General features: G+C 70.0%; 55 protein-coding genes and 1 pseudogene. 35 read left to right on the top strand and 21 right to left on the bottom strand.

The features are described from left to right. Positions 1 to 117 precede the first annotated feature (117 nt). A complete protein-coding gene (locus tag VGL85_RS11015) occupies positions 118 to 1,014 on the bottom strand; it encodes a patatin-like phospholipase family protein (protein ID WP_331588982.1) in 897 nt (298 codons plus the stop codon). 89 nt (positions 1,015 to 1,103) lie between these two features. Here VGL85_RS11015 and VGL85_RS11010 point away from each other — a divergent pair, with 89 nt between their 5' ends. The 4 genes from VGL85_RS11010 (at position 1,104) to VGL85_RS10995 (ending at position 4,493) form a co-directional block, all read left to right on the top strand. Continuing rightward, positions 1,104 to 2,069: a zinc-binding alcohol dehydrogenase family protein gene (locus VGL85_RS11010; RefSeq protein ID WP_331588981.1), complete on the top strand. Its 966-nt coding sequence runs from the start codon at positions 1,104 to 1,106 to the stop codon at positions 2,067 to 2,069. 155 nt (positions 2,070 to 2,224) lie between these two features. Further along, positions 2,225 to 3,079: an alpha/beta hydrolase gene (locus VGL85_RS11005; protein ID WP_331588980.1), complete on the top strand. Its 855-nt coding sequence runs from the start codon at positions 2,225 to 2,227 to the stop codon at positions 3,077 to 3,079. A gap of 15 nt (positions 3,080 to 3,094) precedes the next feature. After that, the gene (locus VGL85_RS11000; RefSeq protein ID WP_331588979.1) at positions 3,095 to 3,880 is read left to right on the top strand and encodes an SDR family NAD(P)-dependent oxidoreductase; all 786 of its coding nucleotides are present in this window, start codon (positions 3,095 to 3,097) and stop codon (positions 3,878 to 3,880) included. 10 nt (positions 3,881 to 3,890) lie between these two features. Next, positions 3,891 to 4,493: a histidine phosphatase family protein gene (locus VGL85_RS10995; RefSeq protein ID WP_331588978.1), complete on the top strand. Its 603-nt coding sequence runs from the start codon at positions 3,891 to 3,893 to the stop codon at positions 4,491 to 4,493. Here the strand turns inward: VGL85_RS10995 and VGL85_RS10990 are convergent. Continuing rightward, positions 4,490 to 4,720: a hypothetical protein gene (locus VGL85_RS10990; protein ID WP_331588977.1), complete on the bottom strand. Its 231-nt coding sequence runs from the start codon at positions 4,718 to 4,720 to the stop codon at positions 4,490 to 4,492. The genes VGL85_RS10995 and VGL85_RS10990 overlap by 4 nt on opposite strands. 116 nt (positions 4,721 to 4,836) lie before the next feature. Between VGL85_RS10990 and VGL85_RS10985 the strand changes: the two genes are divergently transcribed. The 5 genes from VGL85_RS10985 (at position 4,837) to VGL85_RS10965 (ending at position 9,136) form a co-directional block, all read left to right on the top strand. Further along, on the top strand, positions 4,837 to 5,583 hold the full coding sequence (locus VGL85_RS10985; protein ID WP_331588976.1) for a YebC/PmpR family DNA-binding transcriptional regulator: 747 nt from the start codon (positions 4,837 to 4,839) through the stop codon (positions 5,581 to 5,583). Next, positions 5,564 to 7,078, top strand: coding sequence for a sensor histidine kinase (locus VGL85_RS10980; protein ID WP_331588975.1), 1,515 nt, complete (start codon positions 5,564 to 5,566; stop codon positions 7,076 to 7,078). Before VGL85_RS10985 ends, VGL85_RS10980 begins: the two co-directional genes overlap by 20 nt. Positions 7,079 to 7,082: 4 nt before the next feature. Further along, positions 7,083 to 7,529 carry a response regulator gene (locus tag VGL85_RS10975; RefSeq protein WP_331588974.1) on the top strand — a complete coding sequence of 149 codons (447 nt, stop codon included), beginning with the start codon at positions 7,083 to 7,085 and terminating at the stop codon, positions 7,527 to 7,529. After that, on the top strand, positions 7,526 to 8,557 hold the full coding sequence (locus VGL85_RS10970; RefSeq protein WP_331588973.1) for a sensor histidine kinase: 1,032 nt from the start codon (positions 7,526 to 7,528) through the stop codon (positions 8,555 to 8,557). The genes VGL85_RS10975 and VGL85_RS10970 overlap by 4 nt, the downstream gene beginning before the upstream one ends. An 81-nt stretch (positions 8,558 to 8,638) precedes the next feature. After that, positions 8,639 to 9,136, top strand: coding sequence for an SRPBCC family protein (locus VGL85_RS10965; protein ID WP_331588972.1), 498 nt, complete (start codon positions 8,639 to 8,641; stop codon positions 9,134 to 9,136). A gap of 19 nt (positions 9,137 to 9,155) precedes the next feature. Here VGL85_RS10965 and VGL85_RS10960 read toward each other — a convergent pair whose 3' ends face one another. Further along, a complete protein-coding gene (locus tag VGL85_RS10960; RefSeq protein WP_331588971.1) occupies positions 9,156 to 9,296 on the bottom strand; it encodes a hypothetical protein in 141 nt (46 codons plus the stop codon). Between the two features lie 115 nt (positions 9,297 to 9,411). Here VGL85_RS10960 and VGL85_RS10955 point away from each other — a divergent pair, with 115 nt between their 5' ends. Both VGL85_RS10955 and VGL85_RS10950 read left to right on the top strand, forming a co-directional pair. After that, positions 9,412 to 10,728, top strand: a complete 1,317-nt coding sequence (locus VGL85_RS10955; RefSeq protein WP_331588970.1) for an alkyl sulfatase dimerization domain-containing protein — start codon at positions 9,412 to 9,414, stop codon at positions 10,726 to 10,728. 74 nt (positions 10,729 to 10,802) lie between these two features. Continuing rightward, positions 10,803 to 11,438 carry a DUF4142 domain-containing protein gene (locus tag VGL85_RS10950; RefSeq protein ID WP_331588969.1) on the top strand — a complete coding sequence of 212 codons (636 nt, stop codon included), beginning with the start codon at positions 10,803 to 10,805 and terminating at the stop codon, positions 11,436 to 11,438. 47 nt (positions 11,439 to 11,485) lie between these two features. Here the strand turns inward: VGL85_RS10950 and VGL85_RS10945 are convergent, their stop codons facing one another. After that, positions 11,486 to 11,701 carry a hypothetical protein gene (locus tag VGL85_RS10945; protein WP_331588968.1) on the bottom strand — a complete coding sequence of 72 codons (216 nt, stop codon included), beginning with the start codon at positions 11,699 to 11,701 and terminating at the stop codon, positions 11,486 to 11,488. Between the two features lie 304 nt (positions 11,702 to 12,005). On the opposite strand from VGL85_RS10945, the gene VGL85_RS10940 reads away from it, so the two are divergent. The 6 genes from VGL85_RS10940 to VGL85_RS10915 all read left to right on the top strand — a co-directional run bounded on the left by VGL85_RS10940 (position 12,006) and on the right by VGL85_RS10915 (position 16,677). Continuing rightward, complete coding sequence (locus tag VGL85_RS10940) at positions 12,006 to 12,215, top strand: cold-shock protein (protein WP_331588967.1); 210 nt, start codon at positions 12,006 to 12,008, stop codon at positions 12,213 to 12,215. Positions 12,216 to 12,351: 136 nt separating this feature from the next. Beyond that, positions 12,352 to 14,022 carry a M28 family metallopeptidase gene (locus tag VGL85_RS10935; RefSeq protein ID WP_331588966.1) on the top strand — a complete coding sequence of 557 codons (1,671 nt, stop codon included), beginning with the start codon at positions 12,352 to 12,354 and terminating at the stop codon, positions 14,020 to 14,022. Positions 14,023 to 14,113: 91 nt separating this feature from the next. Next, entirely contained in the window at positions 14,114 to 14,914 is an 801-nt protein-coding gene (locus VGL85_RS10930) for a site-2 protease family protein (protein WP_331588965.1), read from the top strand. A gap of 15 nt (positions 14,915 to 14,929) precedes the next feature. Further along, a complete protein-coding gene (locus tag VGL85_RS10925) occupies positions 14,930 to 15,616 on the top strand; it encodes a peptidylprolyl isomerase (protein ID WP_331588964.1) in 687 nt (228 codons plus the stop codon). Position 15,617: 1 nt separating this feature from the next. After that, the gene (locus tag VGL85_RS10920; protein WP_331588963.1) at positions 15,618 to 16,196 is read left to right on the top strand and encodes a hypothetical protein; all 579 of its coding nucleotides are present in this window, start codon (positions 15,618 to 15,620) and stop codon (positions 16,194 to 16,196) included. 187 nt (positions 16,197 to 16,383) lie between these two features. Beyond that, positions 16,384 to 16,677, top strand: coding sequence for a UrcA family protein (locus VGL85_RS10915; RefSeq protein ID WP_331588962.1), 294 nt, complete (start codon positions 16,384 to 16,386; stop codon positions 16,675 to 16,677). A gap of 150 nt (positions 16,678 to 16,827) precedes the next feature. Here VGL85_RS10915 and VGL85_RS10910 read toward each other — a convergent pair whose 3' ends face one another. Further along, complete coding sequence (locus tag VGL85_RS10910) at positions 16,828 to 18,687, bottom strand: NF038122 family metalloprotease (protein ID WP_331588961.1); 1,860 nt, start codon at positions 18,685 to 18,687, stop codon at positions 16,828 to 16,830. A gap of 156 nt (positions 18,688 to 18,843) precedes the next feature. Beyond that, positions 18,844 to 19,923, bottom strand: coding sequence for a mechanosensitive ion channel family protein (locus tag VGL85_RS10905; protein ID WP_331588960.1), 1,080 nt, complete (start codon positions 19,921 to 19,923; stop codon positions 18,844 to 18,846). 126 nt (positions 19,924 to 20,049) lie between these two features. On the opposite strand from VGL85_RS10905, the gene VGL85_RS10900 reads away from it, so the two are divergent. Then, the gene (locus tag VGL85_RS10900; RefSeq protein WP_331588959.1) at positions 20,050 to 20,754 is read left to right on the top strand and encodes a GNAT family N-acetyltransferase; all 705 of its coding nucleotides are present in this window, start codon (positions 20,050 to 20,052) and stop codon (positions 20,752 to 20,754) included. Positions 20,755 to 20,862: 108 nt separating this feature from the next. Then, positions 20,863 to 22,017 (top strand): hypothetical protein, encoded by a 1,155-nt coding sequence (locus tag VGL85_RS10895; protein ID WP_331588958.1) that lies wholly within the window; start codon positions 20,863 to 20,865, stop codon positions 22,015 to 22,017. A gap of 135 nt (positions 22,018 to 22,152) precedes the next feature. On the opposite strand, the gene VGL85_RS10890 is transcribed toward VGL85_RS10895, so the two are convergent. After that, positions 22,153 to 23,721 carry a hypothetical protein gene (locus VGL85_RS10890; RefSeq protein WP_331588957.1) on the bottom strand — a complete coding sequence of 523 codons (1,569 nt, stop codon included), beginning with the start codon at positions 23,719 to 23,721 and terminating at the stop codon, positions 22,153 to 22,155. 136 nt (positions 23,722 to 23,857) lie between these two features. Continuing rightward, positions 23,858 to 24,241 carry a hypothetical protein gene (locus tag VGL85_RS10885; protein WP_331588956.1) on the bottom strand — a complete coding sequence of 128 codons (384 nt, stop codon included), beginning with the start codon at positions 24,239 to 24,241 and terminating at the stop codon, positions 23,858 to 23,860. A 159-nt stretch (positions 24,242 to 24,400) separates the two neighbouring features. Between VGL85_RS10885 and ruvC the strand changes: the two genes are divergently transcribed. Continuing rightward, the gene (ruvC, locus tag VGL85_RS10880; RefSeq protein ID WP_331588955.1) at positions 24,401 to 24,904 is read left to right on the top strand and encodes a crossover junction endodeoxyribonuclease RuvC; all 504 of its coding nucleotides are present in this window, start codon (positions 24,401 to 24,403) and stop codon (positions 24,902 to 24,904) included. 7 nt (positions 24,905 to 24,911) lie between these two features. Here ruvC and VGL85_RS10875 read toward each other — a convergent pair whose 3' ends face one another. Beyond that, complete coding sequence (locus tag VGL85_RS10875) at positions 24,912 to 26,162, bottom strand: MFS transporter (protein ID WP_331588954.1); 1,251 nt, start codon at positions 26,160 to 26,162, stop codon at positions 24,912 to 24,914. A gap of 308 nt (positions 26,163 to 26,470) precedes the next feature. Here VGL85_RS10875 and ruvA point away from each other — a divergent pair, with 308 nt between their 5' ends. The 10 genes from ruvA to tilS all read left to right on the top strand — a co-directional run bounded on the left by ruvA (position 26,471) and on the right by tilS (position 35,046). Further along, entirely contained in the window at positions 26,471 to 27,088 is a 618-nt protein-coding gene (gene ruvA, locus VGL85_RS10870; RefSeq protein ID WP_331588953.1) for a Holliday junction branch migration protein RuvA, read from the top strand. Positions 27,089 to 27,215: 127 nt separating this feature from the next. Beyond that, entirely contained in the window at positions 27,216 to 28,247 is a 1,032-nt protein-coding gene (gene ruvB / locus VGL85_RS10865; protein WP_331588952.1) for a Holliday junction branch migration DNA helicase RuvB, read from the top strand. Positions 28,248 to 28,379: 132 nt separating this feature from the next. After that, positions 28,380 to 28,871, top strand: a complete 492-nt coding sequence (locus VGL85_RS10860) for a YbgC/FadM family acyl-CoA thioesterase (protein ID WP_331588951.1) — start codon at positions 28,380 to 28,382, stop codon at positions 28,869 to 28,871. 90 nt (positions 28,872 to 28,961) lie between these two features. Beyond that, on the top strand, positions 28,962 to 29,666 hold the full coding sequence (tolQ, locus tag VGL85_RS10855) for a protein TolQ (protein WP_331588950.1): 705 nt from the start codon (positions 28,962 to 28,964) through the stop codon (positions 29,664 to 29,666). A 3-nt stretch (positions 29,667 to 29,669) separates the two neighbouring features. Next, entirely contained in the window at positions 29,670 to 30,197 is a 528-nt protein-coding gene (locus tag VGL85_RS10850; protein WP_331588949.1) for an ExbD/TolR family protein, read from the top strand. 23 nt (positions 30,198 to 30,220) lie between these two features. Then, positions 30,221 to 31,033, top strand: coding sequence for an energy transducer TonB (locus tag VGL85_RS10845; RefSeq protein ID WP_331588948.1), 813 nt, complete (start codon positions 30,221 to 30,223; stop codon positions 31,031 to 31,033). Beyond that, a complete protein-coding gene (gene tolB / locus VGL85_RS10840; protein ID WP_331588947.1) occupies positions 31,030 to 32,334 on the top strand; it encodes a Tol-Pal system beta propeller repeat protein TolB in 1,305 nt (434 codons plus the stop codon). Before VGL85_RS10845 ends, tolB begins: the two co-directional genes overlap by 4 nt. Positions 32,335 to 32,438: 104 nt before the next feature. Beyond that, entirely contained in the window at positions 32,439 to 33,011 is a 573-nt protein-coding gene (gene pal, locus VGL85_RS10835; protein WP_331588946.1) for a peptidoglycan-associated lipoprotein Pal, read from the top strand. Beyond that, positions 33,008 to 33,892, top strand: a complete 885-nt coding sequence (gene ybgF, locus VGL85_RS10830; RefSeq protein ID WP_331588945.1) for a tol-pal system protein YbgF — start codon at positions 33,008 to 33,010, stop codon at positions 33,890 to 33,892. Before pal ends, ybgF begins: the two co-directional genes overlap by 4 nt. Beyond that, complete coding sequence (tilS, locus tag VGL85_RS10825; protein WP_331588944.1) at positions 33,883 to 35,046, top strand: tRNA lysidine(34) synthetase TilS; 1,164 nt, start codon at positions 33,883 to 33,885, stop codon at positions 35,044 to 35,046. The genes ybgF and tilS overlap by 10 nt, the downstream gene beginning before the upstream one ends. Here the strand turns inward: tilS and VGL85_RS10820 are convergent. The 7 genes from VGL85_RS10820 to VGL85_RS10790 form a co-directional block, all read right to left on the bottom strand. Then, positions 35,043 to 35,915: an alpha/beta hydrolase gene (locus VGL85_RS10820; protein ID WP_331588943.1), complete on the bottom strand. Its 873-nt coding sequence runs from the start codon at positions 35,913 to 35,915 to the stop codon at positions 35,043 to 35,045. The two genes, tilS and VGL85_RS10820, sit on opposite strands and share 4 nt — an antisense overlap. Before the next feature lie 17 nt (positions 35,916 to 35,932). Continuing rightward, entirely contained in the window at positions 35,933 to 36,982 is a 1,050-nt protein-coding gene (locus VGL85_RS10815; protein ID WP_331588942.1) for an aldo/keto reductase, read from the bottom strand. A gap of 136 nt (positions 36,983 to 37,118) precedes the next feature. Beyond that, complete coding sequence (locus VGL85_RS10810) at positions 37,119 to 38,540, bottom strand: NAD(P)(+) transhydrogenase (Re/Si-specific) subunit beta (protein WP_331588941.1); 1,422 nt, start codon at positions 38,538 to 38,540, stop codon at positions 37,119 to 37,121. Next, positions 38,537 to 38,878: a proton-translocating transhydrogenase family protein gene (locus VGL85_RS10805; protein WP_331588940.1), complete on the bottom strand. Its 342-nt coding sequence runs from the start codon at positions 38,876 to 38,878 to the stop codon at positions 38,537 to 38,539. Before VGL85_RS10805 ends, VGL85_RS10810 begins: the two co-directional genes overlap by 4 nt. Positions 38,879 to 39,043: 165 nt before the next feature. Next, entirely contained in the window at positions 39,044 to 40,174 is a 1,131-nt protein-coding gene (locus VGL85_RS10800; RefSeq protein ID WP_331588939.1) for a Re/Si-specific NAD(P)(+) transhydrogenase subunit alpha, read from the bottom strand. 155 nt (positions 40,175 to 40,329) lie between these two features. Beyond that, complete coding sequence (locus tag VGL85_RS10795; RefSeq protein ID WP_331588938.1) at positions 40,330 to 40,569, bottom strand: aa3-type cytochrome c oxidase subunit IV; 240 nt, start codon at positions 40,567 to 40,569, stop codon at positions 40,330 to 40,332. 170 nt (positions 40,570 to 40,739) lie between these two features. Beyond that, the gene (locus VGL85_RS10790; RefSeq protein ID WP_331588937.1) at positions 40,740 to 41,801 is read right to left on the bottom strand and encodes an alpha/beta hydrolase; all 1,062 of its coding nucleotides are present in this window, start codon (positions 41,799 to 41,801) and stop codon (positions 40,740 to 40,742) included. Positions 41,802 to 41,926: 125 nt separating this feature from the next. On the opposite strand from VGL85_RS10790, the gene VGL85_RS10785 reads away from it, so the two are divergent. After that, positions 41,927 to 43,414, top strand: a complete 1,488-nt coding sequence (locus VGL85_RS10785; RefSeq protein ID WP_331588936.1) for an amidohydrolase family protein — start codon at positions 41,927 to 41,929, stop codon at positions 43,412 to 43,414. Between the two features lie 215 nt (positions 43,415 to 43,629). Here VGL85_RS10785 and VGL85_RS10780 read toward each other — a convergent pair whose 3' ends face one another. Next, positions 43,630 to 44,115: a hypothetical protein gene (locus VGL85_RS10780; RefSeq protein WP_331588935.1), complete on the bottom strand. Its 486-nt coding sequence runs from the start codon at positions 44,113 to 44,115 to the stop codon at positions 43,630 to 43,632. 113 nt (positions 44,116 to 44,228) lie between these two features. On the opposite strand from VGL85_RS10780, the gene VGL85_RS10775 reads away from it, so the two are divergent. Beyond that, positions 44,229 to 44,999 carry an HpcH/HpaI aldolase family protein gene (locus VGL85_RS10775; RefSeq protein WP_331588934.1) on the top strand — a complete coding sequence of 257 codons (771 nt, stop codon included), beginning with the start codon at positions 44,229 to 44,231 and terminating at the stop codon, positions 44,997 to 44,999. Positions 45,000 to 45,155: 156 nt separating this feature from the next. Beyond that, positions 45,156 to 45,386, top strand: coding sequence for a hypothetical protein (locus VGL85_RS10770; RefSeq protein ID WP_331588933.1), 231 nt, complete (start codon positions 45,156 to 45,158; stop codon positions 45,384 to 45,386). A gap of 6 nt (positions 45,387 to 45,392) precedes the next feature. Here the strand turns inward: VGL85_RS10770 and VGL85_RS10765 are convergent, their stop codons facing one another. Then, positions 45,393 to 46,058, bottom strand: coding sequence for a YceI family protein (locus VGL85_RS10765; protein ID WP_331588932.1), 666 nt, complete (start codon positions 46,056 to 46,058; stop codon positions 45,393 to 45,395). Positions 46,059 to 46,205: 147 nt separating this feature from the next. Here VGL85_RS10765 and VGL85_RS10760 point away from each other — a divergent pair, with 147 nt between their 5' ends. After that, positions 46,206 to 47,093, top strand: coding sequence for a phytanoyl-CoA dioxygenase family protein (locus VGL85_RS10760; RefSeq protein WP_331588931.1), 888 nt, complete (start codon positions 46,206 to 46,208; stop codon positions 47,091 to 47,093). Positions 47,094 to 47,163: 70 nt separating this feature from the next. Here the strand turns inward: VGL85_RS10760 and VGL85_RS10755 are convergent, their stop codons facing one another. The 3 genes from VGL85_RS10755 to VGL85_RS10745 form a co-directional block, all read right to left on the bottom strand. Further along, positions 47,164 to 47,415, bottom strand: coding sequence for a hypothetical protein (locus VGL85_RS10755; RefSeq protein WP_331588930.1), 252 nt, complete (start codon positions 47,413 to 47,415; stop codon positions 47,164 to 47,166). Further along, positions 47,412 to 49,202, bottom strand: coding sequence for a M3 family oligoendopeptidase (locus tag VGL85_RS10750; RefSeq protein WP_331588928.1), 1,791 nt, complete (start codon positions 49,200 to 49,202; stop codon positions 47,412 to 47,414). Before VGL85_RS10750 ends, VGL85_RS10755 begins: the two co-directional genes overlap by 4 nt. A gap of 213 nt (positions 49,203 to 49,415) precedes the next feature. Continuing rightward, entirely contained in the window at positions 49,416 to 49,841 is a 426-nt protein-coding gene (locus tag VGL85_RS10745; protein ID WP_331588926.1) for an Lrp/AsnC family transcriptional regulator, read from the bottom strand. A gap of 119 nt (positions 49,842 to 49,960) precedes the next feature. On the opposite strand from VGL85_RS10745, the pseudogene VGL85_RS10740 reads away from it, so the two are divergent. Then, positions 49,961 to 50,234, top strand: a pseudogene (locus tag VGL85_RS10740) (amidinotransferase); the annotation flags it as partial.

Here is a 50,234-nt window from a genome sequence, read left to right as displayed (position 1 = left end):
TGCCGATGATGGAGTCCGCCTGGCCCAGGTCGACGCCGCCCTCCGCCAGGCCCGCGAGCAGCCCGCTCTCCCAGGCGATGCCGATGGGCCCGCCGCCGCCCAGCACCAGGCCCCGCGTCATGCCTGGCGGTTCCAGTAGGGTTTCACGTCCGCCGCATAGGCCAGGCCTTGGGCGAGGCCCGCGCGGGCCGCGTCCGGCCGCCGGCGGAAATCCATCAGGTTGAGGCCGAACGCCGCGAGCGCCTCCTCGTCCGGGCTGATGGTCACCACTGTCGCGCCGCCGTCCTTCAGGCTCTCGACCTCCTCGTTGAAGCGCGCGGTGATCCGCTCGCCCAGTGCGCCGCCGGCCGCGCCCAGCCGCACCGCGACCACCAGCACGAGCTCGTGGCCCGCGGCCATGTCGGCGTTGGTCGACGAGCGCATGCCGCCGTCGATGTAGCGCCGTCCGTTCAGCGTCACCGGCGGATAGACCCCCGGCACGCTGCAGCTCGAAGCCACGGCGCGGACCACGCCGACGCCGGACGCCTCAGTCCACAACTGGAAGGCGCCGGTCTCGGCATCCACCGCCGTGCAGGCGAAGCCGCGCTCCGGCCAGGCGTCGATCGGCAAGGTGGCGAACGACTTGCCGAAGCTGTCGATGAACGCCTGCTCGTCCATAGTCGGGGCGGCCAGGGCCCAGGCCCCGATCTCGGCGCGCACCTCGGCGGGGTTGCGCAGGCCCCCTTGCGCCTCGGCCATCAGTTTCATCAGGGTGGAAAGGTCCGGCGGCGGCCCGCCGCCCCCGGCCGGGCGGGTCTCCTCGCCCGCGATGCGGTCGGCGAGGATCGGGTCGGCGAAGGTCGCCCGATCGGCGCCCAGCGCCAGCCGCGCGCCGACGAAAGACCCTGCCGAGGTGCCCAGGGTGAAATCGGCGGCGCCGACGTCCACCCCGGCCTGCGCCAGGCCGGCGACCAGGCCGCTTTCCCAGGCGATCCCCACCGGGCCGCCGCCGCCCAGAACCAGAGCCCGCGTCATCGCCGTCGCCTCCGCCGCCTGCTGTCTTGCGCCCCCAGGTTGGCCGTGGAATGGGTGGTGTCAAACAGATGTTTCACCGGGAGCGGGCCATGAAGGCTGCGGTCTACTACGAGAACGGCGGCCCCGACGTCTTCCGCTACGAGGAGGCCCCCGACCCGCAGGTCCATCCCAAGGGCATCGTGATCCGCGTCGAGGCGGTCTCGATCGAGGGCGGCGACACCCTGAACCGCTTCCGCGGCGCGCTGGTGACCAAGCCGCATATCGTCGGCTACCAGGCCGCCGGCGAGATCGTCGAGGTCGGCGAGGAGGTCACGCACCTCAAGGTCGGCGACAAGGTGGTCACCACCGGCGCGCACGGCAGCCACGCGGCGCTGCGCGCCGTGGCCGCCCGCACCGCCTGGAAGATCCCGGCCGGCATGAACCTGCTGGAAGCCTCGGCGATTCCCGTGCCGTTCGGCACGGCGCACGACTGCCTGTTCGAGTTCGGGCGGATGCAGGCGGGCGAGATCGTGCTGGTGCAGGCCGGCGCCTCGGGCGTGGGCGTCGCCGCCATCCAGCTCGCCGCCCGCGCCGGGGCCGCCATGGTGATCGCCACCGCCTCGTCCGACGAGCGGCTGGAGAAGCTGAAGGCCTATGGCCTGACCCACGGGATCAACTACGCCCGCGACGATGTGGCCAAGGAGGTCTGGCGGCTGACCGACAAGCACATGGCCGATGTGATCGTCGACCCGGTGGGCGGCCCGACGCTGCAGACCTCCATCGCCTCGCTCGCCTACCGCGGGCGGGTCTCGATGGTCGGCGCGGCCGGGCGCGAGCCGATGAAGGTCGACGTGGGCTCGATGATGGGCGGCAACCGCAGCCTCTCCGGCGTCTTCCTGGGCGCCGAGATCGCCACCGACCGGGTGCACGACAACATCCAGCAACTGATCCAGGACGTGGCAGACGGGAGCCTGAAGGTGCTGATCGACCGCACCTTCCCGCTCAGCGAGGCCGCCGCCGCCCACCGCTACATCGAAAGCCGCCAGGCCGTGGGCCGGGTGCTGCTGATCCCGTGACCGCGTACGGGTGTCATCCCGGAAGGCCTGCAAGGCCTGTCCGGGACCCATGGGCGCCGACGTCGCAGCTCAGCCGTCGAACGCAGACGCTTATGGATCCCGGTCTTGGCTGACGCCAAACCGGGATGACACGAAAGGGAAGAGGGAGGTCAGGGATGCCCCGCGCGAAGAACGGCGCCGTCGAGATCGAGTGGCAGAGCTTTGGCGACGCCAGCTCAAGCAAGGCTGGGCCGGAGGCGATCCTGCTGGTCAACGGCCTGGGCTCGCAGATGACCCGCTGGCCGGAGGCGTTCTGCGAGACGCTGGTGGCCCAGGGCTACCGCGCCATCCGCTTCGACAACCGCGATGTCGGGCTCTCGTCCTGGCCGAGCGAAGCCTACACCCTGCGCGACATGGCGAACGACGCCGTCGCCGTGCTGGATGCGGCGGGCGTCAAGAAGGCCCACATCGTCGGCGTCTCCATGGGCGGGATGATCGTCCAGCGCATGGCCATCGACCATCCCGACCGGGTGGCCTCGATGACCTCGATCATGTCCACCACGGGGGCTCAGGAGGCCTTCAAGTCGACCCCGGAAGCCGCAGCGGTGCTGAACCTGCCGCCGCCGGACCCGGCCAAGGACTTCGAAGCCTTCGTCGCCAACCGCATCGCCAACATGGTCACCATCGGCAGCCCCGCCTATCGATGGACGGAGGCCGAGATGCGCGAGCGGGTGGTCGCCGAGCACCAGCGGGCCTTCAACCCGAAGGGCGTGGTCCGCCAGCGCAACGCCGTGGGCGCCGACGGCGACCGCACGGCGGAGCTCCGTGGGCTGAGGATCCCGGTCGTGGTGCTGCACGGCGCGGACGACCCGTTGCTGATGAAGGTCGGCGGCGAGGCCACCGCCGCGGCCATTCCAGGGGCGGAGCTTCGGATCATCCCGGGCATGGGCCACGACCTGCCGCCCGGCCTCTACGACATCTTCGCCCAAGCCATCACCGCCGCGGCGCAGCGCGCCAAGGCGACGGCCTAGACCTCAGGGGACCACATGGGACGCCTTTCCGGCCGCACGGCCATCATCACCGGCGCGGGCAGCGGTATCGGCCGCGCCGCCAGCCTGATCTTCGCCCGCGAGGGCGCCTGCCTCGTCTGCGTCGACAAGACCGAGGCGGTCGCTGAAACCGCCGACATGGTCGCCAAGGCCGGCGGCAAGGCCGTGGCCCTGCAGGGCGACGCCGGCGACGACGGCTTCGTCCAGAGCTATGTGGCCCGCGCCCAGTCCGAGTACGGATCGCTGGACGTGGTCTGGGCCAACGCCGGCATCTCCGGCGGCTGGGTCCCGATCCCGGAGCAGTCCGCCGACTACTGGACCGAGATCCTGCGCGTGAACCTGATCGGCCCGTTCCTGGCGATCAAATACGCCTCGGTCCCGATGATCGCGGCGGGCAAGGGCTCGATCATCTGCACCGCCTCGGTGGCCGGCATCCGTTCCGGCGCCGGCGGCCCGGCCTATTCCGCCTCCAAGGCCGGGGTCATCAGCCTGGCGCAAACCGCCGCCAACGACTTCTACGGCACGGGCGTACGGGTGAACGCCATCGCGCCCGGCCTGATCGAGACCGGCATGACCAAGCCGATCTTCGAAGGCGCGCGGGCGCGCGGCAATGAGGACAAGATCGGCCAGCTCAATCCGCTCACCCGCTATGGCGTGCCCGACGAGATCGCCAACGCCGGCCTATTCCTGGCCTCGGATGAAAGCTCCTACGTCAACGGCCAGACCATCGCGGTGGACGGCGGGCTTTCGACTTCGCACCCAGTGGTCCGCCGCAAACGATGAGCCCGCGGCGATGATCATCCTGCTGCGCCACGGCGAGACGGAATGGAACGTCGCGCGCCGCATCCAGGGCCACCAGGAGTCGAGGCTGACGCCGCTGGGCGAGCGGCAGGCCCGCGCCATGGCCGGCCTCGCCGCCGACCTGGTGGCGCGCGAGCCGGCGGCTCCGGCCTGGCGGCTGGTCTCCAGCCCGCTCGGCCGCACGCGCCAGACCGCCGAGGCGGTCGCCCGGCGCACCGGCCTGCCGATCGAGTTCGACGCCAGGGTGGCCGAGATCGCCTGCGGCGAATGGGAGGGCCGGCTGCGCGGAGAGATCGCCGAGGCCCATCCGGAGCTTTTCGCGACCCGTGAGTGGTTCTTCGCCGCGCCGGGCGGCGAGACCTATGAGGACGTCGCGGCGCGTATCGGCGGCTTCCTGGCGGACCTGCCACCCGAGGCCGAGCGCCGGGTGATCGTGGTCAGCCACGGCATCGCCGGGCGCGTCCTGCGCGGCCTCTACGCCGGCCTGCCGCGCCAGGCCGTCCTGGACCTGGAGGTGCCGCAGGATGCCGTCTTCCGTCTGATGGGCGGCCAGATCGACCGCTTCGACTGTGAGCCGCTGGAGGAAGAGGCCTAGCGGTCGAAGTCCGCCAGCCGGCGCTCCGGCCCGATCCAGCCCATCAGCGCCAGCGCCGCCACCGCGGTCGCCGCGCCCAGCACGAAGCCGCCGGCCGCCGCCGCCGACAGGCCGCCCGCCCCGACGCGGATCGGCTTCTTCGCCATCCAGTGGACCATTTCGCCGTTGGTCAGCGGCGCGGCCTGTTCGGCGGCCGCTTCGGTGTGGTCGAGGACCTCTTCGCTCATCTCAGCCTCCGGCTTGCCCGCCCTCGGCGCTAACCCGCCTGGCGCCTGGGGGTTCCGGTCCGGCCCGGCGAAGGCTAGAAGCAGCCCTTCGCAACCGCAACGACCTCCGACGGATCATGGCCGGCCACTCGAAATTCAAGAACATCATGCACCGCAAGGGCCGCGCGGACGCCGTGCGCTCCAAGCTGTTCTCCAAGCTCTCGCGGGAGATCACCGTGGCGGCCAAGGCCGGCCTGCCGGACCCGGCGATGAACGCACGCCTGCGCCTGGCGGTGGCCAACGCCAAGGCCGAGTCCATGCCCAGGGACAACATCGACCGGGCGATCAAGAAGGCCGCCGGCGGCGAGGGCGAGACCTATGAGGAGATCCGCTACGAAGGCTTCGGCCCTGGCGGGGTCGGCGTGATCGTCGAGGTGCTGACCGACAACCGCAATCGCGCCGCCTCCAACGTGCGCGCCGCGTTCTCCAAGTACGGCGGGAACCTGGGCGAAACCGGCTCGGTTTCGTTCATGTGGGACAGGGTGGGCCAGATCGTCTACGCGCCGGAGGCCGGCTCCGAGGACAAGGTGATGGACGCCGCCATCGAGGCCGGCGCGGAGGACGTGGAGTCCGACGAGGACGGCAACACCATCTACACCGCCTTCGGCGACCTCTCGGAGGTGGCGGGGGGGCTGGAGGCGGCGCTGGGCGCGGCCAAGTCGACCGCCGTCGCCTGGCGGCCCAAGGCGCGCACGCCGCTCAGCGGCGAGGCGGCGGCCACGCTCATGAAACTGCTGGAGGCGCTGGACGACGATGACGACGTCCAGAACGTCTACTCCAACGAAGACATCGACGCGGCCGAGCTTGAGTCCCTCGCCGGCTGAGTTCGGCGACAGCGCCATCCTCGGGGCCCGCGCCGAGCGGACCTTCAACATCCTCGTGGTCGGTGCGGTGGTGCTGGGCTTCGTCACCCTGCTGGGGGTGGCCATGGCCGCGGCCACGGTGCTGTCGCGCAACCTGAACTATACCGACTGGGTGGCCCACACCTACCGGGTCGACACCGCCATCGCCGACTTCCGCACCATGGACGAGCGGATCGAGACCGCCCGGCGCGGCTATCTGCTGTCGCACGACGAACGCTTCGTGGCCGGCGTGAACCAGCTCAAGGGCCAGATCGAAGCCCAGGTCGGCTTCCTGCGTCAGCTGACCATCGACAACCCGACCCAGCGGGACAACATCGCCGTCCTGGAGAAACGGCTCGCCGAGCAGTTCCAGGCGATCGACATCTCCATCGCCTTCTCCCGCAGCGGCGCCGACGACGCCTCCCGGTTCTTCAGCGACACCGGCGTCACCTCGACACGCATCATCCGCGCCCAGGCCGACCGCATGGAGATCGAGGAGAAGCGGCTGCTGCAGCTGCGCAACGCTGAGCGGCTGCGCTCGGTCCGCTGGCTGATCACCATCTCCATCGCCGCGGGCCTGCTGCTGCTGTTCGTCGGGGCCGGGTCGATCTATGTGATCCTGCGCTACACCCGCGCGCTCAGCGCCTCGCGCCACGAGCTGCGCCGCGTGAACGCCGGCCTGGAGGACGAGGTCGCCAGCCGCACCGCCGAGCTGCAGCGCGCCAACCAGGAGATCCAGCGCTTCGCCTATATCGTCAGCCACGACCTGCGCGCGCCCCTGGTCAACATCATGGGCTTCACCGCCGAGCTCGAGGCCGCGGCCAAGCCGCTCTCCGGCCTGCTGGAGCGCGCCGAGGCCGAGGCGCCGGCCATCGTGGCGGAGGAGGCGCGCACCGCGGTCAACGTCGACCTGCCGGAATCCATCGGCTTCATCCGCGCCTCGACGCGCAAGATGGACCGGCTGATCAACGCCATCCTGCAGCTCAGCCGCCAGGGCCGCCGGGTGCTGACCCCCGAGCGCGTGGACGTGAGCGCCCTGCTGGGCAACGTCATCGCCAGCCTGCAACACAAGAGCAATGAACTGGGCGCGGAGATCGTCGTGGCGCAGGACCTGCCCGCCGTGGTCAGCGATCGCCTCGGACTGGAACAGATCTTCTCAAATCTTATGGAGAACGCGCTCAAATACCTGAAACCTGGCCGCGCTGGCCGCGTTGAGGTGTCCGGTCATTTGCAGGACGGGCGTGTGGTCTACGAAGTGAAGGACAACGGGCGGGGCATAGACCCGAAGGACCACGAGCGGGTGTTCGAGCTGTTCCGCCGGGCGGGCGCGCAGGACCAGCCGGGGGAAGGCATCGGCCTGGCCCACGTCCGCGCCCTGGCCTACCGGCTGGGCGGCTGGGTCACCGTCGAGTCCGCCCTTGACCAGGGGGCGACCTTCCGCGTTTCACTCCCCCCTCGTTTGACCAGTGGTGAGTAAGCCGATGAGTGAACAGCAGCATGTCACGATCGTGATGGTGGAAGACGACGAGGGTCACGCCCGCCTGATCGAGCGGAACATCCGCCGCGCGGGGATCAACAACGCCATCCGCCACTTCACCGACGGGGCCACCGCCCTGCGCTACCTGGAGGCCGATCGTGACGGCCCGGCGCTGAACGGCCCGGCCCTGGTGCTGCTCGACCTCAACCTGCCGGACATGAGCGGGATCGACATCCTGGAGCGGGTGAAGTCCAACGCCCGGCTGAAGCGCACGCCGGTCGTGGTGCTGACCACCACCGACGACAAGGCCGAGATCCAGCGCTGCTACGACCTTGGCTGCAACGTCTACATCACCAAGCCGGTGAACTACGAAAGCTTCGCCGACGCGATCCGCCAGCTTGGCCTGTTCCTGTCGGTGATCCAGGTCCCTGACGTCGAGGCGGGCGGGTGAGCGAGCCGCAGCGCCGTATCCTCTATGTCGACGACGACGAGGGCCTGCGCCAACTGGTGCGCCGGTCCCTGCAGCGGCGCGGCTATGAGGTCGCTCTGGCGGCCAGCGGCGAGGAGGGCCTGGCTTTGCTGGAGGCCGGCGGGATCGACGTGGTGGCCATGGACCATTTCATGCCGGGCCTGGGCGGCTTCGCGGCCCTGGAGCGCATCTGCGCCATGCCCGACCCGCCGCCGGTCATCTATGTCACCGGCTCCGACGAGAGCCGGGTGGCGGTCTCGGCGCTGAAGGCCGGCGCAGCGGACTATGTGGTCAAGACCGTCGGCGACGAGTTCTTCGACCTGCTGGACACCGCCATGGTCCAGGCCCTGGAGAAGGCCGAGCTGCGCCGCCGCCACGCCACGACCGAGGCCGAGCTGCGCACCACCAACCAGCGCCTCGAGGCCCTGCTGCACGAGGTGAACCATCGCGTGGCCAACAGCCTGCAGCTGGTCTCGTCCCTGGTGCGCATGCAGGCCTCGGCCGTCGATGGCGAGGCGCGCGCGGCGCTGAAGGACACCGGGCGGCGCATCGAGGCGATCATCCAGGTCCACCGCCGGCTCTATGCTTCCGAGGACGTGCAGGTGGTGGAGATGCGCGACTATCTGGAGCCCCTGGTGCGCGAACTGGAGGGCACCTTGTCCTCCGCCGAGTCGCCGCGGCGCATCGTGCTGACGGTGGAGGGTGTGAAGCTGCCCACCGACCAGGCGATTTCGGTGGGCGTGGTGGTCAACGAGCTGGTCACCAACGCCTGCAAGTACGCCTACAAGCGCGGCCAGGCCGGCGAGGTGCGAGTGGGCCTGATCCCGCAGGACGGCGCCCTGCTGCTGTGCGTGGAGGACGACGGCCCCGGCCTGGCGGACGGCGCGGCCAAGGGCACCGGCCTCGGCGCGCGGCTGATCAAGGCCATGGCCCACAGCCTGAAGTCGGACGTGACCTACGACTCCAGCGCCTCGGGCGTGAAGGTGAGCCTGCGCCTGCCGGCCGCCTGAGCGCCTTCACCGAAGGCCTTGGCTTACCCAGGGTCGCCGGGGCACAGTGCCCCGAACCACCAAGAAACCAGGGGGAGACCAATGAAACTCAAACTCGCCGCCACGCTTGCCGGCGTGGCCCTTTCCGGCCTGACGCTGGCCGCCGGCGCCGCGCGCGCCGAGGACTTCGTCACCATTCCGCTGGAGACCACGGTCAACGCCCCGGCCGACAAGGCCTGGCCGAAGATCAGCGGCTATTGCCTGATCGGCGCCTGGTTCAAGACCACCTGCACGGTGGCGGGCCCCGACGGCCAGGTCGGTTCGGTGCGCACCATCGCCGGGCGGGTCCGCGAGCTGCTGGTCGCCAAGACCGCCTGGTCCTACACCTACTCCCAGCCCAAGAGCCCGATCGACTACCACGGCACCGTGGAGATCCAGCCGATCGACAAGAAGACGTCGAAGCTGCTCTACACCCTGGTCTATGACGCCGACGCCCTGCCGAAGCACGAGGCGGAAGACAAGGCCAAGGACAAGGAGCAGCGCACCCGGCAGTTCACCGGCCTGCTGGCGACCATGAAGGCGGCGGCCGAGGCGAAATAGGCCGCGTCGCCGGCGCCCTCTACCGCCGACCCAGGAAGGTCACCACCGCGTAGAGGGCGGTCAGCGCCAACAGGCCGATCACCATGGCCCGGCCGAGCAGCTTGCGCCGGGCCTCCTCGCGCGCGCCGTCGCCGTCTTTAGGGGGGTCCTGGTCGCTCAAGCCTGGCCTCTTGTTCCGATGCGCGGAATGATCCGGCCGCGCTGTTTCCCGGCATAAGGCCGATGGCGTACTGCCGCCACCGAAAGTCGCTCACAAGCTTCGGGGGACCGTCTCCATGCGCACCATCTTCGCCGCCCCGATCGCCGCCTTCGTGGCGCTCGCCGCCCTGGCCGCGCCGACGCTGGCGCCGGCCCAGGAGACCCTGGGCTCGAACCAGCCCACCAGCGCCGGGGCGGACCGGACCAAGGCGCTGAGCTTCGCGGGCGGGCGCATCTTCCAGGCCGTCGGGTTCGGCAACACCTTCATGGTCACCACCAAGGCCGGCGACGTGATCATCGACACGTCGCTGCCGATGAACGCCCAGCGCCACCACGCCATGCTGCGCGCCGAGGACAAGGCGCCGATCAAGGACATCATCCTCACCCACAGCCACGGCGACCACACCGGCGGCGTGAGGGCCTGGAAAGAGCCCGGGACCCAGGTGATCGAGCAGGCCAGTTCGGTGGAATTCCGCAATTACATGGAACGGCTGGCCGGCTTCTTCGCCCTGCGCAACGCCGCCCAGTACCAGGCTTCGGTGGGCGCGCTGGCCGGCCCCGGCGGCGCCATCCGCGCCGGCCTGAACCCCGGCGACTACGCCGCGCCCAAGCTGGCGGACGTGCTGTTCGACAAGGAATACAAGTTCAAGCTGGGCGACCTGACCTTCGACTGCCTGTCGATGCCGGGCGAGACCCCGGACATGCTCAACGTCTGGATCCCGGAGCTGAAGGCGCTGTTCATCGGCGACAACTACTATGCGTCGTTCCCCAACATGTACACGCTGCGCGGCACCCCGCCGCGGCCGGCGCTGAACTATGTGGAATCGATCGACAAGGTCCTGGCGCTGAAGCCCGAGATCGTGCTGCCCAGCCACGGCGTGCCGATCGTCGGCGCCGCCAAGGTCCAGAAGGTGCTGAAGCAGTACCGCGACGCCATCCTCTATGTGCACGACGCCACGGTGAAGGGCATGAACCAGGGCAAGGACGTCTACACCCTGATGCGCGAGATCAAGCTGCCGCCGGAGCTCTATGTGGGCGAGGGCTACGGCGCGGTGAGCTGGTCGGTGCGCGGCATCTACGAGGGCTACGCCGGCTGGTTCGACACCGATCCGGCGACCATGTACGCGGTCTCGCCCGGCGAAGCGGCGGCCGAGCTGGTCAGGATCGCCGGCGGCGCGGGGCCGGTGGCGGCGCGCGCCCAGGCGGTCGCGGCCTCGGACCCGGCGCTCGCCCTGCGCCTGACCGGCGCGGCGCTGGCCGTGGAGCCGAAGAACGCCGCGGCGCTGGCCGCCCGCAAACAGGCGCTGCAGACCCTGCTCAAGGCGTCGAAGAACTCCAACGAGAGCGGCTGGCTGAACGCCGGCCTAGCCAAGGTCGCCGCGGCGGAGAAATAGGCGCCAAATGGCAGGCGGCGGAGCTTTGCCGCCATCCGGACGTTGGGCTCGCGAACCTAACCCGGGAGAGTTCCATGAAGCGCACCCTGATGCTGAGCGCCGCCGCGCTTGCGGCCCTGTCGCTCGCCGCCTGCAACAAGACCGCGGCCAACAATGCGGGAAGCACGGCCAGCGACACCGCCGCGAACGCCGCCACCAGCGCCGCGACAGCGACCAACAAGGCCGAGGACGCCACGGGCGCGGCGGTGGGCGCGACCTCCGCCAACACCCTGGGATCGCATGACACCGGCGCCTTCGTCTCCAACGCCAGCCAGGGCGACATGTACGAAGTCCAGGCGGCGCAGATCGCGCAGAAGCGCTCGAAGAACAAGGACGTGGTCGCCTTCGCCAAGATGATGGTCAAGGACCACACCAAGAGCACGGCGATGATGAAGCCGCTGATGGCCGCGGCCAACCAGACGCCGGCCGCCAAGCTCGACGATCGCCGCCAGGGCTTCATCGACCACCTGAACAGCGCCAGCGACGCCGACTTCGACAAGACCTACATCGACCAGCAGGTCGCCGCCCACCAGGAAGCGCTGGACCTCTTGCAGGGCTACGCCAAGGACGGCTCCGACGCGGGCCTCAAGGGCGGCGCGGCCAACCTCGCGCCCACCGTCCAGATGCACCTGGACAAGGCCAAGTCGATTCAGGCGGGTCTGAAGAGCTAGTCCGCGACCGGGGCGGCGGAGCGAGCGGGACGATCAGCGGGGGCGGCTCAGGCGTCGCCGTAGAAGCCGTGCTCGCCGCTCACCCGCACCTGGCAGGCGCGGCCCTCGTCCTGCAGGGCCCGGGCGCGCTTGTTGGCCGAGGCCTTGGCCTCTTCCTTCTCCGCGGTGTGGTCGGAGAAGACGCCGCGATATTCCACGGCCCAGCGGTCGTTATCGCGCGCGACTGTGAGGACTTCGCGATCGCCGGCGCCGCGGATGGCCATGAGGGAAAATCCTTTCGAGGCGCCCCGATGGGCGCCGTGAGCAGAGCTATATATAGGAATTGCAAAGCAGATTTTCTAGCCGCGCTTGCCAGCTTTGTCTCGGCTTTTCGGAAAATCCGAGATTTTCCTTGTTCTCGGCCCTGGATGATGCGAGGCTAAGGCATCGAATATCGTTTTGGCTCGCCCGCTCTCCATCCCCGATTTCTAATCGGGAGCCGGAACTGCCCTCGATCCTCTCCGAAAATTTGATCGCGCAGCCCACGAGGGGCGCGTGAATACTCAAGACCCGGAAGGGGATACTGATATGGCGACAGGCGTCGTGAAATGGTTCAACGGCCAAAAGGGCTTCGGCTTCATCCAGCCTGATGGCGGCGGACAGGACGTTTTCGTCCACATCTCGGCCGTCGAACGGGCGGGCATGACCTCGCTCAACGAAGGCCAGAAGGTCAGCTTCGAGCTGGAAAAGGACCCGCGCAACGGCAAGACGTCCGCGGGCCAGCTGCAAAGCGCCTGAGGACCGACACCGCGCTCTTCTGAGCCGCGTGAGACAGAGGGGTCGGCGCCGCGAGGCGCCGGCCCTTTTTCTTTGGGCCGGCCCGTGGACCGCCAAGCGAACTGGCGGGCGCGGAATTTCGGGCTAGGGTTGAGCCATGCGCATCGCCTTGCTTGCCGCGGCCCTGACCGCCCTCGCCGTTTCCGCTTCCGCCCAACCCAAGATCGACACCGGTCCCATCTCGCCGCAGCGGCTCAGCGCCGACGTGAAGGTGCTGGCCGACGCCAGGCTGGCCGGCCGCGCGCCGGGCGGCCCGGGGGAGGCCGGCACGCTGGCCTACCTGGAGGCCCAGTTCAAAGCCGCGGGGCTGAAACCGGCCGGCGACGCGGGCGGCTGGACCCAGGCGGTGCCGCTGATCCGCTTCCGGGTCGATCCGGCGGCGACGCGTTTCGCCCTGACTTCCAGCGGCCGGACGCGCCCCCTCGCCGAGACCAAGGACGTGATGGTCTGGACCCAGCGGCCGGTCAGCCGCGTGCAGGTGGAAAAGGCGCCGCTGGTCTTCGTGGGCTATGGCGTCACCGCGCCCGAGCGCGGCTGGGACGACTTCAAGGGCGTCGACCTGAAGGGCAAGATCGCCGTCGTCCTGATCAACGACCCGGACTTCGAGGCCAAGCCCGGCGAGCCGGTGGCCGGCAAGTTCGGGGGGCTGGCCGCCACCTACTACGGCCGCTGGATCTACAAGTTCGAGGAGATCGCGCGGCGCGGCGGGCTGGGCTGCATCATCGTCCATGAGACGGCGGGGGCGGCCTATCCCTGGTCGACGGTCGTGGCATCCAACGGCGACAGCTACGACGTGGTCCGCACCGACGCCGACAAGGTCCATCCGCTGATCCAAGGCTGGATGCAGCGCGATCTGGCGGTGCAGCTGTTCAAGCAGGCCGGCCTCGATTTCGAGGCCGAGAAGGTCCGGGCGCGCACCTATGGCTTCAGGCCGGTGGCGCTGAAGGGCGCGAGCTTCTCCGCCGATTTCCCGGTCAAGACCGACCGGCTGACCAGCCACAATGTGCTGGCCGAAATCCCCGGGACCACGCACCCGGACGAGACCGTGACCTTCGCCGCCCACTGGGACGCCTTCGGCCAGGGCCCGCCGGACGCCAGCGGCGACACGGTGCGCCACGGGGCGATCGACGACGGCATGGGCGTGGCCGGCGTGCTGGAGATCGCGCGGGCCTTCTCGCACGGCCCGAGGCCGCAGCGCACCCTGGTGTTCGGCGTCTGGACGGCCGAGGAGCGGGGCCTGCTGGGCAGCGAATACTACGCCACCCATCCGAAGTTCCCGCTGGCCACCAGCGTCGCCAACTTCACCATGGACGTGGTGCAGACCGCCGGCCCCAGCCGCGACCTGGTGCTGGTAGGGAACGGCAAGTCCAGCCTGGACAAGGACCTCGCCGCGGCGGCGGCGAAACAGCACCGGACGATCACGCCGGACCCGCACCCGGAGAAGGCGCTGTTCTACCGCGCCGACCACTTCAGCGTCGCCAAGCGTGGCGTGCCGACCGAGCTGATCATGGGCATGGCCGCGGGTCCCGACCTGCTGGCGGGCGGCCGCGCGGCCGGCGACAAGTGGGTCAACGACTACACCACCCGCTGCTACCACCAGGTCTGCGACAACTGGAGCGCCGCCTGGGACCTGCGCGGCGCGGCCCAGGACATCGACCTCTTCTACGAAGTCGGCAAGGCGCTGGCGAACAGCCGCGAATGGCCGACCTGGAACGCCGGCTCGGAGTTCAAGGCGGTGCGGGAGAAGACGGCGGCCCTGCGGAAGTGACGCCGCGCGCACGCCTCCTCGCCCTGCTGGCCGCCAGCGCTTTCGCGCTCGGCCCGTCCCGCCGCGCGATCGATGTGCTAAGCGCAGCCTCGTGACCCAGACAACACCCCCGACGACGACGGCCCCGCCCGCGCCGCCCAAGCCCGCCAATCCGCTGGTCGGGCCGGGGTTGTTGCTGCTGTGGATCGGCATGGGCGCGGCCCTGGTCGCCGCGCCCAGCGGGCCGCTCAGCTTCGCCTTCGTGCTGCTGGGCTGGGTGCTGGCGGTCATGGTCCACGAGTTCGCCCACGCCGCGACCGCCTGGCTGGGCGGCGACCGCACGGTGACCGAGAAGGGCTATCTGTCGTTCGACCCGCGCCGCTATGGCGACGTGGGCGTCAGCCTGGTGATCCCGCTGGTGGCGCTGCTGATGGGCGGCGTGGGGTTCCCGGGCGGCGCGGTCTATATCCGCAACGACCTGCTGCGCGGGCCCCTGTGGCGCTCGGCGGCGGCGGCGGCGGGGCCGGCGGCGACCCTGCTGGTCCTGCTGGTCCTGAGCTTCGGCCTGTCGTTCTGGGCGGGCTGGGGCGTCGCCGGGCCCGGGCCGCTCGCCCTGTTCGCCGCGCTCACCGTCCTGGCCTTCCTGCAGGTGATGGCCCTGATGCTGAACCTGCTGCCTGCGCCGGGACTGGACGGCTTTTCGATCCTGCGGCCCTTCCTGCCGGCCCCGCTGCAGTTCCGCAGCCGCCGGGCCGAGGGGCTCGTGATGCTGCTCCTGCTGCTGGCGCTGCTGGCGCCGCATGGGCTGGGGAGCTACCTGTTCCGCTGGGCGGCTCAGGCCAGCCTGACGCTCGGCCTGGACCTCAACGCCCTGCTCGCCGGCTGGCGCGCCTTCCACTTCTGGGAGCGCTGAGGCTAGACTGGCGACATGCTCCTTCGCCGCACGCTCATCGCCCTCGCCATCGCTTCCGGCCTGGCCGCGCCCGCCGTCGCCCAAGCCCAGACCCAGGCCCAGACGAGTGACGCCAAGCCCAACCCGAGGGTCGTCATCACCACCACCGAGGGCGCCATCACCGTCGAGCTGGCCGCCGACAAGGCGCCGATCACCACGGCCAACTTCCTGAAGTACGTGGACCGCAAGCTCTACGACGGTTCGACCTTCTATCGGGCGTCCAAGCCGCCAGGCCAAACGACCAACGACTATGGCTCCATCCAGGGCGGCCTGCGCGACAACGTGAAGAAGAAGCTGCCGCCGATCGCCCACGAGAGCACGCTCAAGACCGGCCTACACCACGGCGACGGGACCATCTCCATGGGCCGCTACGCGCCGGGCACCGCCCAGGCCGACTGGGTCATCTGCGTCGGCGACATGAGCTACCTCGACGCCACGGCGACGGATCCCGGCTTCGCGGCCTTTGGCCATGTGACCGACGGCATGCCGGTCGTCCGCCAGATCCTGGGCGAGCCCACCGACCCCAACGCCGGGGTCGGCGCCATGAAGGGCGAGATTCTGGTCCATCCGGTGAAGATCGTCTCGATCCGCCGCGCGCCGCCGCCGGATCCGGCGGCCGCCGCCCCGGCCACGCCTCCCGCCGCCGCCGCGCCAAAGCCCTGACATGACCACCAAGACCTCGAAGCTGAAGGTGGGCGTCGACGTCCCCTGGGTGACCAGCTGGTCGGAGGAGCCGATGACGACGATCGGCCCCTGCCCCAGCGTCGATGGGGCCATCGCCGTGAACCAGGTCGAGAACCCCGGCAAGGGCCACCCGCTCTATTCGCGCAACCACCTGTTCCGCCAGCGCAAGAGCGTGCGCGAGATGCTGTGCCCGATGTGCGGCAAGCCGACGGCGAACGGTGACCGCTGGAGCCAGACCGGCCATTGGACCGACGCCGCCGACATCCGCCGGCGCAACCTGGGCGTCTGGTTGCCCGCCGACTTCAAGGACGACCGCCGCCTGTTCGACGCCGGCGCCATCGCCCCGCTGCACCGCGCCTGCGCCGAGCGGTCGCGGTCGCTGTGCCCGACGCTCAAGGCCCTGCCGCAGCAGGACCTGCACGCCTTCCCGGACGCCTGGCTGATCGCCACGATCAACATCGAGGCCAAGCCCAAGCCCGGCTATGCGAACCTGCCCCAGCAGTCCGTGGTCGCCATCACCTTCCTGCAGCTGATCGGCGTGCCGGACCATGCGGGGTAGCTCGCCCCTCCCGCGAACATTACAGGCCGTTCAGATTATTACATGAATTTTAAGTAATTAATCCTAAGTAAGTTTGTTAAATCGGCGTCATTACGTAGACTTCACGGGACTTAACTGAAGTCTGAAAGTATTCCCTCTTCATCGGCGGCCCGCAGCGCCAGCCACATTCGAAGAGGAAGACCCAGCTATGAAGTCCCCCGCCAAATATGGTTTCGCCGGTTTCGCCGCCGTGGTGCTGGCCTCCCTGCCAGTCGCGGTGCTGTCCACCGCCGCCCACGCCGCCGAACGGGTCCAGGTCTCCGACCTGAACATGTCCAGCGCCGCCGGCCAGGCCGCCTTCTCGGCTCGTGTCGATCAGGCCGCCCGCCACTTCTGCCGCAGCGAACGCGACCTCAACGCCCGCGCCGCCTGCCAGGTCGGCATCCGCCAGGAAGCCGCCGAAAAGGCCTCCACCAGTTTGCAGATGGCCTCGCGCATCTAACCGCCCAGCCGGTGCGTACATCCAGCAAGAGGGTCTCCCCCGGCCCTCCAAACAGTCCGCCCCAGGCTCCCCGGCCGCTTGGCGGACGCCAAGGCCCGCGACCCTCCCCGGCCGCGGGCCTCTTGTTTTCCGGAAGGTCGCGGCGAACCGCTAGAGGTGGCTGAGCGTGCCCTGGAAGATCCAGTCGCTGGGCAGCGACTGGAACTGGACGTTCATCAGGATCATCTCGCTGCCGTTGGTGAAGGTGACCACCGTGTTGGCTCCCACCTGGCTGAGCGCGAAGGAGGTGCCAGGGTCCAGCTCCACCCGGTCGCCCTGGGCGTAGTTGAAGTCGGTGACCTCATCGAGCCCCACATTGGACGAGCCGTGGAAGATGTCGGCGCCGGCGCCGCCGGTCTCGGTGTCGTTGCCCAGGTCGCCGGAGATGAAGTCGTCGCCGGGGCCGCCGACGATCACGTCGTCGCCCTGGCCGCCGCGCATGACCTCGTCCTGGGTCCCGGCGTGCAGGGTGTCGTTGCCGAGGTTGCCCAGCACGATGTCCTGGAAGCCGCCGCCGCCCGTCAGGCTGTCGTCGCCCTGGCCGCCGACCACCCAGTTGGAGCCCGTGCCCCCATGCAGGGTGTCGGCGCCCATGTTGCCGTTCATGTCGTTGAAGCCGGAGCCGCCGTTGATCACGTCGTCGCCAGCCCCGCCGCGCAGCACATTGTGGCCCGAGCCGCCGGTGACGGTGTCGTCGCCGGCGCCGCCCACCAGGCTGTCGTCGCCGCCCGTGCCGGTCAGCACCATGCCGGCGGGCCCGGTAGCCTGGCCGCCGGTCTGGGTCACGCCGACGGTGTAGGAGCCCGCGTAGCCGTCCACGAAGGCGCCGGCGTCCACATAGTAGGTCCCGCTCTGGGTGGCGGTGAAGACGATCTTCGAGTCAGGGTCGGAGCCGTCGACGATGTCGTCGTTGGTGGCCACCACCGCGCCGGTGGAATCGTGCAGCTGCAGGAAGGGATCGGCCAAGGTTCCGCCGCCGCCGGTGTGGCCGGTCTCGGTGACCGCATAGGTGACGCCGGCCTGCAGCTGCACGGCGAACCAGTCGTGGTCGCCCGCCTGTTGCAGCGCGCCGGTCGCCGCGCCGCCGATGGCGATGTGGCCGAAGGCGTGGGTGGTGTCGGTCAGGCTGTTGGCGAAGTCGTCGGGGGCCGGGACGAACGGGCCGGTGGAGCTGGTCGGGTTCCAGCCCAGGACGTCGAGCTCCTGCAGGTCGGTCGCCGAGACCGTGCCCGCATCACCCGGCCCGCCGGCCCCGAAGGAGTCGCCCCGCACCGAGAAGTCCCAGTCGCCCAGGTCGTCGCCGTCGAACTGGCCCGCCGCATTGACCGAGTTGTGGAACGGCAGGGCGGAGACGTCGTTGGGGGCGATGCCGAAGAAGGTGGCGATCCCATCCTGGCCGCCCGTGAAGTCGCGCGCGCCCGCGGCGGTGAAACGGAACAGGTCCAGCGGGTTCCAGCGATGCTCGGCGATCCCCAGGCTGGAGACGCGGCCGAACAGCCCCTCGGTGATCTCGTGGTCGATCGCCCCGACCGCGTCCTGGCCGAAGGTGAAGGGCAGGTTGCTGTTGAGGGTGACGCTGTCTTCGGTTTCGTTGGTCTGGGACGCCAGGCCCAACATCGTCGCATAGGCCTGCGGCAGGGCGAATCCGACCCCGTGCGAAGGGTCGCTCGCCGGCAGGTTGGCGACCGCGATCCTGTCGTCGGCGGTGGTCGCATGCGCGTTCAGCGCCGCCGCATAGCTGGCGTAGCTGACGTTGACCTCGGTGAAGTTGTTCTGCGCGCTGGCGCCGGGGCTGAGCGGCGCGAACGAAAAGTCGACGTTCAGCGTCACCTGGTTGGTGAAGTGCTGCTGCAGGAAATTCTCGGCGGTGATGATCGCCGAGCGATAGGCCGCGGTGACGGTGTCATCGTAGTCGTTGATGAACGTCAGGCCGCTGCCGGCCAAGGTGACGGCTTCTGTGGGCAGGGTCATGCTCAGCCTCGGAACTTACGCAGCGTCATCCCTCGTCGGTCATGTGGCGGGGAAGCGCACGGCCATGTCAATCTTCCGGCGCGAGCATGATGGCGTTTGCGGCCCATCCGTGGCGCGAGCGTCTCGGGACTGACACGATGGCGGCGACGGATCGCCTCAGCCCTTGGCGCGGCGCGGCCGGGCTGGCGCGGCGGACTTCGCCGCCAGCTTGGCCCTCGCGCCCGACGGGGCCTCGGAGCGGGCGCGACGGGAGTGCGGCGGCTCGAACTTGCGGGCCTCCACCGCCACCTGCTGCGGATAGGGGAAGGTGAAACCCTCGGCCTCCAGCCGCTCGCGGACCGCCTTCATCAGGTCGTAGCGGCCGCCGTCGAAGTCGGCCACCGCGAACCAGGCGCGCAGCGAGACCGTGACCCCGCGCTCGCCCATGGCGGTCATTCTGGCCCAGGGGACGGGCTGGTCCTTGACCTTGGGATCGGCGCCGGCGCAGGCCAGCAGGGTCAGCAGCGCGCGGTCCACGTCGTCCTCGTAGTCGATGACGAAATCCAGGGTGACCTGCCGCGAGACCGGCGAGCTCATGTTGACGATGGTGTCGCCGAACACCTTGGAATTGGGCACGTGGACGCTCAGGTTGTCGCTGCTGGAGAGCCGCGTGCTGAACAGGTCCAGGCCGCGGACCGTGCCCGCCTTGCCGGCGATCTCCACCGAATCGCCCACCCGGTAGGGCCGCAGGATCAGCAGCATCACGCCCGCCGCCACGTTGGACAGCGCCCCCTGCAGCGCCAGGCCGATGGCCAGGGAGGCCGCGCCCAGGACGGCGATCACCGAGGTGGTCTTGACGCCCAGCTGCCCGAGCATGGCGATCAGGCCCACGATGATCACGATGTAGCGCACCAGGGAGGCGGCGAAGCTCATCAGGGTGGTGTCGGGCGGCCCGCGGCGATGGGCGCGGCCGATGGCCCGGGCGACAAGGCGCGAGGCCCAGTCTGCGGCCCAGACCGTGCCCACCAGGATCACCCCGGCCATCGCCAGGCTTACCGCCAGGCCGGCCGCCGCGTCGGCCATCTGCCGCAGCAGCTCGCCGTCCCCCAGCATCAGCCGCTTCGCCTGGTCGACCACCGGGGGCAAGGTCGGGTCGGTGGGGAGGGCCAGCGCCGGCGCCGCCGCGGGGTGGGCCTGAAGGGCCTGGACGAGGGGGTTGGCGGGTGTTGGGCTGAGGATTGGGGGGCTCGCGGCCACGCAAATACGCTCGCGGTCTGTGGGTCCGAGCCTTCGAAACGCACAAGCCGCGCATCGGTCGCCGCGATCGGCTGGCAAGACCGGCTCCGCGGCCCTATTTCGACAGTCCGAACCGGACCGAACGCCTTGCCCCATCCCCTCGACCGCCCCGTCTGGAGCGCGCTCACCACCCGCCAGGCGCATCTCGCCCAGGTCCACGTCGGGGCGGGCGGCGGCCGCGCGGTGCGGATGATCGCCGACTACGGCCTGTTCGCCGCGACCGCCGAGCGCACGCCCGAGAGCCTGGCGGCGCTGTCCGCCCTTCTCCCCGAGCAGGGTGCGCTGGCCCTGGTGGAGGCCGAGGCGTTCCCGCCGGTTCCGGGGGCGGCGAGCGAGCCGCGCCAAGTCTGGCAGATGGCCTGCGCCGGCCTGACCGACTTCGCCGCCGGCCCGCCAGGGTTCGAGATCGTCGCCCTGACCGAGGCCGACGCGCCCGAGATGCTGGCGCTCGCCACCCTGACCGAGCCCGGTCCGTTCTTCGCCCGCACCCACCAGCTCGGCGACTTCATCGGGGTGAAGGTGGACGGCAGGCTGGCGGCCATGGCCGGCGAGCGGATGAAGCCTGCCGGCTTCACCGAGGTCAGCGGCGTCTGCGTCCACCCCGACCACCGCGGCCACGGCTATTCCGCGGTGCTGAGCCGCAGGGTCGCCACGGCGATCCTGGCGCGTGGCGAGCAGCCGTTCCTGCACGTCTACGCCCACAACGCGCCGGCCATCGCGGTCTATGAGAAGCTGGGCTTTTCCCTGCGTCGCGAAATGGCGATGACCGTGCTGACCCGGGCGGCCGCCTAAGCGCTCGGCCTGCGACGAAGAGCCGTGTTACACTTGGCCTATGTCCGCTGCGGATCGTGTTATGATACACACAGGCTCATAGAACCTATGACGGGGAGAAGTTTGATCATGCGCCGCGCCCTCATTCTCGCACTGGGAACCGCGCTCGCCACGACCAGCGTGGCGATGGCCGCAACCGACACCGCCAAGGACGCCAAAGCAGGGCCCGCCAAGGCGGCGCCCGCGAAGGTCGTCAAGGCCAAGGCCGACGTCGACCCCACCGTCTCACCGCCGGGCTGGACCCCGCCGAAGACCAGCTGGGGCGCGCCGGATCTCGGCGGCTACTGGTCGAACGCGACCATGACGCCGCTGACCCGCAACACGAAGCTGACCAACAAGGGCACGCTCTCGCCGCAGGAAGCCAAGGGGCTTGAGAAGGCCTTCGCCGAGGCCCTGGAAGAGGCCGACCGGCCCACCGACGAAAAGAAGGGGCCCGGCAAGGTCACCGACAAGGATTCGCCGGAAGCCAAGTTGGTCGCCATCCGTCCCGACTTCGCCGCCGCCGGTGGCGACGTGGGCGGCTACAACACCTTCTGGATCGACCCCGGCTCGCACATCATGGAGGTGAACGGCGAGTACCGCTCCTCGATCCTCACCACCGACAACGGCATGCCGCCGGCCCGCAAGGCGAGCGCGCCCCGCGCGCCGGGCTTCCCGCGCGATTCCTACGACAGCTATGAGGTCCGTGGCCTGGGCGACCGCTGCATCATGGGCTTCGGGCGCAACGCCGGCCCGCCGATGCTGGCCAACGGCTACTACAACAACAGCTACTACATCATCCAGACGCCCGACACGGCGGTGATCCAGATCGAGCTGATCCACGACACGCGGATCGTGCGGATCAACGGCACGCACCGCACCGACGGCGTGCGAACCTACATGGGCGACTCCATCGGCCACTACGAGGGCAACACCCTGGTGGTGGAAACCACCAACATGCTCCAGAGCCAGAACTTCATGGGGTCCTGGAAGAACCTGAAGATCACCGAGCGCTTCACCCGCGTCTCGCCCACCCGGATCAACTACAAATTCCAGGTCGAGGACCCGGACACCTGGGACAAGCCGTGGGGCGGCGAATATGACTTCTATCCGCTGAACGGCATCGTCTACGAATACGCCTGCCACGAGGGCAACTACGCCCTGCCGGCGATTCTGGCCGGCGCGCGCCGCAAGGAAGCCGAAGAAGCCGGCAAGGCCAGCGCGCCGAAGCCCGGCGCGGAATAAGACTGATCGGACGGGAGGCGGCGAGGCCGCCTCCCGGGCCTGTCTGCGACGGCGCCGCCGCCGTGGCCGCTTTCGACCTCGACCACCAGCCGTCGCCGCCCCTTGGGCGGCGCATAGCGTTTCAGGCTGGGGTGCTCAGGGCGTCGGCTGGGCCAGGACCCAATCGAGCGCCGGATCGCGACCGGCTTTCACGTCATCCCAGGTCGGTGTGATCGCCTTGTCCGGCGCCACGGCGTTCGGTCCATGCTCGCGGAACTTGTAGTAAAGGCTCGAGGCGCGGACGATCAGATGCGAATTGGGCAGGCGGAACTGCCGCGGCTCCTGGTAGGAATTCGGCTTCTCGCCGATCTCCTGGCCCACCAGGATCGCCTTGGTGTCGTCCTGGAACTGAGCGGCGTTGTTCATGGCCGCCGAGAAGGTGAGCGCCCCCACCAGCACATAGAGCCGGCCGGTCTGGTTGAGGTCGGCGCGGGCCTTCAGGGGCCGGATCAGGAAGCCGTAGCCCACGGTGTTGTCGCCGCCGCCGTTGTCGCGCATGTCGATGATCAGCTTGCCCGGATGAGCCTTGTCGATCAGCTCGAACATCTCACGCGCGTCGCGCCCGAGCGTCTGGTAGCCGTGGAAGGCGCAGTAGACGGCATGGCTGGCCGCCAGGTCCTGGCACCAGAACGCCCGGCCGGGGTTCTGGTGCGCCAGGCCCGTGGCGGCCGTCGCCCGGGTCATCGGGACCGTGACGCCCGGCCCCAGGCCCGTCAGCTTCAGGGTGATGAGCCGCCCCGCGTCGGTCTTCAGGACGTAGGTCGCCTGGTTGCGGGCCGGCGTGATCCCAAGGCCATGCAGCAGCATCCCTGAGCGCAGATAGGTCACCGCGCGGCCCTCCTGCAGCTCGGGGAGCTCGTCCTGCGGCGTGAGCGTAAGCGCGCGGGTCCAGGCCTCGGCGACCGGGAGCCCGCCGATCCGTTCCAGCCGCGCGCCCAGCGCCCGCTCCAGGCCGGGGCCCGCCGCCACGACACGCAGGTCGGAGCCGAAGCGGGCGAACTGGATCGGCATCATCTGGCGGTCCAGCGGAAAGGACACGCCGGTGTGGCCATCCCCGATGCCGTTGGCGATGCGTTCGAGGCCAACGAAGATCTGGTCGCCGTTCATCCGTCCCAACCGCGCGTCGAGACGCGCGACCTCAGCCTCGAACGCCGGCCGCGGCTGATGGAAGAACGCATTGGCGTGGCGCTTCGGCAGCTCGGCGGCGAAGGCCGCCACATCCTCGCGCCACTGGGCGGTGGTGAGCGCGAGCGTCGGCTTCATCGCATCCGGCGCCAGGGGCGGGCCGGCGCGGACCAGGGTGGCGCCGCCGCGGTTGATGCCGGTGTGGAAGGCTACGGAGAGCTTGTCGCCGTCGAGGGCAAGCTCGGCTGTTCCCGACCCGGCTCGCTCGTCGAACGTCAGGCTGACGCGCCCGGGCCCGCCGGTCGCCCCGCTCGCCTCGAAATCCGATTGCGACGTGAAGAATTGCGCGAAGTACCGGCCGTCGGCGCAGACGAGGTTCAGGGTCATCTCGACCCGCTCGGCGCCGATCCCGCCGGTCGAGCCCTTGAAGACACCCGTCGGCGCGCCCGTCGGACAGTCGGCCCAGGCCTGGCCGGCCGCCGCCGACAATGCCGCGGCTGCGCAGGCGCCGGCCCACCAGAACCTGTTTTTGCTGCTCACGCCGGTGCTCCTGCCGGCGGCGACTATCGACAGGCCGACCCCGACTGGCCCGTGAATTCGGCGTAATGTCCCAGGTAATATCGATACCCGTATCCGGCCGCCGGGTCGGCGCCAGGAACCGGAAGGCAGGTAGCGGCTAGGCTTCGCGGTATTCCATGTAGCCGCGCTCGACCATGCGGCGCATGGCTTCGTAGACCTCGGCCAGTTCCTCGAAGGCGGCGCGCAGGGTGGCCAGTTCCTCCACCTGCGCCGCGGACAGCGGGCGGGACGCATCGGCGGCGGCGATGCCCTTGGCGACCCACAGCGCCCGGGCCTGGGAGGTGGCGAGCGCGAGCTGCTCGAAGCGCTTGGCGTCCACGCCGGCCAGGGCCGCGCCCATCACCCGGCGGTTGGCCGAATAGGCGGTGTAGTCAATGCTCTCCAGGTTCCCGCGCAGGGCGCGCTGGGCCTTCGGATCGCTGAGCTCGTCGGGCTCGAAGTGGTCGTTGACCACGCGATGGACATTGCTTCGGGTGGACATGGCAGACCCTCTCCCCCGCGAGGTTTCGGGAGGCGACTCCGCGGGCATGCCCATCTGATCCGCAAATGCCTAAGATCGGATTTAGGACGACGGGAGCGCTCGCTCATCCTTCGTCAACCCTTCCCGCGCCCATCTCCCCAGGGCACACTGGAACAGACGATGAACGCGATTCGGCCGATCCGTATCCTGGGGCTCGACCCCGGCCTGCGCCGCACCGGATGGGGCGTGGTGGTGGTGGACGGCGCGCGGCTGGCGCACGTGGCCCACGGGGTGATCGCGCCCAAGGACACCCTGCCCTTCGCCGAGCGGCTGGCGAGCCTCTACGAGGCGATCGAAGCGATCGTCGTCGCCCACGCACCGGACGAAGCGGCGGTGGAGGAGACCTTCGTCAACGAGAACGCCAGGAGCGCGCTGAAGCTCGGCCACGCGCGCGCCTGCTGCCTGATCGTCCCGGCCCGCGCCGGGCTGGTCGTCGCCGAATACGCCGCCACCGTGGTCAAGAAGGCCGTGGTCGGGACCGGCGCGGCCGACAAGGCCCAGGTGGGCTTCATGATCCGCCGCCTGCTGCCGACCGCCGGCGAGACCACCGCCGACGCCGCCGACGCCCTGGCGGTGGCTATCGCCCATGCGCACGCGCGCCGGGCGCGCAGCTACGCGGCCTGACTTCAGGCTAGACGGGCTCGATCTTGCCCTTGCCGAAGAAGACGTTCCAGGTGAGGCCCCGCGTCGTCACCGCCACCAGGGCGTAGAGCGCCACGCCGCTCACGCCCATGGCCGCCTCCACATAGAGCATGCCCACCGCGCCCAGGTGCGTCTCGGCCCAGCCGTCCACTAGGGTCACCAGCAGGATGGGCGCGTTGGAAAGCGAGGAGATCAGGTTGAACTTGGTGCCGGCCGCGCCCTGGCCGATCGCCTCCAAGGTCACCGCCGAATAGGCCCCGTAGCAGAGGCCGACCACCAGGTTGTAGACGCCGCTGTAGACCAGGAAACTGAGCGGGGTGCGCACGGTGAGCGCCATGGCCACCGCCACCGCCGACAGCCCGATGCCGTAGAGGGCGTAGGCGAGCTTGCGGTCGATCCGGTCGGCGATGTAGCCGCCGGCCACGCAGCCCACGATGCCGGCCAGGCCGGAGAGCACGCCGCTGGCCAGGGCCACCTCGTCGGCGCCCGCGCCCCAGTCCTTGGCGATCGCCGCCCAGAGCTGCTGCAGGCCGCCGGAGCCGATTGGCAGCAGCATCAGGAAACAGGCCAGCAGGCCGATCCGGGTCTTCACCAGGGAAAGCACGTCGCGCCAGGTTTCGCCAAGCGTCTCGGCGTAGCTCTTGCCCAGGCCCACCCGGCCCGGCTCCTCGATCGAGAGCAGCGGCAGCAGGCAGGCCAGGCTGGCCGCGGCCAGCAGGACGCCGGCGATCCACGGCTGGCCCGAGTGCTGGGCGATCCAGAGGCCTGCGCCGCCGCCGAGGCCCGCGCCGCCCAGGTTGCCGGCCTGACTCCAGCCGCCGGCCTGGCCCTTGAGGTTGTCCGGCACGTCGAAGGCCATGAAGCGGTCGACGGCGATGGCCGTTGCGGTGGCCGCCACCGAGCTTGCCAACACCAGGCCGTTGAACAGGCCGAGCAGCTTCGGGTCAGTGGGCAGGACGGCGATGCCGACCAGGGAGGCCGCGGTCGCCAGCGTCCCGATCGCGAACCAGCCCTTGGCGGTCAGGGTGGTGTCGATCAGTGGCGACCAGACCACCTTCCAGGTGTTGGCCAGCAGCGCCATGCCGGCCAGCACCGCGATGGCTTCGACGGTGGCGCCGGCGTGCTGCAGCAACCAGCCCAGGGTCACCGTCACATAGCCCGTCGCCATGCCGAACGGCAGGTAGAGGACGAGATAGACCGCCGGGTGCGAGCCCGTGCGCGGCGTCTGGTGATCGGTCATCGGATCCCCGGCTTTGCGGCCACCCTAGACACAGAGCCGCGTCATCAGAACTGCACAAGTTTGTCCGGACGCCAGGATGATCCTGCTTAATTCCTTGCGCGGTCTGGTTAACCGGCGCGCCCCGGACGGGGGCCGTGATCCCGAGACGTTCACGATTGATCAAGCGAAGCGGCATGGTTTACGGCATGCTCGGAACAGATGCCGAACGTGATTCATCATAAACCCGCTCATCCCCGGCCAACGGAGCGGCGCAGCCGCGCAGGCCGAGCCGGGGAGCCAGGACCCTCTGTGCGCCCAGGATCTCGCCCATGATCGGCCGCCTCTCGGGCCTGGTCGCCGAGGTCGGCGAGGAGGACGCCCTGATCGACGTGGGCGGCGTGGGCTATGTCGTGCGCGGCGGCGCGCGCACGCTCGGCCACCTGCCGGCCATCGGCGAGGCGGTGGTGATCCACGTGGAGACCCAGTGGACCGAACAGGCCGGGATGACGCTCTACGGCTTCCTGGGCCGCGACGAGCGCCGGGCCTTCCTGGCGCTGAAGACCATCCAGGGCGTGGGGCCAAAGGCGGCGCTGGCGGTGCTGGACGTCCTGCCGCCGGCCGAGCTGGCCGGCGCGGTCGCCCGCGGCGACCAGGCGGCCGTCTCGCGCGCCAACGGCGTCGGGCCGAAGCTCGCCCTGCGCATCGTCACCGAACTGAAGGACAAGCCGATCACCGACGGTCCCGTCGCCGCCTTCCACGCCGCCGCCCTGCGCGGCGCCGAACCCGCGAAACCCAGCGTCACCGGCGAAGCCGTCGCCGCACTCATGCACCTGGGCGTCGCCGAGCCCGCCGCCCGCCGCGTCGTCGAGCAGGCCGCCCTGCGCCTGGGCGACGAGGCCGAGGCGCCCGCCCTGATCAAGGCGGCGCTGCAGGAGCTGGGAAGGTGACAACAAAACCCCCGCTCATCCCGGGGAAAGCCGGGACCCGAGCTGAATCAGCGGATGTTTCGCGGATGATGGCTCAATCCAACGATCCTATGGGTCCCGGCTTTCGCCGGGATGAGCGGTGGATGGGATGACCCGCCTCGTCTCCGGCGAGCCCGCGCCGCTCGAAGCGCCGGACAAGGCGCTGCGGCCGCAGACCCTGGCCGAGTTCGTGGGCCAGGAGCAGGCCAAGGGGAACCTTCGGGTGTTCATCGAGGGCGCCCGCTCGCGCGGCGAGGCGCTGGACCATGTGCTGCTGTTCGGCCCGCCGGGGCTGGGCAAGACCACGCTCGCCCAGATCGTGGCGCGCGAGCTGGGGGTGAACTTCCGCGCCACCTCCGGCCCGGTGCTGGCCAAGGCCGGCGACCTCGCCGCCATCCTCACCAACCTCGAGCCCAACGACGTCCTGTTCATCGACGAGATCCACCGCCTGGCGGCCAACGTCGAGGAGATCCTCTATCCGGCCATGGAGGACCACGTCCTGGACCTGGTGATCGGCGAGGGCCCGTCGGCGCGCTCGATCCGCATCGATCTGGCGCCCTTCACCCTGGTGGCGGCGACGACGCGGGCGGGCCTGCTGGCCACGCCGCTGCGCGACCGATTCGGCATCCCGATCCGGCTGGAGTTCTACACCCACGCCGAGTTGCAGACGGTGCTGACCCAGGCCGCCGGCAAGCTCGGCCTGGCCCTGCACCCGGACGGCGCCGCCGAGATCGCCGCGCGCGCCCGCGGCACGCCCCGGGTCGCCGGGCGCCTGCTGCGCCGCGTGCGCGACTTCGCCGCCGCCGACGGGGCCGAGATCATCGACCGCAAGGCCGCCGCCAGCGCCCTGGCCCGCCTCGACGTCGATGAGCACGGCCTCGACGCGCTCGACCGCAAATACCTGCGCGCCCTCATCGAAAACTACGCCGGCGGGCCGGCCGGCGTGGAGACGCTCGCCTACGCCATCGCCGAGGCCCGCGACGCGGTGGAGGACGTGATCGAGCCCTTCCTGCTGCAGCAGGGCTTCATCCAACGCACGCCGCGCGGGCGGATGGCCTGCGCCAAGGCCTACGGCCATCTGGGGCTGGCGGCGCCGAAGGGAGCCTCCCCTCCGACGGCAGGGGATCTTTTCGACGAATGACAAAATCAACCGTCATCCTCCGGTCAGCCGCCAGGCTGATCCGGGGGACCCAAGCTGGATTGCAGGATGGGAAGCGGCCCTATGGGTCCCCCGGATCGGCTTCCAACCGACCGGGGGATGACGAGGCTTGGCATGAATGATCCGGACCAACCCTCCGCCGGCCACATCGTCGGCCGCGAGCACCGCCTGCCGGTGCGGGTCTATTACGAGGACACCGACTTCACCGGGGTGGTCTACCACGCCAACTACGCCCGCTATTTCGAGCGCGGCCGCTCCGACTTCCTGCGGGTCGCCGGCGTCAGCCACGCCGTGCTGCTGGAGCGCGAGGACCCGGCCGCCTTCACGGTCACCAGGCTGGAGATCGCGTTCAAGCGCGCCGCGCGGATCGACGACGCGCTGCTGGTGCGCACCACCTACGACGCCGTGCGCGGTCCGCGCCTGTTCATCACCCAGCGCATCACCCGCGGCGAGGACCTGATCGCCGAGGCGCGCGTCGAGGCCGCCTGCATCGACCTGAAGGGCCGGGCGCGCAAGCCGCCGCCGGGGCTGGCCGAAGCGCTCGCGCCCCTGTTCGCTCCCTCGGTCGCCCCCTCGGTCACCCAGGGGTTTGCAACTTCGCCTTAAGATCGCCACTGCATCGGGACACGACCCATCATCTTCCGCGTTGATTCGCGTTAGCCGCCTAAAACGCCGCTTGGGAGCTTCTGGCCTCGCATGGATTCCGCCGCCGCCGCCTCGCCGGACAGCCTCAACTTCTTCGTTCTTTTCATGCGGGCCGACTGGGTCGTGAAGCTGGTCATGCTGGGCCTGTCCGGCGCCTCGCTGTGGTCCTGGACGGTGATCATCGACAAGACCTTTCGCATCTCGCGCATCAGCCGCCAGGCGCGGGAGTTCGAGGACGAGGTCGCCTCCGGCAAGAGCCTGGAGGAGATCGCCAACGCCGCCGGCGAGCGGCCGGCGCACGTCCTGCCGCGCATGCTGCAGCAGGCGCTGAAGGAGTGGCGCGACGCCCGCGCCAAGGGCCTGTCCACCGACGGCCAGGCGGCCTTCCTGATCCAGCGCATCGACCGGGTGCTGGACGCCGCCATCGCGCGTGAGACCGGGCGGCTGGAGGACGGGCTGGGCTCGCTGGCCATCGTCGCCACCGCCTCGCCCTTCATCGGCCTGTTCGGCACGGTGTGGGGGATCATGAACGCCTTCCAGGCGATCGGGGTGCAGAAGAACACCTCGCTGGCGGTGGTCGCGCCGCACATCGCCGAGGCCCTGTTCGCCACCGCCATCGGGCTGATCGCGGCCATTCCCGCCTATATCGCCTTCAACAAGTTCTCGACCGACGCGGGCAAGTTCGCCGCCCGGCTGGAGGGCTTCGCCGACGATCTGTCGACCGCCATCCAGCGGCGGCTGGCGGAGCGGGTCTAGGCCATGGCGCTTTCGGCCAACGACGCCTTCGCGGCCAGCGGTCGGGGCGGGCGCCGCCGTGGCCGGCGCGGCCGGCGCGGCGCGCTGTCGGAAATCAACGTCACGCCGCTGGTGGACGTGATGCTGGTGTTGCTGATCGTGTTCATGATCTCCGCCCCGCTGCTGACCGCCGGCGTGCCGGTGGAGCTGCCGAAGACCGAGGCCGGTTCGCTGCAGGACCAGAGCGAACCGCTCACCGTCACCATCCGCGCTGACGGCCAGATCTTCGTGAAGGAGGACGAGGTGCCGTTCGGCTCCTTGTCGCCGCGGCTGAAGGAGATGGCCGGGCCAAATACCGGCAAGCCGATCTTCGTGCGCGCCGACGGCAAGGCGCCCTATGCGATCGTGGCCCAGGTTATGGCCTCGCTCTCCACCTCCGGCTTCACCTCGATCAACCTGATCACCGACACCGGCGGCCCATCGTCCGGCGGCCCATCGTCTGGCGGCCAGTCCGGCGGGGAGCAGAAGCCCGCGGAGGCTGGCGCCCAGTGACCCGCCGGGAGATCCAGCCTGCGATGATCGGCTCCGTGCTGCTGCACGTGACCGTCGCGGTGCTGCTGATGATCTCCTGGAGCTTCACCCGCAACCTGAAGGTGGGCGAGGTGGTGCCGGTGACCATCGTCACCCACGCGCCCGCCGAGCCGAAGCCGGCCGAGCAGGCGCCCGTCGAACAGCAGGCCCAGGCCCCCGAGCCGCAGCCGCAGGCGCCGCCGCCGCCGCCGCCGCCCAAGCCCACGCCGGCCCCGCCGAAGCCGATCCCGCCGCCGCCCAAGCCGGTCCCGCCCGCGCCGACGCCCAAGCCCATCCCCAAGGTCGAGCCGAAGCCCGCCCCGCCGCCCAAGCCGCAGCCGCCCCAACCGCAGCCAAAAGCCCAGGCCAAGCCGCAGAAGAGCCTGGACCTCGACGCGCTTTCGGCCAGCATCTCCAGCATGGCCAAGCCCGCAACCAAGGCGCCGTCGGCCGCGACCCGGGGCCCGGCCCAGGCGCAGACCTCGCCCACCCCGCACCCGACCCTGGGCGCGGCGCAATCGGCCGCCGCTATCCGCGGCCTTAGCGACGAGCTGCAGCGGCGCTGGAATCCCAATTGCGACGTGGAAGGCGGGCGCGACGTGAAGCTGAAGGTGATCTTCACGATTGGCGAAGGCGGCCAGGTGGTGGGCAACGCCACCGCCCAGATCATCGGTCCGGTGACGCCGGTCTCGCGCGCCGCTCAGGGCCGGGCGGTGAGCGCGGTCTATGCCGCCGCGCCGTTCCGCAATCTGCCCCAGGAATTCTATGGCCAGCGAATCACGGTCAACTTCAACGCCCAAGAGGCCTGCTCCCGATGACGCCCGTTTCGAAACGAACCGTGCTGGCGGCCATGGCCGCCCTGCCCGCCTCGGCCTGGCTGGTCCCGGCCGCGGCCCGCGCCGACATTGAGGTCAACGTCAACCGCGCCGACGTCCAGCCCCTGCCTATCGCGATCCCGGGCTTCACCGGCACGCGCGGGGCGGACATCGCCGGCGTGATCTCCGCCGATCTGCAGCGTTCGGGCCTGTTCCGGCCGCTGGACCCGGCGAGCTTCGTCGAGCACGACCTCACCGTCGCCATCCAGCCGCGCTTTCCCGCCTGGCAGCAGATCAACGCCCAGGCGCTGGTCAATGGCCAGGTCACCGCCTCGGACGCCCGCCTGCAGGTGGACTTCCGCCTGTGGGACGTGTTCGCCGAAAAGCAGCTGCTGGGCCTGCAGTTCGCCTCGACGCCGGAGAACTGGCGGCGCGTGGCGCACAAGATCAGCGACGCGATCTACGAGCAGCTGACCGGCGAGAAGGGCTATTTCGACACCCGGATCGTCTTCGTGGCCGAAAAGGGCGGGCGCGGCGGGCGGACCAAGACGCTGGCGATCATGGACCAGGACGGCGCCAACCCCAGCTACCTGACCGACGGCGCGGCCACCATCATGACGCCGCGCTTCTCCTCCAACAGCCAGGAGATCACCTACATGGAGCTTCGGGCCGATGGCTCGAAGATCTACCTCCTGAACCTGGACACCGCGCGCCGCGAGAGCCTTGGCGACTTCAAGGGCATGGTGTTCGCGCCGCGCTTCTCGCCCGACGGCTCGAAGGTGGCCTTCTCGGTGGAGCGCGGCGGCAACAGCGACATCTATGTGATGGACCTGCGCAACCGCGCCACCACCCGGCTGACGGTCGACCCGTCGATCGACACCTCGCCCTCCTACTCGCCGGACGGGACGAAGATCGCCTTCAACTCCGACCGCTCGGGCACGCCGCAGCTCTACATCATGGGCGCCGACGGCTCGAACCCGCACCGGATCAGCTTCGGCAATGGCCGCTACAACACCCCGGTCTGGAGCCCGACCGGCGAGTTCATCGCCTTCACCAAGCAGGTCGGCGGCCAGTTCTCCATCGGCGTGGTGCGGCCTGACGGCACCGACGAGCGGATCCTCACCACCAGCTATCTGGACGAAAGCCCCGCCTGGGCCCCGAACGGCCGGGTGCTGGTGTTCACCCGCGAGAGCCCCGGCGGCCAGCGGAAGCTGTGGACCGTCGACATCACCGGCCGGACCCAGCAACCCATTCCCTATCCAGGCGCCGCGTCGGACGCCGCCTGGTCGCCCCTGTTGAACTGAGCCCGGTCAACTAAAGCCACGCTTGAGCGTTTCACTTGCGCGCTCGAATCCTAAGTAAGACCCTAACCTGTGCTAATCCCGCACCCTCGAAGGAGACGCTTCTGATGACCTCCACCCGCAATGCCGGAAGCGCCCTGCGACTGACGCTCGCGGCCGCCGCCGCCCTGTCGCTGGCCGCCTGCGCGCACCATCCGAAGCCGGCCTATCCGACCACCGTGGCCGGGCCGTCGCGGCCGGGCCCTGAACCGCAGCGCCCGGTGTCGCGCGCGCCGGAGCCCGCACCCGTGGCCGAGGCCGCCCTGCCGGGGTCGGAGAAGGACTTCGTCGTCAACGTCGGCGACCGCGTCTACTTCGACTACGACATGTACAACATCCGCGCCGACGCGGCGCCGCTGCTGGACGCCCAGGCGACCTGGCTGAAGCGCTACGCCGCCGTGCAGGTGCGCATCGAGGGCAACGCCGACGAGCGCGGCACCCAGGAATACAACCTCGCCCTGGGCGCACGGCGCGCCAATGCGGTGCGGGAGTATCTGGTGGCGCACGGCGTGTCGGCGAACCGGATCACCACCGTTTCCTACGGCAAGGAGCGGCCGATCGACACCGGCACCGGCGAGCAGGCCGAGGCCCATAACCGCAACGGCCACACGGCCATCGTCAGCGGCGCCCGGATGCAATGACGCCCAAACGCCTGCGCCTGTTCGGGGCGGCGGCGGCCATCGTCCTGGTCGCCGCGCCCATCGCTGTGGCGGTCGCCCAGACCCCCATGGACGACCCGCTCGACGCCCGCGACGCCAAGCGGCTGGACCGCATGGAAAAGGTGGTCCGCGAGCTGCGCGACATCGTCTTCAAGGGCCAGAAGACCGGCGTGCCGGTGGTGGTCGAACCGGCCGACACCGACTCGCGGCTTGGCGATCTGTCGACGCGCCTCAGCGACCTGGAGGCGACCCTGAAGCGGGTCAACGGCTCGCTTGACTCCACGACCCACGACCTGGACCAGGCGCGGCGCGACAACGCCGCGCTTCGCGCCCAGCTCAAGTCGCTGGGCGACCGGCTGACCGCCGACGAGCAGAAGATGGCCGAAGCCGCCCAGGCGGCGCAGGCCGCGGCCCAGGCGGCGAGCCCGCCGACGCCGGCCGAACCGCCGCCGCCCGCCGACCCCAGGGCCGCCGCGGCCGCCGCCAACGCCGACTTCGCCAAGGCGCGGCAGATGATGCTGAGCGGCGACTACGACAGCGCCGAGAAAGCGTTCAGCGCCTTCGTCACCACCTATCCGGACACGCCGAAGACGCCCGAGGCCCGCTACTGGTGGGGCAAGACGCTGTCGGTGCGCGGCGACTATGTGAAGGCGGCCGGCGCCTACATCGGCGCGATCCGCGGCTGGCCGCAGACCGCCTGGGCGCCCGATGCGGTGGTGGAGCTGGCGCGCTCGCTAGTGCAGCTCAAGAAGTCGCCCGACGCCTGCCAGGCCCTGGCCGAGCTTCCCCGCCGCTATCCCAAGGCCCCGCCGGCGATCAAGGAGCGGGCGGCGACCGTCAAGCTGCAGGCGAAGTGCACGTAGCGGCGCGCGCGCCGGAAGCTTCGTCCGACCTCGCCGCCGCGGTCGGCGCCGTCCTCGATCGCCGCCTGCTTGGCGACAGCCCGCGGCCGCTGGCCGTGGCCCTGTCCGGCGGCGGTGATTCCCTGGCTCTGGCCCTGGCCGCCGCCGGCTGGGCGCGGGCCGCTGGCCGCAAGCTGCTCATCCTCACCGTCGACCACGGCCTGCGCCCCGAGAGCATCGCCTGGACGGAAGCCTGCGCCGCCACGGCGGAGCGGCTGGGCGCAAACTTCCAGGCCCTGCGCTGGATCGGTGAGAAGCCCGCGACCGGCCTGCCGGCCGCCGCCCGCGCCGCGCGGCACGCCCTGCTGGCCGAGGCGGCGAGAGCGGCCGGGGCGCGGGTGATCCTGATGGGTCACACCGCCTCCGACCTGGCCGAGGCGGCGCGGATGCGGGCCGCCGGCTCGACCACGCCGGACCCGCGCGAGTGGGCGCCTTCGCCGGCCTGGCCGCAGGGCCGTGGCGTCTTCCTGCTGCGCCCGATGCTGGGCCTGGTCCGCACGCAGATCCGCGCCTGGCTTGCGGCGCGCGGCGAGACCTGGATCGACGATCCGGCCAACGACGACCTCCGCTACGCCCGGCCGCGCGCCCGGCACGCCGACGCCTCAGCCTGCCCGGAGCCCAACCCCGACCCGCCGAACGCGACGGCCCTGGCGCGAGCCTGCCTGGCCGACGAGGCCGGGCGTCTTGCGATGACCCGCGCCGACCTGCGCGCAGCGAGCCCAACGGTCCTCGCCCGGTTCGCCGCCGTCGCCTGCCTTTGCGCCGCCGGAACCAGCCGGCCGCCTGGCGGCGACCGGACCGCGCGCCTGGCTGCCCGACTGGCTGGAGGCGAGCGCTTCGCAGCGACCCTGGCCGGGGCGCGGATCGAGGCGGACGCCCAGGCGGTACGCTTCTCGCGGGAGCCCGGCGAGGCCGCGCGCGGCGGTCTGGCGCCCCTTCGGCTGAAGGCCGGCGAGACTGGGGTCTGGGACGGCCGCTTCGAGGTCACCGCCGCGCGCGATCTCGAGGTCCGCGCCGTCGGCCGCTCGACCTTGCCGGATGTCGAAGACGCGCGACCCCTGGCCTACGAACGCCTGCTGGCCGCCTGCGGCGTGATCGTCCGCGAACCCGCCTAGCGCTTGACCGTGGCCAGCACGTGCTCGACGCCGCGCACGATGGGGTCGGCGAAGCGCGGGCCCAGAAGGTTGGCGTGGCCGGCCTTGCCCACGTGCTCGATATAGCCGTTCAGCGAGGCGATGGCCGGGACCGACTGGATCTCCTTCAGCGCCGTCACGGTGTGGGCGCCGGCGGTGATCACCGCGACCGGCAGGGCCGGCGGGAACTCCGCGGCGCGGGCCTGGTCGGAGGTGGCGCGCCAATGGCGGACCTCTTCGGCGGCCCAGAGCGCGTGGCTGGGCGAGCCGAAGATACGGCGCTTCTCGGCCGAGGCCTCGGGCGGCAGGCCGATCTTGTCACCGGCCACCGCCGCCAGCGGGCGCATCATGCCGAGCTTCGCGCCCTCGCTGGTCCAGCCCAGAATGCGGCTGAAGGCGTCGACGCCCGGCCCGCCCACCGGGTGGGTGATGACGTCCGGCGTCACGGCGTCCACCAGCACCACGCCCAGCACCAGTTCCGGATGTGTCAGCGCGAACAGCCGCACCATCAGCCCGCCCATGGAGTGACCGGCCAGCACGACGGGCCCGGCCTCGTCCACGGCGCGCAGCAGGGCGGCGAGGTCGGCGACGATGGCCTTGCCGTCGCGCGGCTTGGGACCCGGATCGGAATGGCCGAGGCCCGCGCGATCATAGGCCAGGCTCGCCAGCCCCCTGGCCGCCAGCCGTTCCTGCACCACTGTCCAGTCGGTGGCGCAGCCGAAGGCGCCGTGCTCCAGCACCACGGTCGGCCGCCCGCCGGGCTCGCCCGCGCGCACCATGCGCAGCCGCCGGCCGCCGATATCCACCATCTCGCCGCGTGGCGGCCTGGCGGAAGCGGGAGCGACGGACATCGGCGCGGGCTCCCCGACTACTTGGTCTTGACGAACGGCTTCGGCCGCCGCGCGCCGCCCTGGCGAGCGAACATCCAGCCGGGATATTCGCTGGGCAGCTCGCTGGCCTCGTCCAGGCGCTTCATCTCATCGTCGCTCAGCGTCAGCTCGGCAGCCGCCAGATTGTCGTCGAGCTGTTCGATGGTCTTGGCGCCGATGATGACGCTCATGGTGAAGGCCTTGCGCAGGATATAGGCCAAGGCCACCCGGGCCACCGAGGCGCCATGGGCCTCGCCCACTTCGCGCATGACCTCCACGCAGGCCCAGGCGCGGTCCTTGTCTACCGGCGGGAAGTCGAAGTTGGTGCGCCGCGCGCCCTCCGGATTGTTCGATCCCGGCCCGAACTTGCCGCTCAGCAGGCCGCCAGCCAGCGGCGACCAGACCATCAGGCCCAGCTTCTCCTCGGCGATCATCGGGACCAGCTCGCGCTCCAGGTCGCGGCCGGCGATGGAGTAGTAGGCCTGCAGGGTCTCGAAGCGGGCGTAGCCCTTGGCCTCGCTGAGCCCCAGGGCCTTGGCGATCTTCCAGGCCGACCAATTGGAAACGCCGATGTAGCGGACCAGGCCCTGGCTCACGAGATCGTCCAGCGCGCGCAGGGTCTCGTCGATCGGCGTGACGCTGTCGGCGCCGTGGATCTGGTAGAGGTCGATGTGGTCGCTCTGCAGCCGCTCCAGGCTGGTCCTGACCGAATCCATGATGTGGCCGCGGCTCGCGCCGCGGTCGTTGGGCCTGGGTCCCATCTCGCCATAGACCTTGGTGGCGATCACCACGTCCTTGCGCCTGGTCCCCAGGTTCTTGAACGCCTGGCCCAGCAGCCGCTCGGATTCGCCGAAGGAGTAGACGTCGGCGGTGTCGAAGAAATTGACCCCGGCCTCCAGGGCGCGGCCGACGATGGCGTCCACCTCACCCTGCTGCAGGGCGCCGATGGCCTTCCACATGCCGGCGGCCTCGGAGCCGCCGAAGGTCATGGTCCCCAGGCAGATCTCCGACACGAACAGGCCGGTCCGGCCAAGCTGGTTGTATTTCATGCGGCGTCTCCGGGGTTGGGGATGCTCCGCCATCTATGATCGCGGATGTGGCGCCGGAAGGTCAGCGGCGCCGCTTGCCTGAAATAAAGCCTGGAAAGACGACAGGCCAGCGACGCCGGCGCCGGGGCGCCGAGCCCTAGTCGAGGTTCTTCAGGATGCTCTCGACCATCTTCTTGGCGTCGCCGAACAGCATCATGGTGTTGTCGCGGAAGAATAGCTCGTTCTCGACGCCGGCGTAGCCGGAGCTCATGCCGCGCTTCACGAAGAGCACGGTGCGGGCCTTTTCCACGTCGAGGATCGGCATGCCGAAGATCGGGCTCTGCGGGTCGGTCTTGGCGGCCGGGTTGGTGACGTCGTTGGCGCCGATCACGAAGGCCACGTCGGCGGCCGGGAACTCGGCGTTGATGTCCTCCAGCTCAAAGACCTCGTCGTAGGGCACGTTGGCCTCGGCCAGCAGCACGTTCATGTGGCCGGGCATGCGGCCGGCGACCGGGTGGATGGCGTACTTCACCTCCACGCCCTCGTGCTTCAGCTTGTCGGCCATCTCCCGCAGGGCGTGCTGCGCCTGGCTGACCGCCATGCCGTACCCCGGGACGATGATCACCTTGGACGCGTTCTTCATGATGAAGGCGGCGTCCTCTGCGCTGCCCTGCTTCACCGGCCGGGTCTCGGCCTGTCCGCCGCCCGCCGCGGCCTCGGTCGCGCCGAAGCCGCCCAGGATCACGGAGATGAAGCTGCGGTTCATCGCCTTGCACATGATGTAGCTGAGGATCGCGCCGGACGAGCCCACCAGGGCGCCGGTGATGATCAGGGTCGTGTTCTCGAGCGTGAAGCCCAGCGCCGCCGCCGCCCAGCCGGAGTAGCTGTTCAGCATCGAGACCACGACCGGCATGTCGGCGCCGCCGATCGGGATGATGAGCGTGATCCCGACGATCAGGCTCGCCGCGAAGATCGCCCAGAAGGCCCAAAGCGCGGCGCCGTGGCTCATCACCAGCAGCACGATCAGCGCCACGATCCCGACGGCCAGCGCGATGTTCAGCAGGTGGCGCGCGGGCAGCAGGATCGGCGCGCCGCTCATGTTGCCGTTCAGCTTGGCGAAGGCGATCACCGAGCCGGTGAAGGTGACCGCGCCGATCGCCAGGCCCACGGCCAGCTCGATCAGCGAATGCATCACCACGCCCGAGCCGTCCGGCTCAGCGATGCCATAGGCGGCCGGCGTGTGGATGGCGGCCACGGCCACCAGGCAGGCGGCCATGCCGACGAGGCTGTGGAAGGCCGCCACCAGCTGCGGCATGGCGGTCATGGCCACGCGCCGGGCGATCAGCGCGCCGATCCCGCCGCCGATGGCCACGCCGCCCACGATCAGGGCGAGCGTCAGCCCGTCGAGCGATCCCCGGCCCCAGAGCGTCGCCAGCACCGTGCCGACCGCGATGGCCATGCCGATCATGCCGTTGCGGTTGCCGGCCTGGCTGGTGGTGGGGCTGGAAAGGCCGCGCAGGGCCAGGATGAACAGGACGCCCGAGGCGAGGTAGAGGATGGCCGCGAGGTTGGCGTTCACGCCGCGCCCTCCTTCTTCGCGGCGGGCGCCTTCTTCTTGTACATCGCCAGCATCCGCCTCACGACCAGGAAGCCGCCGAAGATGTTGACGCTGGCGAAGGCCGCGGCGACCGCGCCGGCGCCCTTGGAGATCATGACGTTGGGGGTGAGCTGACCGTCCGCCCCGTGCGCCGCGGCCGCCAGCAGGGCGCCCACGATGATCACGGACGAGATGGCGTTGGTGACCGCCATCAGCGGCGTGTGCAGCGCCGGCGTGACGCTCCAGACCACATAGTAGCCCACGAAGATCGCCAGGACGAAGATCGCCAGGCGGAAGACGGTCGGGTCGACGGCTTCCAAGCTACAGCTCCTCCCGTGTCATCCCGGTTTTCGCGCGTGCGAAAGACCGGGACCCATGAACTCCGCATCCTAAGAAAACCCGCGCCGCCGAAGCCATCCCCGAGCCGCCGGCGCGTATGGGTCCCGGACAAGCGCTGCGCGCTTTCCGGGATGACACTCGGGGGATCACTTCAAGGCCTCGTGCACGACGGCGCCGCCTTGGGTGACGAGCGCGGCCTTCAGGATCTCGTCCTCGTAGTCGGGGGCGAACTTGCCCTCCTTGTCGAGGAACAGGCCGGCGAAGGCGAACAGGTTTCTGGCATAGAGCGCCGAGGCGTCGGCGGCGATGCGGCCCGGCAGGTTGGGCACGCCCAGGATCTTCGCGCCGTTCTTGGTGGTGACCACTTCGCCGAGCTTGGCGCCTTCGACGTTGCCGCCCTGCTCGATGGCCAGGTCGACCAGCACCGAGCCGGGCTTCATGGACGCGACCTGGGCGGCGCTGACCAGTTTGGGCGCCGGGCGGCCGGGGATCAGGGCGGTGGTGATCACCATGTCCTGCTTGGCGATGTGGCTGGAGACCAGCTCTGCCTGCTTGGCCTGGTACTCCGCACTCATCTCCTTGGCGTAGCCGCCGGCGGTCTGGGCGTTCTTGAATTCCTCGTCTTCCACCGCAAGGAACTTGGCGCCCAGGCTCTCCACCTGTTCCTTGGTGGCGGGGCGCACGTCGGTGGCGGTGACCACCGCGCCCAGCCGGCGCGCCGTGGCGATAGCCTGCAGCCCGGCGACGCCGACGCCCATGATGAACACCTTGGCCGCGGCGATGGTGCCGGCGGCGGTCATCATCATCGGCATGGCCTTGCCATAGGCCTCGGCGCCTTCGATCACCGCGCGGTAGCCGGCGAGGTTGGCCTGTGACGACAGCACGTCCATCACCTGGGCGCGGGTGATGCGCGGCACGAATTCCATGGCGAAGCTCGTCGCCTTGGCCTTGGCCAGCGCGGCCACGGTGGCCTTGTCCACATAGGGATTGAGGGTGGCCACGACGAGCGCGCCGGCCTTCAGGGCGGCGATCTCCTCGGCCTCGGGGCCGCGCACCTTGAAGACGATGTCGGCCTTGCCGAGCGCGTCCTTGGCGGTCTTGGCGAGCGCGGCGCCGGCGGCCTGGTAGTCGGCGTCGGGATAGGAGGAGGCGGTTCCGGCGCCGGCCTCGACCGTGACCGAAAACCCGGCCCCGATCAGCTTCTTCACCGTCTCCGGGGTGGCGGCGACGCGGGTCTCGCCGGCGCGGCGCTCACGAGTGACGGCGATGACGGCCATGGTACGCTTGGTCCCCCAACGGCGTCACTCCGACGCGGCCCGGGTCGGACCTTAGGGTGGGTTCGCGCCTACTGTCCAGACACAGCGCCACGCGCGGCGAAGCAACGGCCGAGAAGCCTTGGCGACAGCGATGGAAGCGGGGCTCGGGGCGCGGCCTAGTGGGCGGAATCGCTGCGGCTGCGCAGCAGCAGAATGCCCAGGATCAGCACGATCGCCCCGCTGATCAGGCCGGAGAGGAAGCCCGCCGGCGTGCAGAACCACAGGGTCAGGAAAAGCAGCAGGGCGGCGATGATCAGCGAGCCCCATTTGGTGATGCCCATCACCAGGTGGAACGTCGCCTGCTGCTCATGGATGTCCATGTCGCCGTGGTGGTATTCGGACGCCTTGCCGGCCATCTCGTCTCTCTCAACTCGAAGCGCTCGGGGCGGTGCTACACGAGACCGCCGAAACGCTCAAGGCGCCCTGGCTCCTCCCTTGTCGCGAAGACGACGGGGGAGGTGTCAGCGAAGCTGACGGAGGGGGGCCCTTCCGTCTCGTCGCGCGCCGCGCCGATCCACCTCCCCCGCTACGCAGGGGAGGCGTGTGGCGGCCACGCCGCCAGCAGGGCGCGGATCGCGGCGACCAGGGCGAGCGGCTGGTCGATCATGATGTGGTGGTGGGCGTCGGGGATCTCGATCTCGATCATGCCCGGCGGAAAGGGCGAGGGCGCGCCGGCCTTGCGGTGCTCCACGATGCGGCTCTTGGCGCCGTAGATGTGGACCATCGGGGTCGAGACGCCGCCCTCCTGGCCGAACTGTCCGCTCATCGCCCGCTCGCGGTCCAGCTTGGCCCACATGTTGGGATCGAACCGCCAGGTGAAGCCTGTCGAGCCATCGGCCTGGACGACCGTCTTCAAGGATCGCCGGGCGATGAAGTCGGCGATGAAAGGGTTGCCGGCCGGCTGCGGCGGCATCAGGCGGAAGCGCAGCAGGGCCGCTTCCATGGTCGGGTAGACCCGGCTCGGCCGATCGGTGGTGGGGATGTTGCGGATCCGCTCCATCTCGGCCGCGCGCCGCGCCATCTCCTCGGGCGGTGGCCCGAAGCCGGTGTCGACCATGATCGCCGCATGCATCCGGTCCGGATGGCGCACGGCGGCGAAGAACACCTGGCCGCCGCCGAAGGAGTGGCCGATGTAGGTCGGCTTGCGGCCGCCCTCGTACAGGCCGACGGCGCGGCTCACCGCCTCGGCGTCGTCGGCGAAGTCGGTGAAGCTGTAGCGCTCGCGCCAGTCCGACGCGCCCATGCCGGCCAGCGACATCGAGGCCACGCGGTAGTCGTCGGCGAAGAACGGCGCGATGAAGCTCCACCAGTCGGCGTGGGCGGAGTTGCCATGCACGAACAGCAGGCCGGGCTTGCCCACCTGGCCCCAGGTCAGGACCTCGAGCCGGCTGCCCAGGCTTTCGACGAAAACCCGCTCCGGCGCACGCGCGATGGCGTCCTTGAACCACTGTGGCGACGGCGGCTCGCGGCCCTCGAACTCGGCGAGCGGCGCCTGGACCTCGGGCGGCAGAGGCTCCTCGACATGGACCGGACGGTCGTCATCGATCTGCGCCGCAGGAGTCTGCGCCGACTTCACGTCCTCGGCCATCCGGCAATCCTCAACTGGAAAAATCGCAGTGCTGAAATAGGGCCTCGTGACTAACAAGCGTTTGAAAAATGGCAAGCCTGACGTCGCGGCGCTAGGGTCCGCGCCGCGAGCTTGGGAGGGGTGCAATGAGTCTGAAATCGGTGATCCTGGGAACGGCGGCCGCCCTGGCCCTGGCGGCCGCCGCGCACGCCGCGCCGCAGGTGCTGGCCCCGCCCGCGCTGCTCAGCCGGGCCGTGCAGCCCTACGTCAAGGTCGCCGCAAAGAGCGTCGTGCTGCGCCACGTGCGGCTGATCGACGGCACCGGCGCGCCGGCCCAGACGGATCGCACAGTGGTCCTCTCCGGCGGGAAGATCGTGGCGGTGGGCGGGCCAGAGCTGGCGACGCCCGCCGGCGCGGACGTCCTGGACCTGGCCGGCCACACCGTGATGCCCGGCATCGTCGGCCTGCACGACCACATGTACTACATCGCCCGACCGAACATGGACGCCGCCGGCCACTCCGAGCCGCCGCTGATCGTGCCGCAGATGACCTTCTCCTCGCCCAGGCTCTACCTGGCCGCCGGCGTGACGACCATGCGCACCACCGGCTCGGTCGAGCCCTATGTCGACCTCAATGTGAAGACCGAGATCGACGCCGGCCGCATGCTCGGGCCGCACATGGACGTGACCGCGCCCTACCTGGAGGGTCCGAACAGCCCCTTCATCCAGATGCATCCGCTGAAGGACGCCGACGATGCGCGGCGCATGGTGAACTACTGGGCCGACATGGGGGCGACCTCGTTCAAGGCCTATATGAACATCACCCGCGCTGAGCTGGGCGCGGCGATCCAGGAGGCCCACAAGCGCGGGCTGAAGCTCACCGGCCACCTGTGCTCGGTGACCTATCCCGAGGCCGCCGACCTGGGGATCGACGACCTGGAGCACGGCTTCTTCGTCAACACCCAGCTGGACGCCGGCAAGACGCCCGACAAGTGCTCGCAGAGCACCGGCAACCAGACCCTGCTCAAGATGACCCCGGAGAGCCCGGAGGCGGACGCGCTGATCAAGCTGCTGGTCGGCAAGCACGTGGCGGTGACCTCGACCCTGCCGGTGTTCGAGCAGCGCGTGCCGGGCCATGCGCCGCTGAACCCCAAGGCCATGGCGGTGCTGACGCCGGAGGCGCGCGAGGCCTATCTCTATGCCCGCAACCTGGTGAACCAGGCGCCGCGCGAGCGCTATGCCGACACGGTGAAAGAGTATCAGAACGACCTCGGCCTGGAGCGGAAGTTCGTGGCGGCCGGCGGCCTGCTGCTGGCCGGGCCCGACCCCACCGGCAACGGCGGGGTGATCCCGGGCTTCGGCGACCAGCGGGAGATCGAGCTCTTGGTCGAGGCCGGTTTCCGGCCCGAAGAGGCGGTGAAGATCGCCACCCTGAACGGGGCGACCTACCTGGGCCTGGCCGACAGGATCGGCACGGTTGCACCCGGCAAGGACGCCGACCTGGTGGTGGTGAAGGGCGACCCGTCCAAGACCATAACCGACGTCGAGAACGTCGAGATCGTCTTCAAGGACGGCGTCGGCTATGACCCGGCCAAGCTGCTGGATTCGGTGAAGGGGCGGTACGGGCAGTATTGAGGGCGGCCAGGCGCGCGAGCGATTTCGCCCAAGGCGCGGCGGGGATGGTCGGCGAAATTTGGCGCGCGCCTGAAAACCTGTGTGAACCTTAACCGCGCACTTACCGCCGGCCTCCAAGCTCCGCCCATGCCGCACGCCGCGTATCTGGCGTCACGCGAGCCCAGCTCCCGGTCCTACCCCCCAACGGGACCGGGAGCGCCTCGCTCCCCGCAGCCCTAAGCGCCCGTGCCCGCCGCCTGCGGCTCGCTGACCACCACGTCCGGCGCCACCACGCTGCAATTGGCCAGGATCGACTCACGGATGTTGTAGAGGTGCGAGCCGTCGCGGCCGCCGCGGATGGTGTGCTTGAGGATCGTTTTGCCGCCTTCGCCCTTCTCCAGGTGGAACTGCTCGGCCCCGTCGCTGCGCAGCACCTTGAAGGTCCTGATGCCCTGCATGGGCATCGGGAACACCGCGTTGGAGGTGTAGGAGACCTCGCCCACCAGCTCGATGCCGAACCGGCCACCGTCCCGGGTGATGGTGACGCTGCGGTCGGGGTTCGGATAGGGCTTCCAGTCGGTGGCCCGGGTGAACTTCATGGCCTGCGGCAGGGGCCCGTCGCACTTGACGAGCACCCGGGGCTCCGCCGCGGCGGCGTGGGCCAGGACCAGCGCCAGGGCGGGCGCGAGCCCGATGCCGGCGAACTTCACCCCGAACGTCATGGCGAACCTCCTTGCGGGCGTCTCGACGACCGCCCGCCGCGCAACCTAGAACAGGCCGGGGATCATCCGGAAGCGTGATGCTAGGCTGATCGGATATCCAGGGAGACGACGGCATGCGTGAGAACCGGCTGAAGGCGCTGTGGGCTGAGGGCAAGCCCGCGATCAACGGCTGGTGCTCCATGCCCTGCGCCTTCTCCGCCGAGCTGATGGCCAGCGCCGGCTGGGACACCATGACCATCGACACCCAGCATGGGGTGATCGGCTATTCCGAGATGCTGGCCATGCTGCAGGCGATCTCCACCACGCCGGCGGTCCCGCTGGTCAGGGTGTCCTGGAACCAGCCGGGCGAGATCATGCGGGCGCTGGACGCCGGAGCCTACGGGATCATCTGCCCGATGATCAACGATCCCGAGGAGTGCGCGGCGTTCGTGCGCGCCTGCCGCTATCCGCCCGACGGCTTCCGCTCTTCCGGCCCGACGCGGGCGGCGATCTATGGCGGGGCCGACTACCAGGGCCACGCCAACCGCGAGATGCTGACCCTGGCCATGATCGAGACCGCCGACGGCCTGGCCAATGTGGACGCCATCGTGGCCACGCCAGGCCTGGACGCGGTCTATGTCGGCCCCTCGGACCTCTCGCTCTCGATCGGCGGGCCGCCCGGCCAGGATTCCGACGCCCCGGCCCTGATGGCGGCCTTCGACAAGATCCTCGCCGCCTGCAAGGCCAAGGGCCTGAAGGTGGGCGTGCATTGCGCCAGCACCGCCTATGCGAAGACGATGATCGAGCGCGGCTTCGACCTGGTCACGGCCGGGATCGACACCCGCTACATGCTGGCCGGCCGGCGCGACGCGGCCGAGATGCGAGGCTGGCTGGAGGCGCGATGAGGGCGCCGCGGGCTTGGGCGGACCCGAGCCAAACTGCCGCATCCCATAGCAACGGTATCTAAACGCTGGGCGTTGGATGCTCGTCCACGGACAGCGTGGCTGCGTACATGTCACGCAACGGTCAGGCTTGCCGAAGCCGCCGCCAGGGAGCGAGACATGCCCAACCTCTTCTGGCCCCGCGAACTGACGTCGGACGTGGGGACTTCAGGCTGGATCGGGCGCACCGTCCACTGGACGGGCGTGGCGTTCGCCGCCGCGATCCTGATCACCGCCTTCGGCTTCGCGGTCGACGGCTGGGCCACCGACCTCGCCGCCTGGCTGGCCGCTGCGGCGGTCGCCACGGCGCTGGCGGCGCGCGGCGTCCGCTACCTGCTGGCCCACGAATAGGCCGGGCTACTTCTTCGCCGGCGCCGCCGGCGGCTTGCCGCCGTTGAACTCCGTCTCGATCGCGACATCGACATCGTCGCCGACACCCATGTTGGAGCCGGGCGCCGGAAGGCCCTGGCTGATACCGAAGGCCGAACGCTTCAGCATCGTATGCGCCGAGAAGCCGACGCGCGCGCCGCCCGGATCCATGGCCATCGGCGGATAGCCGCCGTTGTAGGTCACATCGAGGACCACCGGCCGGGTCACGCCGTGCAGGGTGAGATTGCCGGTGACCCGCGCGGTGTTGGCGCCGGTGACGTCCACCCTGGTGGATTTAAAGGTCATGGTCGGGAACTTGGCCGCCTCGAAGAAGCCCTTGCCCATCAGCTGCTGGTGGAAGCCCTTGGGCGGCGCGTTGAGCGCCAGCGACATGGGGTCGATGGTCGCCTCCACGCTCATCGCGGCCGGGTGCGCGGGATCGAACCGCAGCTTGCCATCGATGCGCGAGAACCGCGCCGTGTAGTGCGAGAAGCCCAGGTGGCTCACGCGAAACGTCACCGAGGTATGGGCCTTGTCAATCGTATAGGTCCCGGCCGGCGGCTGCGGCGCGGCGGCGGTGGCGGCGATGGCGGGGCCGGCCACCAGGGCCAGGCCCAGAGCCTTGGCCGCGGCGATCGTCCGGAAGGTCTTCATGATGCTCTCCTCCTGCGTCCTTCGCCTCTAGGACGTCTTACGTCGTCCAGTTCCGACAGGACGCCCACGAAATCGCGCGGCGCTCGAATTCGCGATAGGCTTTCGCCCCGCGGGCAAGCCGCCGAAGGCAGCAAGAAGGGGAAGGCCATGGAGATCGGCGACTGGACCGCCACGCCGGACCTCAACGACATCTACCGCGAGATCCGCGCGCTCGGCCTGGAGACCAACCTCGCCGAGCTGGAGGCCTATGGCTTCACGGTGATCGAAGGCGCGCTCGATGCGGCGACCACCCAGGCGCTGAAGGCGAAGATCCTGGAGATCGCCGAGGCGCGGATGGGCAAGCCGCTCGACCCGGAGGCCGAGACCGAACACAGCGAAGTCGAGCTGATCCCCTACCTGCTCTACAAGGACCCGGTCTTCAAACAGGCGGTGCTGAACCAAAAACAGCTCGCGCTCATCACCTACCTGCTCGGCAAGCACTGCATCCTCTCCAGCCTCACCTGCCACCTGAAGGGGCCGGGCGGCGGCGGACTGCTGCTGCATTCCGACAGCGCCAACGGCATCCCCGAGCCGTTCTCGGCCTACAGCCACGTGGCCAACGCCAACTATGCGCTGACCGACTACACCGAGGAGAACGGCTGCCTGGCCATGGTGCCCGGCAGTCACCGGATGCATCGCCAGCCGACCAAGTGGGAGACCGGCCTGGACGGCAACCGGCGCTACGAGCACGTGATCCCGATCGAGGTCCCGGCGGGTTCGGCCGTGGTCTGGCACGGCAACACCTGGCACGGCAGCTTCCCGCGCAAGAAGCCGGGCCTGCGGCTCAACCTCGCCACCTACTTCTGCCGCGAATACATCCAGCCGCAGGAGGCCTATCGCTATCATGTGCCCGACGGCTTCATCGGCGAAGGCGAGGATCGCCTGGCGCGCCTGCTGGGCCGCGACCTCGTGCACAACTGGCGCGACGAAGGCGCCGGCGCGAAGTTCGCCGCCCGGCACCGCGAGATCGGCCGCTCAAGGACCTGGCAGAACTAGACCTACCGGGACGCGCCCGCCCTTCAATCTCCCGGATGATGCAAGCTTTCGGGCCTGGCCGACATCAGACTCAAGTCGAGGTCTGATCCGGCGCGGCGGCGACGGCCAGGCCGGCGGGCAGCTTGCTGCGCAGCAGAAACCCCCGGATGTTCCTGTCCGGCGTGAGCTGATGGTAGCGGCTCTTCACGTAGGGCCTCGCGCCATCCATCGGATTGAACTCTTCGCGAAGGTATGCGCGCTCATCCTCCGAGAGTTCGCGCGCCGACCCGTCCGGTTCGACGTGGACGTACTCGCGGCCATCCGTCGTGACGGCGAACCTCACACCAGCGCCTCGAACTCGTCCACCAGCCGCTCCAGCTGCTTCATGCCGGCCGCCCAGAAGGCCTTTTCCCGCGGGTTGAGGCCGAACGGGGCCAGCGCCTCGACGTAGGTCTTGGTGCCGCCGGCGGCCAGCAGGTCTTCGTAGAGCGGCGCAAAGGCGGCCGGGTCCTCGCGGCGCTTTTCCATCAGCCCGCGCACCAGTAGGTCGCCGAAGGCGTAGGCGTAGACATAGAACGGCGCGTGCACGAAGTGGCTGACGTAGGCCCAATAGTGCTCGTAGCCCCTGTTGAGCCGGATCGCCGGGCCCAGGCTCTCGCCCATGGTCTCCAGCCACATCGCCCCGATTTCGTCGGCCGCGATCTCGCCTTGGGCGCGCGCGGCGTGGAAGCGGGTCTCGAAGCGGTGGAAGGCGATCTGGCGGACCACCGTGTTGATCCCATCCTCGATCTTGCCGGCGAGAAGGCCCTTGCGCTCGGCCTTCGAGGCCTTGGCCAGCAGCCGCTCGAACACCAGCCCCTCGCCGAAGATCGAGGCGGTCTCGGCCAAGGTGAGCGGGGTGTCGGCGAGCAGGGTGCCGAGCGGGGCGCACAGCGTCTGGTGCACCGCGTGGCCCAGCTCGTGCGCCAGGGTCAGGACGTCGCGGCGCTCGCCCATGTAGTTCAGGAAGACGTAGGGGTGCCGCTCCGACGTCACCGGATGCGAATAGGCGCCCGACTGTTTGCCGGGCCGTGGCGCAGCGTCGATCCAGGGATGGGTGAAGAAGGTCTCGGCGGTGTCGGCGAATTTCGGCGCGAGCGCCGTGAAGCTTTCCAGCACCATGGCCCGGGCCTGGTCCCAGCCGTAGGTCTTGGGCTGGGCGGTATCGAGCGGCGCGTTGCGGTCCCAGTGGTCGAGGACGTCGCGGCCCATGGCCTTGGCCTTCAGCCGATAGTAGCGGTGGCTGACCGGGCCGTAGGCCTCGACCACGGCGGCCTCCAGGGCGGCCACGGCGTCGGCGTGCACCTCGTTGGCGATGTGGCGCGAGGCGGCGGGGTCCGGATACTTCCGCCAGCGGTCCTCCACCTGCTTCTCGAAGGCGAGCGTGTTGAGGCTCAGCGCCAGCACCGGGGTGCGTTCGGCCAGCGATTTCGACAGCGCCTGGGCCGCTTGTTTGCGCCGCACGGCGTCGGGGTCGGAGAGGCGGTTCAGCACCTCCGACAGGGTGAGGCTCTCGCGACCGACCTTGGCGGTGAGCCGCGCCAGCGTCTCGTCCCACAGCCGGCTCCAGTTGGCGACGGCGGGCCCGCGGTCGATCAGCATCCGCTCCAGGTCGGGCGACAGCTCGTGCGGCCGGGTAAGGCGCACGCGGCGGATCCAGGGCCGCCAGCGGGCCGCCGGCTTGTGGGCGCGGAAGGCGGACTCGATCTCGTTGTCGTCCAGCTCGTTGAGTTCGAGGGTGAAGAACAGGCTGTCGGCGGCGATCTGCGAGGCGCGCGTGCGCAGGTCGCCCTCGAACTTGGCCCAGGCCGGGTCGTCGCGGGCCACGGACGAGGCCAGGCCCGCATAGGCGCCGACGCTCCACAGGCCGTTGGTCGCCGCCTCGTAGAGGCTGATGCCGCGGTCCAGCAGTTCTCCCAGAAGCCGGGCGTCCCTGCGGCTGGCGACAAAGCGGCCCTTCAGCGCCACCAGGGCGTCGTTGTCGGCCTTGGCCCTGGCGAGGTCCGCCTCGATCTTCGGGTCGTCGCGGCCGGAATAGAGATCGGCCAGGCTCCACTGCGGCAGGGCGTCGGTCTTCACGGGGGCGTTCATAGGCACTCCCTTAGTCCATCCATCCAGGGAGCGGGAGCCGTGACGAGCGCCTTCTCCCCTTGTGGGAGAAGGTGGCCTGCGGAGCAGGTCGGATGAGGGGTCGAAAGGCTCATCCCGTCAAAAGCGCCGAAACGCCTGGGCGGCGCAACGCAACCCCTCATCCGTCAGCCTTCGGCCGACACCTTCTCCCGCAAGGGGAGAAGGCCACTTGATTCACATCTTCTGGGTGGCCAGCAGGATCGAGGTTTCGGTGGCGGCGATGCCGTCGACCAGGCGGACCTGGTCGAGGGTGCGGCTGAACTCCGCCAGGGTCGCGACGTCCAGCTCGGCGATCAGGTCCCAGCGGCCGTTGGTGGTGTGCGCCTTGTCCACTTCCGGAAAGCCGCGCAGGGCCTGGATCACCGCCGCGGATCGGCCGCCCTCCACCGCGATGCACATGATGGCGCGCACGCGATTGGCTTCGAGTTCGGGCCGGGTGCGTACGGTGAAGGCCTGGATGGTCCCGTCGGCCTGCAGGCGGCGGATGCGGTTCTGCACCGTGCCGCGCGAGACCTTCAGCCTGGCGGCCAGGGAGGCCACCGGCTCGCGCGAATCGTTGCGCAGCAGGGCCAGAAGCTTGCGGTCGAGGTCGTCGATCATATCGCCATCTATATAAGGCAAATCGCCAACTGAACCGGCAAAATGTAGCATCCTGCCCGCTTTTCGCTAGCGCCGCGTGGACCGATCTTTGGATGGCCCCATCGCCCCAAGGAGCCGCCATGGATCCCCGCCCGCGCTTCCTGATGACCGATCCCAGCGCCTTCGAGGTCAGCTACCGGATCAATCCCTGGATGCGCCCGTCCGCCTGGACCGCCGAGCGCGCGCCCGCCGCCCGGGCCGCCTCGGGCGAGCTCCGCGCCGCGCTCACGGCGCTGGGCGCCCAGGTGGAGATCATCGAGGCGGTGCGCGGCCTGCCGGACCTGGTCTTCCCGGCCAACGCCGCGGTGGTGCTGGACGGCCGGGTGCTGCTGGCCCGCTTCCGCCATCCGGAGC

Source organism: Phenylobacterium sp. (assembly GCF_036501465.1).
Lineage (GTDB): Bacteria > Pseudomonadota > Alphaproteobacteria > Caulobacterales > Caulobacteraceae > Phenylobacterium.
This window is presented reverse-complemented; position numbering and strand designations above follow the sequence as displayed.

Coding starts and splice junctions, on each gene's coding strand:
- VGL85_RS11015 (WP_331588982.1), bottom strand. CDS start 1,014: ATGACGCGGGCTCTGGTTCTGGGCGGCGGCGGCCCGGTGGGGATCGCC.
- VGL85_RS11010 (WP_331588981.1), top strand. CDS start 1,104: ATGAAGGCTGCGGTCTACTACGAGAACGGCGGCCCCGACGTCTTCCGC.
- VGL85_RS11005 (WP_331588980.1), top strand. CDS start 2,225: ATGCCCCGCGCGAAGAACGGCGCCGTCGAGATCGAGTGGCAGAGCTTT.
- VGL85_RS11000 (WP_331588979.1), top strand. CDS start 3,095: ATGGGACGCCTTTCCGGCCGCACGGCCATCATCACCGGCGCGGGCAGC.
- VGL85_RS10995 (WP_331588978.1), top strand. CDS start 3,891: ATGATCATCCTGCTGCGCCACGGCGAGACGGAATGGAACGTCGCGCGC.
- VGL85_RS10990 (WP_331588977.1), bottom strand. CDS start 4,720: ATGAGCGAAGAGGTCCTCGACCACACCGAAGCGGCCGCCGAACAGGCC.
- VGL85_RS10985 (WP_331588976.1), top strand. CDS start 4,837: ATGGCCGGCCACTCGAAATTCAAGAACATCATGCACCGCAAGGGCCGC.
- VGL85_RS10975 (WP_331588974.1), top strand. CDS start 7,083: ATGAGTGAACAGCAGCATGTCACGATCGTGATGGTGGAAGACGACGAG.
- VGL85_RS10965 (WP_331588972.1), top strand. CDS start 8,639: ATGAAACTCAAACTCGCCGCCACGCTTGCCGGCGTGGCCCTTTCCGGC.
- VGL85_RS10955 (WP_331588970.1), top strand. CDS start 9,412: ATGCGCACCATCTTCGCCGCCCCGATCGCCGCCTTCGTGGCGCTCGCC.
- VGL85_RS10950 (WP_331588969.1), top strand. CDS start 10,803: ATGAAGCGCACCCTGATGCTGAGCGCCGCCGCGCTTGCGGCCCTGTCG.
- VGL85_RS10945 (WP_331588968.1), bottom strand. CDS start 11,701: ATGGCCATCCGCGGCGCCGGCGATCGCGAAGTCCTCACAGTCGCGCGC.
- VGL85_RS10940 (WP_331588967.1), top strand. CDS start 12,006: ATGGCGACAGGCGTCGTGAAATGGTTCAACGGCCAAAAGGGCTTCGGC.
- VGL85_RS10935 (WP_331588966.1), top strand. CDS start 12,352: ATGCGCATCGCCTTGCTTGCCGCGGCCCTGACCGCCCTCGCCGTTTCC.
- VGL85_RS10925 (WP_331588964.1), top strand. CDS start 14,930: ATGCTCCTTCGCCGCACGCTCATCGCCCTCGCCATCGCTTCCGGCCTG.
- VGL85_RS10920 (WP_331588963.1), top strand. CDS start 15,618: ATGACCACCAAGACCTCGAAGCTGAAGGTGGGCGTCGACGTCCCCTGG.
- VGL85_RS10915 (WP_331588962.1), top strand. CDS start 16,384: ATGAAGTCCCCCGCCAAATATGGTTTCGCCGGTTTCGCCGCCGTGGTG.
- VGL85_RS10910 (WP_331588961.1), bottom strand. CDS start 18,687: ATGACCCTGCCCACAGAAGCCGTCACCTTGGCCGGCAGCGGCCTGACG.
- VGL85_RS10895 (WP_331588958.1), top strand. CDS start 20,863: ATGCGCCGCGCCCTCATTCTCGCACTGGGAACCGCGCTCGCCACGACC.
- VGL85_RS10885 (WP_331588956.1), bottom strand. CDS start 24,241: ATGTCCACCCGAAGCAATGTCCATCGCGTGGTCAACGACCACTTCGAG.
- ruvC (WP_331588955.1), top strand. CDS start 24,401: ATGAACGCGATTCGGCCGATCCGTATCCTGGGGCTCGACCCCGGCCTG.
- VGL85_RS10875 (WP_331588954.1), bottom strand. CDS start 26,162: ATGACCGATCACCAGACGCCGCGCACGGGCTCGCACCCGGCGGTCTAT.
- ruvA (WP_331588953.1), top strand. CDS start 26,471: ATGATCGGCCGCCTCTCGGGCCTGGTCGCCGAGGTCGGCGAGGAGGAC.
- ruvB (WP_331588952.1), top strand. CDS start 27,216: ATGACCCGCCTCGTCTCCGGCGAGCCCGCGCCGCTCGAAGCGCCGGAC.
- VGL85_RS10860 (WP_331588951.1), top strand. CDS start 28,380: ATGAATGATCCGGACCAACCCTCCGCCGGCCACATCGTCGGCCGCGAG.
- tolQ (WP_331588950.1), top strand. CDS start 28,962: ATGGATTCCGCCGCCGCCGCCTCGCCGGACAGCCTCAACTTCTTCGTT.
- VGL85_RS10850 (WP_331588949.1), top strand. CDS start 29,670: ATGGCGCTTTCGGCCAACGACGCCTTCGCGGCCAGCGGTCGGGGCGGG.
- VGL85_RS10845 (WP_331588948.1), top strand. CDS start 30,221: ATGATCGGCTCCGTGCTGCTGCACGTGACCGTCGCGGTGCTGCTGATG.
- tolB (WP_331588947.1), top strand. CDS start 31,030: ATGACGCCCGTTTCGAAACGAACCGTGCTGGCGGCCATGGCCGCCCTG.
- pal (WP_331588946.1), top strand. CDS start 32,439: ATGACCTCCACCCGCAATGCCGGAAGCGCCCTGCGACTGACGCTCGCG.
- ybgF (WP_331588945.1), top strand. CDS start 33,008: ATGACGCCCAAACGCCTGCGCCTGTTCGGGGCGGCGGCGGCCATCGTC.
- VGL85_RS10820 (WP_331588943.1), bottom strand. CDS start 35,915: ATGTCCGTCGCTCCCGCTTCCGCCAGGCCGCCACGCGGCGAGATGGTG.
- VGL85_RS10815 (WP_331588942.1), bottom strand. CDS start 36,982: ATGAAATACAACCAGCTTGGCCGGACCGGCCTGTTCGTGTCGGAGATC.
- VGL85_RS10800 (WP_331588939.1), bottom strand. CDS start 40,174: ATGGCCGTCATCGCCGTCACTCGTGAGCGCCGCGCCGGCGAGACCCGC.
- VGL85_RS10795 (WP_331588938.1), bottom strand. CDS start 40,569: ATGGCCGGCAAGGCGTCCGAATACCACCACGGCGACATGGACATCCAT.
- VGL85_RS10790 (WP_331588937.1), bottom strand. CDS start 41,801: ATGGCCGAGGACGTGAAGTCGGCGCAGACTCCTGCGGCGCAGATCGAT.
- VGL85_RS10785 (WP_331588936.1), top strand. CDS start 41,927: ATGAGTCTGAAATCGGTGATCCTGGGAACGGCGGCCGCCCTGGCCCTG.
- VGL85_RS10780 (WP_331588935.1), bottom strand. CDS start 44,115: ATGACGTTCGGGGTGAAGTTCGCCGGCATCGGGCTCGCGCCCGCCCTG.
- VGL85_RS10775 (WP_331588934.1), top strand. CDS start 44,229: ATGCGTGAGAACCGGCTGAAGGCGCTGTGGGCTGAGGGCAAGCCCGCG.
- VGL85_RS10770 (WP_331588933.1), top strand. CDS start 45,156: ATGCCCAACCTCTTCTGGCCCCGCGAACTGACGTCGGACGTGGGGACT.
- VGL85_RS10765 (WP_331588932.1), bottom strand. CDS start 46,058: ATGAAGACCTTCCGGACGATCGCCGCGGCCAAGGCTCTGGGCCTGGCC.
- VGL85_RS10760 (WP_331588931.1), top strand. CDS start 46,206: ATGGAGATCGGCGACTGGACCGCCACGCCGGACCTCAACGACATCTAC.
- VGL85_RS10750 (WP_331588928.1), bottom strand. CDS start 49,202: ATGAACGCCCCCGTGAAGACCGACGCCCTGCCGCAGTGGAGCCTGGCC.
- VGL85_RS10745 (WP_331588926.1), bottom strand. CDS start 49,841: ATGATCGACGACCTCGACCGCAAGCTTCTGGCCCTGCTGCGCAACGAT.